General features: G+C 72.1%; 54 protein-coding genes and 1 riboswitch (2 of these 55 cut by a window edge). Of the genes, 27 read left to right on the top strand and 27 right to left on the bottom strand.

Translation table 11 applies throughout. From position 1 onward, the window contains the following. Window positions 1–1645: the end of an AfsR/SARP family transcriptional regulator gene (locus tag ACWD6P_RS05855; RefSeq protein ID WP_451442783.1), read on the top strand. Its footprint begins 1673 nt before the window's first position; the window shows 1645 of its 3318 coding nt (coding positions 1674–3318); its start codon lies off the left edge, out of view; its stop codon occupies window positions 1643–1645. Window positions 1646–1656: 11 nt separating this feature from the next. Here the strand turns inward: ACWD6P_RS05855 and ACWD6P_RS05850 are convergent, their stop codons facing one another. Beyond that, on the bottom strand, window positions 1657–2475 hold the full coding sequence (locus tag ACWD6P_RS05850) for an SDR family NAD(P)-dependent oxidoreductase (protein WP_451442782.1): 819 nt from the start codon (window positions 2473–2475) through the stop codon (window positions 1657–1659). A gap of 197 nt (window positions 2476–2672) precedes the next feature. On the opposite strand from ACWD6P_RS05850, the gene ACWD6P_RS05845 reads away from it, so the two are divergent. Continuing rightward, on the top strand, window positions 2673–3404 hold the full coding sequence (locus ACWD6P_RS05845; protein WP_451442781.1) for an exonuclease domain-containing protein: 732 nt from the start codon (window positions 2673–2675) through the stop codon (window positions 3402–3404). A gap of 171 nt (window positions 3405–3575) precedes the next feature. Here ACWD6P_RS05845 and ACWD6P_RS05840 read toward each other — a convergent pair whose 3' ends face one another. After that, entirely contained in the window at window positions 3576–4466 is an 891-nt protein-coding gene (locus ACWD6P_RS05840) for an aminoglycoside phosphotransferase family protein (protein ID WP_451442780.1), read from the bottom strand. 234 nt (window positions 4467–4700) lie between these two features. Here ACWD6P_RS05840 and ACWD6P_RS05835 point away from each other — a divergent pair, with 234 nt between their 5' ends. From ACWD6P_RS05835 to ACWD6P_RS05795, 9 genes are all read left to right on the top strand, one after another. Continuing rightward, complete coding sequence (locus tag ACWD6P_RS05835; RefSeq protein WP_451442779.1) at window positions 4701–5639, top strand: carbohydrate ABC transporter permease; 939 nt, start codon at window positions 4701–4703, stop codon at window positions 5637–5639. Further along, window positions 5636–6568 carry a carbohydrate ABC transporter permease gene (locus ACWD6P_RS05830; protein ID WP_451442778.1) on the top strand — a complete coding sequence of 311 codons (933 nt, stop codon included), beginning with the start codon at window positions 5636–5638 and terminating at the stop codon, window positions 6566–6568. The genes ACWD6P_RS05835 and ACWD6P_RS05830 overlap by 4 nt, the downstream gene beginning before the upstream one ends. A gap of 17 nt (window positions 6569–6585) precedes the next feature. Further along, a complete protein-coding gene (locus ACWD6P_RS05825; protein WP_451442777.1) occupies window positions 6586–7941 on the top strand; it encodes an ABC transporter substrate-binding protein in 1356 nt (451 codons plus the stop codon). Between the two features lie 476 nt (window positions 7942–8417). Then, a complete protein-coding gene (locus ACWD6P_RS05820) occupies window positions 8418–9623 on the top strand; it encodes a S8 family serine peptidase (RefSeq protein ID WP_451442776.1) in 1206 nt (401 codons plus the stop codon). Window positions 9624–9833: 210 nt separating this feature from the next. Further along, window positions 9834–10424: a TetR/AcrR family transcriptional regulator gene (locus ACWD6P_RS05815; RefSeq protein ID WP_451442775.1), complete on the top strand. Its 591-nt coding sequence runs from the start codon at window positions 9834–9836 to the stop codon at window positions 10422–10424. Beyond that, a complete protein-coding gene (locus ACWD6P_RS05810; RefSeq protein ID WP_451442774.1) occupies window positions 10421–11914 on the top strand; it encodes an MFS transporter in 1494 nt (497 codons plus the stop codon). The genes ACWD6P_RS05815 and ACWD6P_RS05810 overlap by 4 nt, the downstream gene beginning before the upstream one ends. A gap of 45 nt (window positions 11915–11959) precedes the next feature. After that, on the top strand, window positions 11960–13078 hold the full coding sequence (locus ACWD6P_RS05805; RefSeq protein ID WP_451442773.1) for a glycosyltransferase family 2 protein: 1119 nt from the start codon (window positions 11960–11962) through the stop codon (window positions 13076–13078). Further along, window positions 13075–13665: a hypothetical protein gene (locus ACWD6P_RS05800; protein ID WP_451442772.1), complete on the top strand. Its 591-nt coding sequence runs from the start codon at window positions 13075–13077 to the stop codon at window positions 13663–13665. Before ACWD6P_RS05805 ends, ACWD6P_RS05800 begins: the two co-directional genes overlap by 4 nt. A 150-nt stretch (window positions 13666–13815) precedes the next feature. Then, on the top strand, window positions 13816–14517 hold the full coding sequence (locus ACWD6P_RS05795) for an SMI1/KNR4 family protein (RefSeq protein ID WP_451442771.1): 702 nt from the start codon (window positions 13816–13818) through the stop codon (window positions 14515–14517). Here the strand turns inward: ACWD6P_RS05795 and ACWD6P_RS05790 are convergent. Further along, a complete protein-coding gene (locus ACWD6P_RS05790) occupies window positions 14495–15601 on the bottom strand; it encodes a DUF4419 domain-containing protein (protein WP_451442770.1) in 1107 nt (368 codons plus the stop codon). The genes ACWD6P_RS05795 and ACWD6P_RS05790 overlap by 23 nt on opposite strands. 341 nt (window positions 15602–15942) lie before the next feature. On the opposite strand from ACWD6P_RS05790, the gene ACWD6P_RS05785 reads away from it, so the two are divergent. Both ACWD6P_RS05785 and ACWD6P_RS05780 read left to right on the top strand, forming a co-directional pair. Continuing rightward, window positions 15943–16422, top strand: a complete 480-nt coding sequence (locus ACWD6P_RS05785) for a DUF3515 family protein (protein ID WP_451442769.1) — start codon at window positions 15943–15945, stop codon at window positions 16420–16422. Window positions 16423–16730: 308 nt separating this feature from the next. Continuing rightward, entirely contained in the window at window positions 16731–17144 is a 414-nt protein-coding gene (locus ACWD6P_RS05780; protein ID WP_451442768.1) for a peptidase inhibitor family I36 protein, read from the top strand. Between the two features lie 49 nt (window positions 17145–17193). On the opposite strand, the gene ACWD6P_RS05775 is transcribed toward ACWD6P_RS05780, so the two are convergent. The 16 genes from ACWD6P_RS05775 to ACWD6P_RS05700 form a co-directional block, all read right to left on the bottom strand. Beyond that, complete coding sequence (locus tag ACWD6P_RS05775; RefSeq protein WP_451442767.1) at window positions 17194–17640, bottom strand: N-acetyltransferase family protein; 447 nt, start codon at window positions 17638–17640, stop codon at window positions 17194–17196. 31 nt (window positions 17641–17671) lie between these two features. Then, window positions 17672–18892: a serine hydrolase domain-containing protein gene (locus ACWD6P_RS05770; RefSeq protein ID WP_451442766.1), complete on the bottom strand. Its 1221-nt coding sequence runs from the start codon at window positions 18890–18892 to the stop codon at window positions 17672–17674. A 242-nt stretch (window positions 18893–19134) separates the two neighbouring features. Continuing rightward, complete coding sequence (locus ACWD6P_RS05765; protein ID WP_451442765.1) at window positions 19135–19914, bottom strand: sirohydrochlorin chelatase; 780 nt, start codon at window positions 19912–19914, stop codon at window positions 19135–19137. Between the two features lie 3 nt (window positions 19915–19917). Continuing rightward, window positions 19918–20853 carry an ABC transporter permease gene (locus ACWD6P_RS05760; protein ID WP_451442764.1) on the bottom strand — a complete coding sequence of 312 codons (936 nt, stop codon included), beginning with the start codon at window positions 20851–20853 and terminating at the stop codon, window positions 19918–19920. Continuing rightward, window positions 20840–21667: an ABC transporter ATP-binding protein gene (locus tag ACWD6P_RS05755; RefSeq protein ID WP_451442763.1), complete on the bottom strand. Its 828-nt coding sequence runs from the start codon at window positions 21665–21667 to the stop codon at window positions 20840–20842. Before ACWD6P_RS05755 ends, ACWD6P_RS05760 begins: the two co-directional genes overlap by 14 nt. A gap of 33 nt (window positions 21668–21700) precedes the next feature. Continuing rightward, window positions 21701–22810: an aliphatic sulfonate ABC transporter substrate-binding protein gene (locus ACWD6P_RS05750; protein WP_451442762.1), complete on the bottom strand. Its 1110-nt coding sequence runs from the start codon at window positions 22808–22810 to the stop codon at window positions 21701–21703. Between the two features lie 224 nt (window positions 22811–23034). Then, on the bottom strand, window positions 23035–24378 hold the full coding sequence (locus ACWD6P_RS05745; RefSeq protein ID WP_451442761.1) for a sulfate adenylyltransferase subunit 1: 1344 nt from the start codon (window positions 24376–24378) through the stop codon (window positions 23035–23037). Window positions 24379–24380: 2 nt separating this feature from the next. Beyond that, complete coding sequence (gene cysD / locus ACWD6P_RS05740; protein ID WP_451442760.1) at window positions 24381–25316, bottom strand: sulfate adenylyltransferase subunit CysD; 936 nt, start codon at window positions 25314–25316, stop codon at window positions 24381–24383. A 91-nt stretch (window positions 25317–25407) separates the two neighbouring features. After that, window positions 25408–25941: an adenylyl-sulfate kinase gene (gene cysC / locus ACWD6P_RS05735; protein WP_451442759.1), complete on the bottom strand. Its 534-nt coding sequence runs from the start codon at window positions 25939–25941 to the stop codon at window positions 25408–25410. Between the two features lie 20 nt (window positions 25942–25961). Next, window positions 25962–26654: a phosphoadenylyl-sulfate reductase gene (locus ACWD6P_RS05730; RefSeq protein ID WP_451442758.1), complete on the bottom strand. Its 693-nt coding sequence runs from the start codon at window positions 26652–26654 to the stop codon at window positions 25962–25964. Then, window positions 26651–26836 carry a hypothetical protein gene (locus ACWD6P_RS05725; protein WP_451442757.1) on the bottom strand — a complete coding sequence of 62 codons (186 nt, stop codon included), beginning with the start codon at window positions 26834–26836 and terminating at the stop codon, window positions 26651–26653. The genes ACWD6P_RS05730 and ACWD6P_RS05725 overlap by 4 nt, the downstream gene beginning before the upstream one ends. Next, entirely contained in the window at window positions 26833–28554 is a 1722-nt protein-coding gene (locus ACWD6P_RS05720) for a nitrite/sulfite reductase (RefSeq protein ID WP_451442756.1), read from the bottom strand. The genes ACWD6P_RS05725 and ACWD6P_RS05720 overlap by 4 nt, the downstream gene beginning before the upstream one ends. A gap of 212 nt (window positions 28555–28766) precedes the next feature. Beyond that, a complete protein-coding gene (locus ACWD6P_RS05715; protein ID WP_381650185.1) occupies window positions 28767–28850 on the bottom strand; it encodes a putative leader peptide in 84 nt (27 codons plus the stop codon). Between the two features lie 92 nt (window positions 28851–28942). Beyond that, a complete protein-coding gene (locus ACWD6P_RS05710) occupies window positions 28943–29542 on the bottom strand; it encodes a GNAT family N-acetyltransferase (RefSeq protein WP_451442755.1) in 600 nt (199 codons plus the stop codon). A 153-nt stretch (window positions 29543–29695) separates the two neighbouring features. After that, window positions 29696–30364: a class F sortase gene (locus ACWD6P_RS05705; protein WP_451442754.1), complete on the bottom strand. Its 669-nt coding sequence runs from the start codon at window positions 30362–30364 to the stop codon at window positions 29696–29698. A 160-nt stretch (window positions 30365–30524) separates the two neighbouring features. Further along, window positions 30525–31802: a GAF domain-containing protein gene (locus ACWD6P_RS05700; protein ID WP_451442753.1), complete on the bottom strand. Its 1278-nt coding sequence runs from the start codon at window positions 31800–31802 to the stop codon at window positions 30525–30527. A 271-nt stretch (window positions 31803–32073) separates the two neighbouring features. Between ACWD6P_RS05700 and ACWD6P_RS05695 the strand changes: the two genes are divergently transcribed. Next, a complete protein-coding gene (locus tag ACWD6P_RS05695) occupies window positions 32074–32535 on the top strand; it encodes a hypothetical protein (protein WP_451442752.1) in 462 nt (153 codons plus the stop codon). Between the two features lie 147 nt (window positions 32536–32682). On the opposite strand, the gene ACWD6P_RS05690 is transcribed toward ACWD6P_RS05695, so the two are convergent. Further along, window positions 32683–34332 (bottom strand): acyl-CoA dehydrogenase family protein, encoded by a 1650-nt coding sequence (locus tag ACWD6P_RS05690; RefSeq protein ID WP_451442751.1) that lies wholly within the window; start codon window positions 34330–34332, stop codon window positions 32683–32685. An 18-nt stretch (window positions 34333–34350) separates the two neighbouring features. Here ACWD6P_RS05690 and ACWD6P_RS05685 point away from each other — a divergent pair, with 18 nt between their 5' ends. The 3 genes from ACWD6P_RS05685 to pcaG all read left to right on the top strand — a co-directional run bounded on the left by ACWD6P_RS05685 (window position 34351) and on the right by pcaG (window position 36992). Next, window positions 34351–35376 (top strand): YihY/virulence factor BrkB family protein, encoded by a 1026-nt coding sequence (locus ACWD6P_RS05685; protein ID WP_451442750.1) that lies wholly within the window; start codon window positions 34351–34353, stop codon window positions 35374–35376. Window positions 35377–35583: 207 nt separating this feature from the next. Next, window positions 35584–36336 carry a protocatechuate 3,4-dioxygenase subunit beta gene (gene pcaH / locus ACWD6P_RS05680; RefSeq protein WP_451442749.1) on the top strand — a complete coding sequence of 251 codons (753 nt, stop codon included), beginning with the start codon at window positions 35584–35586 and terminating at the stop codon, window positions 36334–36336. Next, complete coding sequence (pcaG, locus tag ACWD6P_RS05675; protein WP_451442748.1) at window positions 36333–36992, top strand: protocatechuate 3,4-dioxygenase subunit alpha; 660 nt, start codon at window positions 36333–36335, stop codon at window positions 36990–36992. The genes pcaH and pcaG overlap by 4 nt, the downstream gene beginning before the upstream one ends. 138 nt (window positions 36993–37130) lie before the next feature. On the opposite strand, the gene ACWD6P_RS05670 is transcribed toward pcaG, so the two are convergent. Both ACWD6P_RS05670 and ACWD6P_RS05665 read right to left on the bottom strand, forming a co-directional pair. Next, window positions 37131–38135: a PP2C family protein-serine/threonine phosphatase gene (locus tag ACWD6P_RS05670; RefSeq protein ID WP_451442830.1), complete on the bottom strand. Its 1005-nt coding sequence runs from the start codon at window positions 38133–38135 to the stop codon at window positions 37131–37133. 563 nt (window positions 38136–38698) lie between these two features. After that, window positions 38699–38950 (bottom strand): hypothetical protein, encoded by a 252-nt coding sequence (locus tag ACWD6P_RS05665; protein ID WP_451442829.1) that lies wholly within the window; start codon window positions 38948–38950, stop codon window positions 38699–38701. On the opposite strand from ACWD6P_RS05665, the gene ACWD6P_RS05660 reads away from it, so the two are divergent. Then, a complete protein-coding gene (locus tag ACWD6P_RS05660; RefSeq protein ID WP_451442747.1) occupies window positions 38949–39743 on the top strand; it encodes a MarR family transcriptional regulator in 795 nt (264 codons plus the stop codon). The two genes, ACWD6P_RS05665 and ACWD6P_RS05660, sit on opposite strands and share 2 nt — an antisense overlap. Here the strand turns inward: ACWD6P_RS05660 and ACWD6P_RS05655 are convergent. Both ACWD6P_RS05655 and ACWD6P_RS05650 read right to left on the bottom strand, forming a co-directional pair. Then, window positions 39685–40896, bottom strand: a complete 1212-nt coding sequence (locus ACWD6P_RS05655) for a serine hydrolase domain-containing protein (protein WP_451442746.1) — start codon at window positions 40894–40896, stop codon at window positions 39685–39687. The genes ACWD6P_RS05660 and ACWD6P_RS05655 overlap by 59 nt on opposite strands. A gap of 364 nt (window positions 40897–41260) precedes the next feature. Next, on the bottom strand, window positions 41261–41554 hold the full coding sequence (locus tag ACWD6P_RS05650) for a hypothetical protein (RefSeq protein WP_451442745.1): 294 nt from the start codon (window positions 41552–41554) through the stop codon (window positions 41261–41263). Here ACWD6P_RS05650 and ACWD6P_RS05645 point away from each other — a divergent pair. Next, complete coding sequence (locus ACWD6P_RS05645) at window positions 41553–42248, top strand: isochorismatase family protein (RefSeq protein ID WP_451442744.1); 696 nt, start codon at window positions 41553–41555, stop codon at window positions 42246–42248. The genes ACWD6P_RS05650 and ACWD6P_RS05645 overlap by 2 nt on opposite strands. A 74-nt stretch (window positions 42249–42322) precedes the next feature. After that, a complete protein-coding gene (locus ACWD6P_RS05640; RefSeq protein WP_451442743.1) occupies window positions 42323–42742 on the top strand; it encodes a VOC family protein in 420 nt (139 codons plus the stop codon). Here ACWD6P_RS05640 and ACWD6P_RS05635 read toward each other — a convergent pair. Continuing rightward, window positions 42714–43532 carry a lipase family protein gene (locus ACWD6P_RS05635; RefSeq protein WP_451442742.1) on the bottom strand — a complete coding sequence of 273 codons (819 nt, stop codon included), beginning with the start codon at window positions 43530–43532 and terminating at the stop codon, window positions 42714–42716. The genes ACWD6P_RS05640 and ACWD6P_RS05635 overlap by 29 nt on opposite strands. 223 nt (window positions 43533–43755) lie before the next feature. Between ACWD6P_RS05635 and ACWD6P_RS05630 the strand changes: the two genes are divergently transcribed. From ACWD6P_RS05630 to ACWD6P_RS05605, 6 genes are all read left to right on the top strand, one after another. Continuing rightward, window positions 43756–44142 (top strand): hypothetical protein, encoded by a 387-nt coding sequence (locus tag ACWD6P_RS05630; protein WP_451442741.1) that lies wholly within the window; start codon window positions 43756–43758, stop codon window positions 44140–44142. 542 nt (window positions 44143–44684) lie between these two features. Beyond that, the gene (locus ACWD6P_RS05625; RefSeq protein WP_451442828.1) at window positions 44685–45239 is read left to right on the top strand and encodes a 2Fe-2S iron-sulfur cluster-binding protein; all 555 of its coding nucleotides are present in this window, start codon (window positions 44685–44687) and stop codon (window positions 45237–45239) included. Next, the gene (locus tag ACWD6P_RS05620; RefSeq protein WP_451442740.1) at window positions 45236–46303 is read left to right on the top strand and encodes an FAD binding domain-containing protein; all 1068 of its coding nucleotides are present in this window, start codon (window positions 45236–45238) and stop codon (window positions 46301–46303) included. The genes ACWD6P_RS05625 and ACWD6P_RS05620 overlap by 4 nt, the downstream gene beginning before the upstream one ends. Window positions 46304–46385: 82 nt before the next feature. Continuing rightward, entirely contained in the window at window positions 46386–48500 is a 2115-nt protein-coding gene (locus tag ACWD6P_RS05615) for a xanthine dehydrogenase family protein molybdopterin-binding subunit (protein WP_451442739.1), read from the top strand. 217 nt (window positions 48501–48717) lie between these two features. Further along, window positions 48718–49266, top strand: coding sequence for an ATP-binding protein (locus ACWD6P_RS05610; RefSeq protein WP_451442738.1), 549 nt, complete (start codon window positions 48718–48720; stop codon window positions 49264–49266). 367 nt (window positions 49267–49633) lie between these two features. Further along, entirely contained in the window at window positions 49634–51691 is a 2058-nt protein-coding gene (locus tag ACWD6P_RS05605; protein WP_451442737.1) for a phosphocholine-specific phospholipase C, read from the top strand. 50 nt (window positions 51692–51741) lie between these two features. On the opposite strand, the gene metE is transcribed toward ACWD6P_RS05605, so the two are convergent. Next, complete coding sequence (gene metE, locus ACWD6P_RS05600) at window positions 51742–54054, bottom strand: 5-methyltetrahydropteroyltriglutamate--homocysteine S-methyltransferase (protein WP_451442736.1); 2313 nt, start codon at window positions 54052–54054, stop codon at window positions 51742–51744. Between the two features lie 157 nt (window positions 54055–54211). After that, a riboswitch (cobalamin riboswitch) is annotated at window positions 54212–54428 on the bottom strand. 102 nt (window positions 54429–54530) lie between these two features. Between metE and ACWD6P_RS05595 the strand changes: the two genes are divergently transcribed. After that, window positions 54531–55586, top strand: a complete 1056-nt coding sequence (locus tag ACWD6P_RS05595; protein WP_451442735.1) for an aldo/keto reductase — start codon at window positions 54531–54533, stop codon at window positions 55584–55586. Between the two features lie 90 nt (window positions 55587–55676). Here ACWD6P_RS05595 and ACWD6P_RS05590 read toward each other — a convergent pair whose 3' ends face one another. Continuing rightward, on the bottom strand, window positions 55677–56321 hold the 3' portion of the coding sequence (locus ACWD6P_RS05590; protein ID WP_451442734.1) for a L,D-transpeptidase family protein. The gene runs 534 nt beyond the window's last position; only the last 645 of its 1179 coding nucleotides appear in the window; its start codon lies beyond the right edge, outside the window; it ends in the stop codon at window positions 55677–55679.

Below are 56321 nucleotides of genomic sequence, written 5' to 3'. Positions count from 1 at the left end.
GCGCCGGCTGGCCGTACACGCGGACGGCTGCACCCTGGAGGCCGCCGAGGCGGTCTGCGCGGGCGACGGCGTACGGCGGGACGAGGTACTGGATCTGCTGGCCCGCCTCGTGGACCGCTCGCTGGTGGCGGTGGCCCGGACACCGTACGGACCGCGCTACCGCCTCCTTGAGACGGTCGGCGCATACTGCCTCGAACGCCTGCGGGAGGCCGGCGAACTGGCCGCCGTACGCCGCCGCCATCACGCCTACTACACCGAACTGGCCGAGCGCGCCGCACCGTTGCTCTACGGGGCGGCCCAACGGGAGTGGCTGGAGCGGCTCGACCAGGAGACCGCGAACCTCCGGACGGCAGGGGACGGCTGGGTCCGCGAGGGCGCGGCGGACCCTGCGCTGCGCCTGGTCAACGCGCTGGCCTGGTACTGGTTCCTGCGCGGCCGGCTTGCGGAGGCCGGCCGGTCGCTGACGGCGGCGCTGGCGGTCTCCGCGCCGCCCGCCGCGGACCCGGAAGCGGCCGGCGCCACGGCCCGGGCGGGGCGCCGACTGCGGGCGGCCGCCTGGCAGGTCGGCATGGCGTCGCTGGCGGGCGGCGACGCCGATCCCGTGGTGCGGGCGGCCGCCGTCCTCCGGCAGTACGAGGAGCACGACGACCCGGGAGGCCGCGCCTGGGCCCGGTGGTTCCTGGGGTACGCCCAAGTGGGCCTCGGCGACCCCGCGGTGGCGGCGCGGCGGATGGCGGAGTCGCTGGCCGCCTTCCGGGCGCTGGGCGACCGCTGGGGCACCGCCGCCGTGCTGAGCAGCCGCGCCCAGGGCATCGGCGGCGGGGGACTGGCCGCACGCCGCCGCGACGCCGAGGAGAGCGCCGCGCTCTTCGCCGAACTGGGCGACCGCTGGGGCCAGTTGCAGGCCGCCGATGCGCTCGGCGCGATCGCGGAGATCACCGGCGACTACGACCGGGCGGCCCGGCTCCACCAGGACGGGCTGCGGATCGCCGAGGAGCTCGGACTGTGGATCCAGGCCTCGTACCAGCTCTCCGGCCTGGGCCGGATCGCGCTGCTGACCGGCGATCTGGCGGGCGCCAGGGACTTCCACGAGCGGGGCCTGCGGCTGGCCGCCGAACAGTCGCACCGGCGCGGCGAGATGTTCGCCGAGACCGGACTCGCCCTCGGCGCCAGGAGGGAGGGCCGCCTCGACGACGCCGAGGCGCATCTGCTGCCCTGGCTGGAGTGGTGCCGCGGCCGCGACGGGGACCCCGGTACCGCGTTCGTCCTGGCCGAGCTGGGCTTCCTTTCGGAGCTACGGGGCGATGCGCCGGCCGCCCACCGCCGCCACCTGGACGGCTTCGCGGCCGCCCGCGCCACCGCCGACCCGCGCGCCGTCGCGCTGGCACTGGAAGGCCTGGCCGGCGCCCAGGCGCTGACCGGCGACTTCGCGGCCACGGCCCGTCTGCTCGGCGGCGCCGCCGCGATCCGCGCCGCCGCCGGGGCTCCGCAGCCGGCCGCGGAGCGCGGCGATGTGGCGCGGAGCACGGCCGCGGCACGCGCGGGCCTGGGCGAGGCGGCCTTCGCCACGGCGCATGCGGGCGGCGCGGGGGTGGCACCGGATGCGCTGGTGGCGGAGGTGACGGAGGTGACGGGGCAGAGCTGACCTACGGTGTCCTACGGCGTCCCCGTGATCCCGCCGTCGACCCGCAGCTCGATCCCGTTGACGTAGTCGGCGAGTGGGCTCGCCAGATAGGCGACCGCGGAGGCGATGTCCTCCGGGCGCCCCAGACGCCCGGTCGGATTCGGTGCGTACTGCGCGACGATGTCCGCCTCATCCGGTTCGTCCGCCGCGCCCTCCTGACCCGCACCGCCGCCGTCCGGGTCGCCGGCCGCTGCCCGCTCCTGCCACATCCGGTACATCGACGGGCTGACGATCACCCCCGGGCTCACACAGTTCGCGGTGACCCCGCTTCCCGCGAGGTGCCGGGCCAGGCTCGTGGTCATGTTCACCACGGCGGCCTTGGCCGCGGAGTACGTCACCATGTTGGGCAGCGGTGTGCGTACGGCGCGGCTGCCGATGGTGATCACCCGGCCCCAGCCGTACGCGCGCAGCGACGGCAGCAGGGTCTGGCTGACCCGCACCGTCGGCAGGACGTTCCCCTCGAAGGCGGCCCGCCAGTCGGCGGGACGCGAACTCTCCCAGTCGTGCTCGGCGAACGGACCGGCGTTGTTGACGAGGATGTGCGCCCCGAAGTCGCGCGCGGTGAGCGCGACCTGCTCGGCGACACCCGGCTCCGTCAGATCGCCGAGCACCACTTCGGCCCGTACGCCGCGGGCCGCGATCCGCTCGGCGACGGCCGCCGCGGCCCCGGCGTTCCGCCCGTGGACGAGGATTTCGCACCCCTCGTCCGCCAGCGTCTCGGCGATCGCCGCCCCGATCCCCGCACTGCTGCCCGTCACCAGCGCGCCGTGTCCTGCCAGCCGTAGGTCCATGGTGGTCAGCCTAGGGGCACGGGCGTGCGGGGGCCTCGCCGCGTCGGGCGGCCGGTCGATTGTCAGTGGTGCGTGGGAGAGTGGGCGAGCAACGGGGGAAGTACCACCGAAGGAGGCCATATGAGGGAGCGTTGCGAGCTCGTCATGGAAGGGTGCGCGCCGAGCGGGTGCGAGGGCGAGCGAAGCGAGGTTTCGGCATGACCTGGCATCGGGAGCTGCTGGTCAGCTTTGATCTGGAGACCACGGGCACGGATGTCGAACAGGACCGCATCGTCACCGCCGCCCTGATCCGGCTGGACGGCGACGGCCGGACGGCCGGGAAGCGGACCTGGCTGCTGGATCCCGGTGTGCCGATTCCCGAGGAAGCAGCGGCCATTCACGGCATTTCGACCGCATATGTCCAAGAACACGGGCGGCCGCCGGCGCCCGCGATAGAGGAGATCACCGAGGCGCTCGCCGATGCCCTGCGCGCGGAGATCCCCCTGGTGGTGATGAACGCCCGCTATGACCTGTCCCTCCTGGACCGCGAGTGCCGCCGCCATGGCCTACGGCCCCTGACCGACCGGCTGGGACACGCCCCCGCGCCGGTCATCGACCCGCTCGTCCTCGACAAGCATGTGGACCGCTACCGCAAGGGCAAGCGCGCGCTGCAGGCCCTGTGCGGCCACTACGGCGTCCGGCTGGAGGACGCGCACGAAGCGGGCGCGGACGCGGTGGCCGCGGCCGGTGTCGCCCGGCGTATCGGGGAGAAGTATCCGGCCGTCGCCATCCCCTCGCCGCGCGCTCTGCACGCCCTCCAGGAGCAGGCCGCCGCGGAACAAGCCGCCTCGTTCCAGGCGTATTTGCGGCGCTCGGGCGACCCCCGGGCGATAGTCGAGCCGGCCTGGCCGCTGATTCCTTACCAGGCCGGTCCTGATCGCCGGTCCTGATCGCCGCCGTCCCTGACCGGCACGATCAGTGCGAGCGGCCCCGCCACCGACGCGCCCGGCCGTGCTCCGTGCAGCTGCCCGCCCGGCCGTGGTCCGTGCAGTTGCCCACCGTCCGCGGTCCGTGCCGCTGCCCGTCGGCTGTTCTCCGGGCCGTGGCGCGGCCCGACGGCCTCAGAACGGATACCACCGCACGGTCGCGTCCTTCTCCCGCAGCGAGGCGATCCGCCGCCGGAACTCCTTGAGCGCGGCCGGGTTTCCGGGCGCGTGCTGCGAGACCCAGGCGCAGCTCGCCGTCTCCCGGGACCCGCGCAGCACGGCGCAGCCCTCCCAGTCCCGTACGTCCCAGCCGTAGACGGACACGAACGTGTCGTAGGAGTCCGGGCCCAGGCCATAGCGGTCCCGGCTCAGGGCCATCACGACCAGGTCGTGTTCGCGCAGATCGGAGGAGAAGGTTTCCAGGTCGACCAGCACCGGGCCGTCGGGTCCGACATGGATGTTACGGGGCAGCGCGTCGCCGTGGATCGGGCCGCGCGGCAGATGCGGCTCCAGCGCCGTGGCCGCGGCCGCGAACGCATCCCGCCGTCCGCGCAGATACTCCGCGTCCGGCGCCGACACGGCCTCGCCCGCCAGCCGCAGCCAGCGCTCCACACCGCCGAGCAGTTCGCGCCGGGGCAGCGCGAACGGAGGCTCCGGCAGGGCGTGGACCAGCTTCAGCAGCGCGGCGAGATCCTGCGGCCCGGCGGGACGGACGGCCTCCGGAAGCCGCTCCCAGTACGTCACGGGGTGCCCGTCGACCAGCGTGGCCACCGGCTCAACGGCCCGCACGGCCGGTACACCCGCGGCCGCCAGCCACTGGGCCACGACCAGTTCCCGCTCGGCGCGCTCCAGGAGTTCGGCGCTGCGACCCACCCGTACGACCGGACCGGCGTCGCCGAGGGCGAAGACGGCGTTCTCGCCGAGCGAGAGCAGCCGGGCGTCGGCCGCCGCGTCCGGCCGTCCGGCCGCGGCCAGTACGTCCCGGGCGCGCGCCTCCGTGAAGGCGGCGGTGCGCGGTTCGGTCATGGTGATGCCTCCTGCGGTGCGCGAACGCGACCAGTGTCGCAGGACACCGCCCCGGGCCTCCCGGGTGGGGAGTTCCGCCGGGGATTGCGCCCAGGACCTTGACTGCGGTGGCCGCCCTCACGACGATGACGGCGGCCGGCTGGGGAGACGACGCCGACGGGGAACGACGGGGGACAAGGGGGGCGCGATGGCGCTGGCACCGACGGCGGGCACCCACGACGAGGAGCCCCCACCGTGACCCTCGCGACCGCGCCCCGGCGGCCCACCGCGGCGGATGCGGGCCGCGCCGCCCGGCCCCGGCGCGACCACGGCGCGTGGTTCCTCGTCCTGCCCGCGCTGCTCCCGATCCTGGTGCTGAGCGTGGGGCCGCTGCTCTACGGCATCGGGCTGGCCTTCACCGACGCCCAGTCGGGCCGGACCCAGGCCACCGGGTTCGTCGGGCTGCTGAACTTCTCCGACCTGTTCCAGGACTCCCTGTTCTGGGACTCGTTCCGGATCGGCCTGATATGGGCCTTCGGTGTCACCGTCCCGCAGTTCTTCCTCGCCCTCGGCCTGGCCCTGCTGCTCCATCTGGACCTGCGGCTGCGCTGGCTGGCCCGGGCGCTGGCGATCATTCCGTGGGCGATGCCCGAGGTCGTCGTCGGCATCATGTGGCGGCTGGTCTACCACCCCGACGCGGGAGTCCTGAACGAGACCCTGCGCGGCCTGGGCCTGTCCGGGGCCGACGGCCGCGACTGGCTGAGCGGGCTGGCCACCGCCCTGCCCGCGGTCGTCCTCGTCGGCGTATGGGCCGGGATGCCGCAGACCACCGTCACACTCCTGGCGGGGCTGCAGAACGTGCCGCGTGAGCTGCACGAGGCCGCGGCCATGGACGGTGCGGGAGCCTGGCGCCGCTTCCGTACGGTCACCTGGCCCGCCCTCAAACCCATCGCGCTCGCCGTCACCGCCCTCAACTTCATCTGGAACTTCAACTCGTTCGCCCTGGTCTATGTGCTGACCGACGGCGGCCCCGGCGGCCGGACCAGGCTGCCGATGCTCTTCGCGTACGAAGAGGCCTTCCGCTACGGGCAGTTCGGATACGCCGCCACGATGGGCCTGGCGATGGTCGCCGTGATCTCGGTGCTGCTGGCCTTGTACCTGGTCGGACGGCTGAAGGGGGAGGACGACCGGTGAGCGAGACGCACAAGGCGAGCCCCCGGGGCGCGAGCGCCGCGGCAACCACGAGTGCCACGCGGCGCCGCGCCCCACGCCGGACCGCGCGTGCCGGCCGCGCCCGCCGCACCGCCACCCGCACCGGCCAGTACACCGCCCTCCTCGCCTACCTCCTCTTCCTCGCCTTCCCCTTCCTCTGGCTGCTCTCCACCGCCTTCAAGCCACCGCGCGAGCTGGGCAGCATCCACCCCACCTGGATACCGAAGGCGCCGACCCTGGAGAACTTCCGGCAGGCCTTCGAGCAGCAGCCGCTGCTGGCCGCCGCGGGCAACAGCCTGCTGGCCGCGGCCGTCTCCGCGCTGCTCGCGATCGCGCTGGCGACCCCGATGGCGTACGTGCTCGCGCGCTACCGCAACCGGCTCTCCCGGGCCGCCACCGGCTGGGTCGTGATCAGCCAGGCCTTCCCGCTGGTGCTGGTGATCATCCCGCTGTTCCTGGTCCTCAAGGGCCTCCATCTGGTGGACTCCAGGACCGGACTGATCATGGTCTATGTGGTCTGGTCGCTGCCGTTCGCGCTGTGGATGCTGACCGGCTATGTCCGGGCGGTGCCCGCGGAGTTGGAGGAGGCCGCCGCCGTGGACGGCGCAGGCCGGCTCCGTACGCTGGTGTCGGTCACCGCGCCGCTGCTCGCGCCGGGCATCGTCGCGACCGCGCTGTTCGCCTTCATCACCGCCTGGAACGAGTTCTTCTTCGCCCTGGTGCTGCTCAAGTCGCCCGGAAAACAGACGCTGCCGGTCGTGCTGACCCACTTCCTGGGGGCGGAGGGCGTCGCCGACCTCGGCCCGCTCGCCGCCGCGGCGCTGCTGGCCACGCTCCCCAGCCTGCTCCTGTTCGCGGTGATCCAGCGGCGGATCACGGGCGGGATGCTCGCCGGGGCGGTGAAGCACTGATGGGGAGGGGGAAACGGATGGGGAAGGGGAAAAGAGAGAAGGCGAAGGCGAAGGCGAAGGACGCGGCGGCGCCGGCCAGCTTCCACCGCCGCAGGCTGCTCGCGGCCGCCGCCGCGCTGCCCGCCGCGGCCCTGCTGCCGGGCTGCTCCGACGGCCGGCGCCGACGCGGGACCGGCGGCCGGATCACCCTGCGCTTCCAGTCGCTCGCCTGGCAGCAGGACTCCCTCAAGGCCAACAAACAGCTGGTCGCGGAGTGGAACAGACAACACCCCAAGGTCCAGGTCCAGTACGTCCAGGGTGCCTGGCCCACCGTCCACGACCAGCTGCTGACCTCCTTCGAGGGCGGCGAGGCGCCGGACATCATCCACGATGCCTCCGACGACCTCGCGGACTTCGCCTACGGCGGCGATCTCGCCGACCTCACCGCCCTCCTGCCGCGGCGCCTCCAGCAGGACATCCCGGCCCGGAGCTGGGAGACCAGCACCTTCAACGGCCGGATCTACGGCGTCCCGTTCCTCCAGGAACCGCGGGTGCTGATCGCGAACCGCGCCAAGCTGCGGCGCTCCGGCGTACGCCTCCCCACGCCCGAACACCCCTGGACCTGGCGGGAGTTCGAGGAGGCCGCCGAGCGGCTGACCCGCGGCTCCGATTACGGTGTCGCCTGGCCGCTCAAGGAGCCCGTTTCGGCCACCCTCAACCTCGCCCTGTCCACGGGCGGCCGGATCTTCCACCGCCGCCCCGACGGCAAGGTGGAGGTCCGTTTCGACGCGGTGGACCAGGCGGTGCCGCGCACCATCCACGACCAGCTGAACGTCGACCGCAGCGCCTCCCGTTCGACCCTGGGCATGGGCGGCTCCGACACCCTCCCGGGCTTCTTCGCCGGCCGCTATGCGATGGTGCCGCTCGGCTTCTCCTACCGTCAGCAGATCGCCCAGCAGGCGCCCAAGGGCTTCGAGTGGACGGTACTGCCCGCCCCCAAGGGCACCGCGCTCGACCAGGGGGTGAGCCCGCAGACCCTGTCGATCGCCGAGGACTGCCCGTACAAGGAAGAGGCGATGGCCTTCATCGACTTCCTCCTCCGGCCGCCGAACATGGTCCGGCTCGCCCGGGGCGACTGGCTGCTGCCGACCGGTCGGGAGGCGCTGGAGAACCCGGCGCTGCGGGTGACGGCGTACGACTGGGCGACGGGTACCGCCCTGGCCGGGTCGCTGCGCTCCGCCCCGGCCCAGTCCGTTCGCGGCTATCCGGAGTGGAAGGACAAGATCGCGACCCCGGGTCTGCAGGAGTACTACAGCGGCGCCATCGATCTGCACACCCTGCGGAAGCGGCTGGTGGAGGACGGCAACCTGGTGCTGGCGCGGTATCAACGCTGAAGGAGCCGGTTCGGGCCCGGCATGTGGTCCTGCGGGTCGGCGAGTTCGCCGGACCCCCGCACCTCGGCGAGTTCGCCGTACCGCCGCACCTCGGCGAGAGCGAAGTGGCCGCGCGGGCAGACGTGTTGCGTCGGCAGGTGGCCAGCGGGGGAGGCACCCGGCGGCGGCGGACCTCGTCCGTCCCGCGCTGCCCGAGTGAGCCCGGCACAGCGCCAATGAGCGCCGCCTTGCCCTCTGTTGCGCGTACGTAAACGGAGTTGAGCCTCCCTGGTTCAAGTCGCTGGATCCTTTGCCCGGTTCTGCAACTCTATGGCCATTTCGCAGGGTTGTTGTTTATCTCACACGGCGGGGTCCCCCTTGAATTGGACTCGTCAATCAGACAGGGTTTCGAGCCAGCCCGACGCAGATTTTCCTGTGTCCACGGGCTGTTGGCGCAACGCTTTCCCCCCACACCACGAACGAGGAGAACCCTCGCAATGGCTCACAAGCGTTCCAGCAAGAAGCGGCTCGTCACGGCGATAGCCGCCGCGGTCGCAGCGACTGGCATCGCCGCCGTCACCGCGGTCACCGCCGGCGCGTCCTCCGCTCCCGCCGAGGGCAAGATCTTTGGCGCTGAGGCCAAGGGCGCCGTAGACGGCAGCTACATCGTCATGATGAAGAAGTCCGTCCGCACCGCGCAGAGCGGCGACCTGGCTGCCAAGTACGGCGGCAAGGTCAAGCGGAACTACTCCTCCGTCGCCGGCTTCTCGACCACCGGTCTGAGCGAGGAAGAGGCCAAGCGCCTCGCCGCCGACCCGGCCGTCGACAAGGTCGTCCAGAACAAGAAGTTCCACATCGACGCCACCCAGGACAACCCGCCGTCGTGGGGCCTGGACCGCATCGACCAGGCGGACACCGAGGGCGACAAGAAGTACAACTACCCCGACAGCGGCGGCGAGGGCGTCACCGCATACGTCATCGACACCGGTGTCCGCGTCAGCCACAAGGACTTCGGCGGCCGCGCCACGTCCGGCTTCGACGCGATCGACAACGACGACAACGCCGACGACGGCAACGGCCACGGCACGCACGTCGCGGGCACCATCGCCGGTGAGGCGCACGGTGTCGCCAAGAAGGCGAAGATCGTCGCCGTCCGTGTGCTCGACGACCAGGGCTCCGGCACCACCGAGCAGGTCGTCGCGGGCATCGACTGGGTCACCAAGAACCACAAGGGCCCCTCGGTCGCCAACATGTCCCTCGGAGGCGGCGCGGACGAGGCCCTCGACGCGGCCGTGAAGAAGGCCATCGAGTCCGGTGTCACCTTCGGCGTCGCGGCGGGCAACGAGTCCTCCGACGCGGGCCAGGGTTCCCCGTCGCGCGTGAAGGAGGCCATCACGGTGGCGTCCAGCACCGACAAGGACGAGCAGTCCGACTTCTCCAACTTCGGCAGCGTGGTGGACCTCTACGCCCCCGGCTCCGACATCACCTCGGACTGGAACACCGGCGACGACGCCACCAACACCATCTCCGGTACGTCCATGGCGACCCCGCACGTCGTGGGTGCCGCCGCGATCTACCTGGCCGGTCACCAGGACGCCAAGCCCGCTGACGTGGAGAAGGCCCTGACCGAAGGTGCCACGCCCGACAAGATCTCCAACCCGAGCGAGGGCACGCCCAACAAGCTGCTGAAGGTCGTCGAGTAGTCGTCCCACCTCCTCAGCTACGCGCCGGTCGTCGCGCTCGCCCCCACGGGGCGCGGCGGCCGGCGCTTTTGCGTGTCCGGGCGCCCGATGCCCCGTCACTCCGGCGCCGTGGGCGGCGCGCAGGGCGGTAGCGGCAGTGCGGAGACGCTGGCCACCAGCTGGCCACTAGCATCGGTAGACACTGTCTACTACTCCTGGTAGACAGTGTCTATGAGTGAACGTGTGCAGGATGCGGGCCTGCGTGCCCGTCTGGTCGAGGCCGGTGTCGACCTGGTCGCCAGGGAGGGCGTACAGGCGCTGACGCTGCGGGAGATCGCCCGCCGGGCCGGGGTCTCGCACGGGGCGCCGCGCCGCTACTTCCCGACCCACCTGTCCCTGCTGTCCGCGATCGCGCGGCAGGGCTTCGCCGACCTGGCCGCCACGGCCGCCGAGGCGCTCGGCAGCGGCCGGGCCGGCCCGCGCACCCAGCTCCTGGCGCTGGGGCGGCACTACCTCGACTTCGCGCGGACCAACCGCGGGATGTTCGAGCTGATGTTCCGTCACGACCTGTTGGAGAGCAACCAGCACGGCCTTCGGGAGACCAGCCTGCCGCTCTTCCATCTGCTCGTGGACCTCGTCGCCCGTGCGGAGCCGCCCTCGGGAGCGGCACCACCGGTGATCGCGGGCGCCCTGTGGGCGAATCTGCACGGCATCGCCCAGCTGTGGGGCTGGGGAAGCCTCCAGCTCGCGACGGGCTCCGATGACGTCGAACCGCTGCTGCGCGCCGTACTGGACGCGCACCTCGGGCCGGAGGTCCGATGACCTCGGTACGCCATCGACGCCTCACACTCTCGGGCAGCATCACCGGAGCCGCCATCGTCGCCCTGGACGGCACCGTGCTGACCGTCGCACAGCCCACCCTGCAACGGGACCTGCACGCCTCGTTCGTGCAGGTCCAGTGGACCAGCACCGGCTACCTCATCGCCGTGGCCGGCCTGCTCGTCTTCGCCGGCCGCCTCGGCGACCGGTACGGCCACCAACAGGTCTTCGCCACCGGGATCCTGGGCTTCGGCGCCGCTTCCGCGGGGATCGGCCTGGCGCCCGGCATCGGCTGGGTGATCGGCCTGCGCGTCGCCCAGGGTGTCTTCGGCGCGCTGCTGCAGCCGGCCACGCTGGGGATGCTGCGCGCCGCGTACCCGCCCGACCGGCTCGGTATGCCGCTTGCGCTGCGTACCAGCGCCATCGGGCTGTCGGCCGCCGCCGGCCCGGTGGTCGGCGGTGCGCTCGTCGCCCACCTGGGCTGGCGGGCCGTGTTCTTCCTCAATGTGGTACCGGCCGTGGTGACCGGGGTGCTGGCGCTGGCCGTACGCATGCCTCCGGTGACGTCGCAGGTGTCGCGCCGCGCCACCGTCTCCCGGCTCGACCTGCCCGGCGCCGGACTGCTGGCGATCACCCTGGTGTGTCTGGTCCACACCCTCGTCGCCCTGCCGGAGGCGGGCTGGACGGCGCCCACCGTGCTGGGCGCGGTCGCCGCGGTGGCCGCCGGCGCCGTGTTCATCCGGCACGAGCGGCGTACGGCGAGCCCGCTGGTGCCGCCGAGCGTGGTGTCCTCAGGGGCCGTTGCCCCGGCGCTCGGCATCCTGCTGTCCGCCTCGGCGGCCCTGTTCGGTGCGCTCTTCGTCGGCACCTACTTCCTGCAGGACGTCCTCGGGCTGGACCCGCTCCAGAGCGGTCTGCGGGTGCTTCCCCTGGCCGTGATGATGGTGCTGAGCGCGCCGGCCTCCGCCGTACTGCAGCGCCGGTACGGCCCCCGCCGCACGACCGGCGCGGCGATGGCCCTGCTCACCCTCGGCATCCTCCTCCTCTCCCAACTCGACCGTGGTTCCGGCCCGTTGGCGATCGGTACGGGCTTCCTCCTTCTCGGTGCGGGCTTCGGCACGGTGATGGTCACCGCGACCGCCGTCATCGTGCGCCAGGCGTCCGTGGACCACGCCGGGGTGGCCGGCGGGCTCCAGCAGACCGCGATGAACATCGGCCCCACGCTCGGCGTCGCCGCCGCGACCATGCTGACCGGTCTCACCGCCGCCATGGGCCCCACGCTCATGGCCCTCGCGGCCATCGCCGCGCTCGGTGCCCTGGCCGCCACCAAACTGCCCCCGCGCACCCGCAACTCGCCCCCGAACCCCGAAAGTTATCCACAGGAGGGCGCCTCCGGAACCGAAATGGCTTCGACGCAACTACCCTCGGTGACATGCACGGAGGACTGCCGTTCATCGGCATCAGCACCATCGTCTACGGCCTCATCGGCCTGATCGCCGTCACAGCCGGCGCGATCCGCACCACGGGGGAAGCTCGATATGCACACCACCACCGTCATCGTCCCTGCTCACAACGAGGAGGAAGGGCTACCGGCCACGCTGGAGTCGCTCGCGCGCCAAACCATCCGGCCTGACCGCGTCCTGGTCGTGGACGACGCGTCCACGGACCGCACGGGCGAGGTGGCGGCATCACACGGCGTGACCGTCTTACGCCCGCCACAAAACCTGGGCAGCAAGGCCAAAGCGCAGAACTACGCCCTGCCGCACTGCACCACTGACCTGGTCCTGGCCGTCGACGCCGACACCGTCCTCGCCCCGGACTACATCGAGACCGTCGTCCCCGCCTTCGACGACCCGTCCGTCTCCGTCGCCGCAGGCATGGTCCGCACCCGGCACACCCGCACGATCTGGGAACGAGGACGCTCCACCGAGTACCTCTTCGGCTTCCACTGGCACCGGCCCATCCAGGCCCGCGCCAACAGCCCCATGGTCTGCTCGGGTTGCTGCTCCGTCTTCCGCCGCGACGACCTCGTCACCTTCGGCGGCTTCCCCGAGCGCACCATCGTCGAGGACATGGATTACACCTGGTCCCAGCAGATCGCCGGCAGACGCGCGGTCTACGTCTCCGACGCCGTCGCCCTCGCCGCCGACCCCGAAGACCTCACCTACCTCCGCAAACAGGTCTGGCGCTGGATGGCCGGCTTCTGCCAGAACGTCCGCCTCCACCTCGGCGCCCTGATCCGCCACAAACCCCTTCTGGCGCTCTGGGTCCTCCTCGCGCTCCTGGAGATCCTCACCGCGCCCCTGTGGTGGGCGACCCCCTTCATCGCCGCCGCAACCACTGGCCGGCCCCTGCCCCTGACCGTCGCCTGGTGGGCCGGCGCCGAACTCCTGCTGACCACCCCACCCCTCCTCTACGCCGCCCACCGCCGCAAACTCCCGCTGCCGGGAGTACTGCTGAACATCCCCTGCGTCTACGCCACCAAGACCGTCAACCTCCTCTACGCCTGGAAGGCCCTCGTCGTGGAACTGCTCCTGGTACCCCTCCATCTGGCACGGGGCCTCACCGTCTACGAAAAGGGCCGGGCCGATACGCCGACGGGCCGGGCGGGCCCGGCCGGGGCGGGTGCTGCCACCGGCTTTAGGGTGCTCGGGTGAGCAGCGCGATATCGGGTGAGCCGAGCCAGAAGCAGCAGAGCGACGAGCAGCAGAACGACAAGCAGCAGCAGAGCGACAAGAAGCGGCAAGGCGACAAGAAGCCGGGAGACGCACGGCAGCAGGGAGAGAAGAAGCCGGCATGGGGATGGCGGGTCCTCGGGCTGCTGCTCGGAATCGTGCTCCTCCTCATCGGTGCCGGAGCGGTCTTCGTCAACAGCGTCCAGGGGGTGCAGGCCACCGGCCTGGTGGGCACACGCGGCACCTTCACCGTGGACTACTGCTCCGACACCAACCCCGGCGGGAAGAATTCCGACTACGAGTGCCGGGGCACCGTCGTGGTCCCCGCTGAGGGGGGCGACCCCGAGCGGGGAACCCTGGAGAACGCGGAGGACTATCCGGCCGGCACGAAGCTCGATGTGGCCGAGGGCTGGCTGGGCAGCGGCGAGAAGTTCCGGGAGACCGGGGTGGGGGCGACCCTGGGCTCCGTCATGTGGCTGTTCTTCGGCCTGGTGACCCTGGCGATGGGTGTGGCCCAGTCCTCTAAATGGGCGAAGAGCTTCAAGAAGCCGAAGAGCTTCAAGAAATAGACGGCACCAGCGACGGCAATCAGAGACGACATCAGAGACGGCATCAGAGAGGGCATCCGTCGCGTTGCCAGGCCGTACACCGCTGCGTACGACGGCGTTGCGATGACGTGTGGCGGGCGGCGGCGTGAGATCCCGGAGGAGGTACGAACGATGGGCGGGACCTGGGCAGGCGTGCGGGAGCGTGTTCTCGCGCTGCGGAACGCACCGCGGTGGTGGGCGGTCTTCGGCGCCGACTTCCCTCACCACGGCCATCACTTCGACCTGCTGCCCGCCCTCACCGAGGAGCAGCTACGCGCGGTCGAGCGCTGGCGCGGCACCGAACTGCCCGAGGAGTACCGCACGTTCCTCCTGGAGGTGGGCGCGGGCGGCGCGGGCCCCGACTACGGACTGTTCCCGATCAGGCCGCCCGAGCCCGACGCCCCACCCGCCACCGGTCACAGTGCGCTGCCCTTCCGCCCCGAGCTCACCGCCGAACTCGACGAACACGAGTACGCGGAGCCCCAGCGGGCCGACTACCCGGACGACGATGCCTTCTCCGCCGCGTACGACACCTGGGAGGCCCGCCACGACGAGCTCTACGACGCCCTGACCGAGGGCACCCTGTGCATCAGCTCCCAGGGCTGTGCGTACTACTCGCTCCTGGTGGTCACCGGCCCCCAGCGGGGCACCATATGGGAGGACGTACGGGCCGTCGGCGAGGGGCTGGTGCCCGTCCAACTGCGCGGCAGGACGGGGCCCGTTTCGTTCGCGGAGTGGTACCTGAACTGGCTCCACCACGCCGAACGCCAAGCCTGGGACACCACGACCGAACCCCCGCCACGCCTCCAGTTCACCTCCAGGGAGGGCTCATGACCGACGCACGAAGCGGCCCTCGCCCCCTGGCCGCGTCTGTGGCAGAGAGGGGCCCGACTTCGACCACGGCATGGCCGAGCCGGGGCCGGATCCATGCGTTGTCGCGCTCGATGCCGAGTACACCGCCGAGGAAGGCCATATCGAGGACTTCGGCGGGGGTCTTCCAGCGGAACGGGACACGGGAGACATGAGCGGGAAAGTCTTCCTCGGCGGTGGTTCCCGGGCCGAACGACTGCTTGGGGCGCGGGCCGTCGACGGTGTACCGGTGGGCGAAGAAGGCGGTGATCCACCCCGTGACCCGGTCCCCGCCGGAGGCGGACTCCCACTTGTAGAGCGAGCGCCAGAACTCGTGGTCGACGCCCCATCCCGAGGCTGCCGCCCAGATCGCGTCCAGCACCGGTTGCAGCGCGGTCAACCACGGCCGCAGCCCCTCGAACCACTCCGCCAGCTCCCGTACGCGCGCGGCCAGCAGGCGCCAGTCCCGGCCGGTGCCCTCCAGTCGGATGCGGGGGATGCCGCAGAGCGTCTCCCACCGGAAGCGGTAGTACGGGCTGACCACGTCCATCAGCGCCACCAGTGTGGCCGTGGCCTCGGCGGGGGTGGTGGTCGAGAAGGCCGGCTGGAAGAGGTCGGCCACCTCGTCGCCGATCCGCTCGCGCAGGGGCTGCTGGACCAGGTTGATCGAGCGCTGCCAGTCCTGCGGGGCCAGGTCGTCGCGGACGGTGATGGTCTGCCGGTGTCCGGGCGTGTCGGTGAAGAGCCCTTCGTAGGTACCGGAGTTCAGCCGGACGTGCACGGCGACCTCGTGCACGACGGCGTACCAGAGCACGTCGGGCGAGAGGCTCAGCGGCAGATGGGCCGTGAAGCACAGGTGGACGGCGCGCAGCAGGAGGCTGGAGGTGGGCTCGGTGGTGTCCGGAGCGTCGGCCGTGGGCCGGCCGAGGAGGCGGTCGGTGCTGCGGTGGTGGATGCGGACCGGGGCGCCGGCCGCCGCCCGCAGGAAGCGGGCGTTGTCGATTTCGGTGAGTTCGGCGGCGAGCCGAGCGGCACCGGCGTCTTCACCGAGCGGCAGATCGATTTCCAAAGCCCTTCGCATTCCTCAGGGGAGCCAGGCCGTAACCGCCGTAGCCGCCGTGACCACCGGCGACCGAGCCGTGGGCGAGCAGCGATTCCTGCGCGCCATTGCCGATGAGTCATGTGTGGTCATGCGTGGTCATGTATGGGTCATGTGCGCGGGCGGACCGGTGAACGGCCGGTAAGTGGAGTCGTTCCGATCCTAGAAGGCGGGCCTGGGCGGAGGGTTTTCGGGGGTGTGCACGGCTCTTGAACGGGAGGCGCTGTGCGGGCGGTTGGCGGGTGGGGCGTAGCGTTCGGGGCGGCCGCCCGGGGAGTGTTCCGGGCGGCGCGGAGCTTGGGGGTTTGGGGATGGTGCGTCTTTCTGGTCGGTCGCGGGTCGTGGCCGGTGTGGCCGTCGCGGGGGCCGTGGTCGCCGGCGCGGTGGTGGTGCGCGAGATGAACTCGCCCGCGTTCGGTGTGGAGGCGGCGCCGAGCGGTGGCGGACCGGAGTGCACACGGATCGCGAACGGCTATCCCGACCGTCTGAACGGGCAGGAGCGGGATCGCGTCGATCTGCCGGGAGTCGCGGTGTGGGGGAGTGGGGCGGTGGTGCTGCGCTGCGGGCTGACGCCGCCCCGCCCGACGACGGATACCTGCGTGAGTGTCGACGAGGTGGACTGGGTGCTGAGGGAGGCCCGGTCCCGGGACGGCAGGAAGCTGCTCATCACCTACGGGCGGCATCCGGCGGTGGAGGCCGCGATCTCGGACCAGGCCCCCGAACTCGACGCGCTGCTCGTGGAATTGAGCAGGATCGTCAAGCCGCTGCGGCAGCACGAGCACTGCATCTGAACACGGCCGCTGGAAACCGGCCGTTCCCAACGGGTTCGGGCCGGGCGGACAGGATCCCGTGATATCCATACCGGGGTGTATCGGCGGAGGTGCGGGGTGCTCACTGGGCGCATATGGCAGACCATTGGGCTGGTTTCTGTCCTTGCGTTCTTCGTGGCGGTCCTCGTCCTGAGTGAGGTGCACCTCGCGAGCGGATACGGCATCAGGGACGAGGGGCCGGGCTCGCATCCGCGGACCGTGGGCGAATACCGCCACCAGGACCAGGGGCGTGGATATTCCGGCGGTGCCGTAGTTCCGGAGGGGGAAGATTGAAGCGTGTACTGAATGCCGTGACGCTGGGCGCGGCGGTGACCGCCCTGCTGGGGTCCGTGATTGCCGGACCGGCGCAGGCTTCCGGACAAGGGGAGGTCCGGGCAGCGCACGCCGACGGGCGTTACGACTGCACCAACGGCTGGTTCTGTACCTGGGACGGCGAGGGCTACCGGCAGAACGAGACCTGGGCGGAATCCAAGGACGTGTCCTTCGCGAAGTGCGACCAGGGGTCATGGAACCCCCGGGGGAAATACCTGCCCCGCTCCGCCTGGAACCGTACGAATCACACCTGGTACGGAAAGGACAAGAACGGGACGGTGCGTCAGACGGTCCGCAAAAAGGCTATGCACGGATCCCTTGCCCCGGACTTAGCGGAGTGGAAGTCGATAACCCACTGGTGCTGGAAGTAGCGCCCTCGGCGAATTGCCGCCGCGGCCCGCACAATGCGTTCCGGGAAATTCAGGGGTGGGAGAGCCGCAAGTCGATCCAGGGGATCGTGTCTCCTGGCAGCAGATATCGCTCGGTCTCGACGAACCCGTGTTTCTGCGCGAATCGCAGACCGTCCTCGTTGGAGGACAGGACCACGGTCTCGATCACCTCGGCACCCGATTCCCGCGCCCGGTGGAGACCGCGTGCGTAGAGCCGCCCGCCGATCCCCTGCCTGCGGTGACCGGCGAGCACGCGGGCGATCACCGTCGCCGTAGAGGTGCCGTCCGTCGGCGGACGCACCGTGCTGCACCCCACGAGGACGTCATCGAGGTAGACGACCTCCAGGTGGTGGCGCTGGGCACGTTCCCGTACCTCGTCCAGAGACAGGACGTGGGTGGGGATGATGACGTTGTGGACGTACTGCCAGTCTGTGAGCGTGGCGTCGTCGTCCGGCTGCTGGATGCGAAGGCGGGACACCGCCACAGGAGATCCGATGGCACCTCGGACGTCAACTCTGTTTGCGGCGTGCGCACAGGACGTCGGTGGTGAGGTGTTGCAGAGCGCGTTCGGCGGTCTGGCGCTGGTGGGCGTCGGCCGTCGTGCCGCTGGTGGTGATGACGACGCTGCGGTGTGCGTCGTCGGTGACGCCGACGCGGACGGTGGTTCCTTCCAGGTCGCCGCCGTGGCCCCAGCGCAGTCCGCCGCACGGCAGCGGCTGACTCATCAGCCCGAGTCCGTAGCGCATGCCGGGGAGGAACGCCTGGATCTCCTTGTCCGCGGCGGGGACGGTCCGGCGCATCTCGTCGAGTGCGGCCGCGGGCAGGAGACGGCCGGTCAGCAGGGCGGTGTAGAAGCGGTCGAGGTCCTCGGCGGTGCTGATGAGCGAGCCCGCGGCGCCCGCCGTGGTCATGTTCCGGAGGGTGGTGTCGGTCCAGGTCCCTTGGGGCGCGAAGCGGTGGTAGGCGTGTGCGTGGGGCGTGCCGAGGGTGGGGTCGTCCCCCGGCTCGTAGGTGCCGGTGAGCTTCAGCGGCCGGATGATCTGGTCGCGGACGGCCGCCGCCCAGGGGCGCCCGGTGACCCTCTCGATGAGCAACCCGAGGAGGACGTAGTTGGTGTTGGAGTAGGACCAGCGGGGGTCGGCGTCGTCGGGATCGGCGGGTGGGAAGCCGGGCTCGTGCCGTAGCGCGGTGGCGAGCAGCTGGCGGGGGGTGACATGACGGAATCTGTGCTGCTCGAACTCCGCGGCCGTGCCGGAGATGTGCAGGAACTCGGGCAGGCCGCTGGTGTGCTGGAGCAGATTCCTGAGGGTGAGGCGGCGTCCGTCGTTCCCGTTTCCCCGGACCAGCCCGGGAAGGCGGCTGTCGACGCTGTCCCTCAGCGACAGCCGGCCCTCGGCCACGAGCTGGAGGACGACGGTGGCGACGAAGGACTTCGTCACGCTGCACACCCGGAACGAGGCACCCTCCGGTACCCCTTGTTCCCCGCCCGCTTCCCTGGTGCCCGCGCTCGCCCGCAGGACGCGTCGCCCGTCCCGCACGGATACGGCCACGCTGACGAAGCGGCCCTGCCGCAGAGCGTCCCGCGCATGCTGCCGGAGCCGGTGCCGGGTGAGCGGCTCCGCGGAGGCGGCGCTGCGGGGCGCGGGCGCGGCGGGCGGCAGTCGGCCCCCGGGGAGGACGGTGGCGCCCGCCGCCTTGAGCAGGGCACGTCGGCCTGGGAGGAAAGTCATCGGTTTCACTGTCCCAGCAACGGCCCGCTGCCCCGCCGTACGACACCCCCGATGTCGCCGGGGCCATCGCGTCCGGCCTCCGCCCGGTTCGCGCCCGGATCGCGCGAACCGCCGCCGTCTCCCGGATCGCGCGAACCCCCGCCGTCTCCCGGATCGCGCGAACCGCCGCCGTCTCCGCACCGGCCACTGGCCACTGGCCACCGGCCACCGGCCGCCGGCCCCCGGCCCCCGGCCGTGCCCCCTCAGGCGATCTGTGCCGTCAGATCGCCGCGGACGCCGGCCAGCACCGACTGGTCGTAACGGCGCAGCAGCAGACGGGCCAGTTCGGGGGCGGCGCCGAGGACGGGTGCGAGGACGTCGGCGCGGGCCTCGCGGGCACCGGCCGCGATCCGGTCCGGGAGGAAGCCGGGGGCGATGACGTACGGGGCGACGGCTACCCGGTGCACGCCCTCGGCGCGCAGGGCCCGCACGGCATCGGCCGTGCGGGGCAGAGATGCGGAGGCGAACGCAGGTCGCACGGCACACCAACCAGTGGTGCGCCGCCACTCCCGCGCGATTTCAGCGATCACTGCGATCGCCTCCGGGTCGGAGGAGCCCGCCGAGGCCAGCACGACCCCGGTCGAGCGACGGTCGCCGGGCCGCAGCCCGGCCTCCGTGAGCCGGCGCTCCAGCGCGGCGGTCAGGAGGGAAGAAGGGCCGAGCACCTCGGCCTGGCGGATGGCCAGCCGGGGCAGTCGCACGGCGGCCTCGTGCAGCACCGCCGGGATGTCGGACTTCGCATGGAACGCCCGGGTGAGCAGCAGCGGCATCGCCACCACGTCCCGTACCCCCTCGGCCGCCAGGCGCTCCAGGACCCGGGGCACCCGGGGCGCGTTGAAGTCGAGATGGCCGACCTCGACGCGCAGCCCCGGCCGCAGCGCCCGTACCCGCGCGCAGAGCGCGGACACGGTCGCCGCGTGCCGCGGATCGCGGCTGCCGTGGGCGACGACGAGAAGCGTGGGGTGAGTGGGACGTATGTGCATGGTTCAGCTCTTGACCAGGAGGCCGCGGCTGCGCAGCACCCGCCGCTCGATCGGCGCGAAGATCAGCAGCTCGATACCGATACCGACGATCAGGATCAGCAGGATCGCGGACAGCACCCAGGACATGTCCTGGAGCTCGCGGCCCTGCTCCAGCAGCTGGCCCAGACCGGTGCCCAGATCGGGCGCGTTGACGATGAGCTCGGCGGCCATCAGGGAGCGCCAGGAGAACGCCCAGCCCTGCTTGAGGCCGGCGATGTAGCCGGGCAGCGCGGCCGGCAGCAGCACATGCCGCACCCCGGCCAGACCCGTCGCACCGATGGTGCGGCCCGCCCGCAGGTAGAGCGGGGAGATCTGGTCGACGCCCGCCACCAGGCCGTTGGCGATGGAGGGGACGGCGCCGAGCAGCACCACCGCGTAGATGGTGGCGTCGCTCAGCCCGAACCAGATGATCGCCGCCGGGACCCAGGCCACCGAGGGCAGCGACTGCAGACCGCTCAGGATCGGGCCGATCGCGGCCCGTACGGCCTTGATCTTGGCGACGATCAGCCCGAGCACCGTGCCGATGGCGACCGAGGCCAGGAAGCCCAGGGCGCCGCGGGAGACGCTGGTCCACACGAAGTCCAGCAGGGTGCCTTCGAGCCACTTCTCCTGCAGCGAGCGGGCCACTTCCACCGGGCTCGGCAGCAGATAGTGGGCCTTCAGCTCGAAGTGGTAGGCGAGCTGCCACAGTCCCAGCACGATCGCGATGGCGACGAGGGGAGGGACCGCCTTGGAGGCGGCGGTGCGCAGCCAGGGCTGACGGGTGACGACCGTGGACTCCAGGGCGTCGAGCCCGGCTTCCAGACCGGCGATGTCGCTGGTGGCGTCCCGCTTCTCGGTGGCGTCGGCGGTGTCGGCCGGTGCGGCGGCGGACTCGGCCGAGGTCTCAGTGCTGGCCATGGCGGCGGATCTCCCCACGGAGCTGTTCGGTGATTTCGATGGACAGGTCGGCGACCGCGGCGTCCTCGATGCGGCGCGGCTGGGGGATGTCCACCTGCCACTCGCGGGCGATCCGGCCCGGCCGGGAGGACAGCAGCACCACCCGCTCGGCCAGCCGCACCGCCTCACGGACGTTGTGGGTGACGAACAGGACCGAGAGGTTGCCGGCGGAGCCGCTGTCGTTCTGCTCCTGCCAGATGCGGGTCAGCTCGTCGTGCAGCACATCGCGGGTGATCGCGTCCAGCGCGGCGAACGGCTCGTCCATCAGCAGCAGTTGGCTGTCCTGGGCGAGCGCACGGGCCATCGCCACGCGCTGGCGCATACCGCCCGACAGCTCGTGCACCCGCTTGCCGTAGGCGCCCTTGAGCCGGACGAGTTCCAGCAGCCGCTCGGCCTCGTCGCGGCGCTCGGCGCGCGGCACCCCGCGCAGCCGCAGCGCCAGTTCGATGTTGCGGCCCGCGGTCAGCCAGGGGAACAGCGCATGTTCCTGGAACATCAGGGCCGGCCGGCCGCCGGGCGTCTCGATGGTGCCGACGGACGGCGCGTCCAGGCCCGCCACGAGGTTGAGCAGGGTGGACTTGCCGCAGCCCGAGGCCCCCAGGAGGCAGACGAACTCGCCGGGTGCCACATCGATGCTGATGTCGTCCAGCACCTGCTGCTGTGCGCCGGCACGGCCGAACGACTTCGAGACATGGTCGATGCGAGCCGCGTACGGCACGGTGGTGCCCGTGTCCGCCGTGGCGGGCTGCTGCTTGGTGAGCGTGGTGGTCGTCATCGGTGTCACCTCCTGGGAGCGCGGTGCTGCGGGCTACTTGCTGCCGAGGCCGGCGTCGTCGACCGGCTGCTTGCCCTCGGCCTTGAGCACCTTGTTCAGCAGCGTGAGGTCGTAGATGCCCTTGAGGTCGGGCTTCTCCAACAGGCCCGCCTTGACGGCGTGGTCGGCCTCCTCCTGGAGGGTGGCGGCCAGCGGGTCATCGGTGATGTCGATGTTCTTGAACGCCGGGTCGAGGACGTCGCCGGGCAGCGGCTTGCCGGCGATGTCGGGCTGCGCGAGCTTGTCGTTGAGCGCCTTCTTCGCCTCGGCCGGGTGCGAACGGATCCAGGCGTTGGTCTTCACCGAGGCGCGCAGTACGGCCTCGACGGCCTTCGGGTGCTCCTTGAGGAAGCGCTGCGAGACGATGACGTTCGTGATGACGAACTTCCCGTCCTTCCACAGCCTCTTCTCGTCCAGGATCGTCTTGCCGCCCGCGGCCACGAGCTTGGAGGCGGTCGGCTCGGGCACCCAGGCGCCGTCGATGGAGCCCTGCTCGAAGGCGGTCGGCGTCACCTTGTTGTCGGTGCGCTGGACCGTGACGTCACCCGTGCCGGTGGTGGCGTCGACCTTGTAGCCCTTCTCGGCCAGGAAGTTCAGCAGCGCCACGTCCTGCGTGTTGCCCAGCTGCGGGGTGGCGATCTTCTTGCCCTTGAGGTCGTTCAGTCCCTTGATCTTCTTGGGGTTGACGACGAGCGAGACACCACCGGAGGCCGAGCCCGAGATGATCTTCAGGCTCTTGCCCTTCGACTTGGTGTAGCCGTTGATCGAGGGGGAGGGGCCGATCCAGCCGATGTCGATGGCGTTCGAGTTGAGCGCCTCGATCTCCGCGGGGCCCGCGTTGAAGACCGAGGACTTGATCTCGGTGCCGCCCAGTTCCTTCTGGAACAGGCCCTTCTGGAGGCCGATCAGGGGGGTGGCGTGCGTGGTGTTGCCGAAGAACCCGATCTTGACCTGATCGAGCCCGTCGGTCTTGGCGCCCTTGGGGGCGACGCCGGCAGATGTGTCCTTCTTGGCCTCGGAGCCGTAGCCGCAGGCGCCCAGCGCGCCGACAAGGAGCGGGACGGTTGCGGCGGCCGCCAGCAGGCGGTGTCGAACGGCAGACACGGGAGGAGTTCCTCTCGGAGGGCCGGGGCAGTACGCGCCCGTACTACGGCGCGCCCGGCGGAGCGATGGATCTTCGGAAAGGAGGCGTGGGGGGTACGGAGTCGTGCATCGTCAGCACACACATCGGCCGACTCCGCCCTGACCGCTGCCTAGGGCGCCGCTGCCGACACGGCCGCCCTCCTTCGCGAAGGTCGAGAAGACGTCCTGGGCTATCTCGGGCATGTTCAGAAGTCCCATCCCTCGTCGTCCGCCCCGGCTTCCGGTGCGGCGTCCGCGGCCGCCTCCGCGAACGCGGTGCCCGCCATCCCCGCGGTCAGCGTCGTCCCGTCCGCCGGGTCGATCAGCAGGAACGAGCCGGTGCGGCGGGAGTCCGCGTAGGCGTCCAGCGCCAGCGGCTCGGCCGTACGGATCACGACCCGGCCGATGTCGTTGGCGGCCAGCTCGCCCGGCGCCGGGTGCTGGGAGAGGTCGTCCAGCGTCAGCCGGGACGGGATGTCCTTGACGATCGCCTTGACGGTACGGGTGGTGTGCTTGAGCAGCACCCGCTGGCCGACGGTCAGCGGACGGTCCGCCACATGGCAGACGGTCGCCTCGACGTCCTGGGAGACGGCCGGTGCCGTAGCCGTCGGAACGATCAGGTCGCCGCGCGAGATGTCGATGTCGTCGGCCAGGCGCACGGTCACCGACTGCGGTGCCCAGGCGACGTCCACGGCCTGCCCGAGCGCGTCGATCGCCTCGACGGCGGTCGTCCGGCCCGAGGGCAGAACGGTCACCGCGTCCCCGACGCGCAGCACACCGGAGGCGATCTGGCCCGCGTAGCCGCGGTAGTCGGGGTGCTCGGCGGTCTGCGGGCGGATCACGTACTGCACCGGGAAACGGGCGGGGTCGTCCGACGGGTCGGCGACGACCGGCACGGTCTCCAGGTGCTCCAGCACGGTCGGGCCGCCGTACCAGTCCATGTTGGCCGACGGGGACACGACGTTGTCGCCGGCCAGCGCCGAGATCGGGATCGCGGTGATCTCCGGCACGCCCAGCGAGGCCGCGTACGTCGTGAACTCCTCGGCGATCGCGGCGAAGACGGACTCCCGGTAGTCCACCAGGTCCATCTTGTTGACGGCCAGGACGACGTGCGGGACGCGCAGCAGGGCGGCGACCGCGGCATGCCGGCGGGTCTGCTCGACCACGCCGTTGCGGGCGTCGACCAGCACCACGGCCAGCTCGGCGGTGGAGGCGCCGGTGACCATGTTGCGGGTGTACTGCACATGACCTGGGGTGTCGGCGAGGATGAAGCGGCGCCGCGGTGTGGCGAAGTAGCGGTAGGCGACGTCGATGGTGATGCCCTGCTCGCGCTCGGCGCGCAGCCCGTCGGTCAGCAGCGCCAGGTCCGGCGTCTCCTGCCCGCGGCCCAGCGACGCGCGCTCGACGGCCTCCAGCTGGTCGGCGAGCACCGACTTGGAGTCGTGCAGCAGCCGTCCGACCAGCGTGGACTTGCCGTCGTCGACGGAACCGGCGGTGGCGAAGCGCAGCAGCGAGGTGGCACCCGCGTCAACGGTGTGGATCGTGCTCATGGTTAGAAGTACCCCTCGCGCTTACGGTCCTCCATGGCGGCCTCGGACAGCTTGTCGTCGGCCCTCGTCGCGCCCCGCTCGGTGAGCCGGGACGCGGCGATCTCCGCGATCACGGCCTCGATGGTGTCGGCGTCGGAGTCGACGGCGCCGGTGCAGGACATGTCACCGACGGTGCGGTAGCGCACCTGCCGGACCTCCAGGCTCTCGCCGTCCTTCGGGCCGCCCCACTCACCGGGCGCCAGCCACATCCCGCTGCGGGCGAACACCTCACGCTCGTGGGCGTAGTAGATGGCGGGCAGTTCGATCTTCTCGCGGGCGATGTACTGCCACACGTCCAGCTCGGTCCAGTTGGACAGCGGGAAGACCCGCACATGCTCGCCGGGCGAGTGGCGGCCGTTGTAGAGCTGCCACAGCTCGGGGCGCTGCCGGCGCGGGTCCCAGCCGCCGAACTCGTCGCGCAGCGAGAAGACCCGCTCCTTGGCGCGCGCCTTCTCCTCGTCGCGGCGGCCGCCGCCGAAGACCGCGTCAAAGCGGTTCTTCTCGATGGCGTCCAGCAGCGGGACGGTCTGCAGCGGGTTACGGGTGCCGTCGGGGCGCTCGCGCAGCTCACCGCGGTCGATGAAGTCCTGCACGGAGGCGACGTGCAGCCGCAGGCCGTGCCGCTCCACGGTGCGGTCGCGGTAGTCGAGGACCTCGGGGAAGTTGTGCCCGGTGTCGACGTGCAGCAGGGAGAAGGGGATCGCGGCGGGCGCGAACGCCTTGAGCGCCAGGTGCAGCATGACGATCGAGTCCTTGCCGCCGGAGAACAGGATCACCGGCCGCTCGAACTCGCCCGCCACCTCGCGGAAGATGTGCACCGCCTCGGACTCCAGGGCGTCCAGGTGCGACAGCGCGTAAGGGTTGTCGATGTCCCCGGTCGTGGTGGCGACGGTGGTCATGCTGCGCCCCTTTCGTTCGCTTCTCCGCCCGCGCGGCGCAGCGGCGCGGCTGTCGTCGTTGTCTGCGGCCGAGCGGCCGCGCGCACGTCGCTCACAGCAGTCCCCTCTCGGAAAGCAGCGCGTAAAGCGCCGCCGCGGACTCCTGCACGGTCTGGGTGTGCGACTCGATCCGCAGATCGGGCGATTCGGGCTGCTCGTAGGGGTCGTCCACGCCCGTCAGGCCGGAGATCTCACCGGCTGCCTGCTTGGCGTACAGCCCCTTCACATCGCGCTCGGAGCACACCTCGACCGGGGTGGCCACATGCACCTCCAGATACGCGGTGCCCTCGCTCTGGTGGCGCTTGCGTACCGCCTCGCGGCTGTCCGCGTACGGCGCGATCACCGGCACCAGCGCCTTGACGCCGTTGCTCGCCAGCAGCTCGGCGACGAAGCCGATGCGCTGGACGTTGGTGTGCCGGTCCGCGCGGGTGAAACCGAGGCCCGCGGAGAGGAACTCGCGGATCTCGTCGCCGTCGAGCACCTCGACGCGGTGACCCTCCTCGCGCAGCGTGGCGGCCAGCTCGCGCGCGATGGTGGTCTTGCCGGCGCTCGGCAGACCGGTCAGCCAGATCGTGGCGCCCGTCATGGATATCTCCTGATGCTCTGTCATCCGTGCAGCCCGCACTCGGTCTTGTTGCTCCCTGCCCAGCGGCCGGACCTGGCGTCCTCGCCCGCCGGCACCCGGCGGGTGCAGGGCGCGCAGCCGACGGAGGCGTAGCCGTCCATCAGCAGCGGGTTGGTGAGCACGCCGTGCTCGGCCACGTAGGCGTCCACGTCGGCCTGCGTCCAGCGGGCGATCGGCGAGACCTTCACCTTCTGCCGCTTGGGGTCCCAGCCGACGACCGGGGTGTTCGCCCGGGTCGGCGACTCGTCCCGGCGCAGCCCCGTCGCCCAGGCGTCGTACCCGGTCAGACCCTCTTCGAGCGGCTTGACCTTGCGCAGCGCGCAGCACAGGTCCGGGTCGCGGTCATGCAGCTTCGGGCCGTACTCGGCGTCCTGCTCGGCCACCGTCTGACGCGGTGTCAGGGTGATGACGTTGACGTCCATCACCTCGGCGACCGCGTCCCGGGTCCCGATGGTCTCCGGGAAGTGGTAGCCGGTGTCCAGGAAGACCACGTCCACGCCCGGGAAGGCCCGCGAGGCCAGGTGCGCGACGACCGCGTCCTCCATCGAGGAGGTGACGCAGAAGCGCGGACCGAAGGTCTGTGCGGCCCACGTGAGGATCTCCAGGGCGGGCGCGTCCTCCAGGTCGCGGCCCGCCTGTTCGGCGAGCTGCTGAAGGTCGGTAGCGGTGGTCACGGCGTACCTCCGTCTGTGACAGGGGAGTTGGCGGACGCCCCCGGGGCCAGCAGCCCCAGGAACTTCAGCCGGAACGCGCGGCTGCAGGACCGGCATTCCCACGCCCCGTGGCCCTCCTCGGAGGGCCGCAGGTCCTCGTCGCCGCAGTACGGGCAGTAGAACGGGGCGGCGCGTTCGCTCACTTCAACGCACCCTCTTCCGCCCGCGCCGCCCAGGTGGCGAAGCGCTCGCTCTCCTCGCGCTGCGCCTCGAAGTTGCGCAGCACCCGCTCGATGTAGTCGGGGAGCTCGTCGGCGGTGACCTTCAGGCCGCGCACCTTGCGGCCGAAGCCGGGCTCCAGGCCCAGCGCGCCGCCCAGGTGCACCTGGTAGCCCTCGACCTGGTTGCCGTCGTCGTCCAGCACCAGCTGCCCCTTGAGTCCGATGTCCGCGACCTGGATGCGGGCGCAGGCGTTCGGGCAGCCGTTGAGGTTGATGGTCAGCGGCTCGTCGAAGTCCGGGAGGCGGCGCTCCAGCTCGTCGATCAGCGACGCGCCGCGACCCTTGGTCTCCACGATCGCCAGCTTGCAGAACTCGATGCCGGTGCAGGCCATGGTGCCGCGGCGGAACGGCGAGGGGGTGACCCGGAAGTCCAGCGCCTCCAGGCCCGCGACCAGCGACTCGACCTGGTCCCGCTCGACGTCGAGGATGATCATCTTCTGCTCGACGGTGGTCCGCAGCCGGTCCGAGCCGTGCGCCGCGGCCAGCTCGGAGATCTTGGTGAGCGTGGCGCCGTCCACCCGGCCGACGCGCGGCGCGAAGCCGACGTAGAAGCGGCCGTCCTTCTGCTCGTGCACACCGATGTGGTCGCGCCACTTCTGCGCGGGCTCCGCCGGCGCCGGGCCGTCGACCAGCTTGCGCTCCAGGTACTCGTCCTCCAGCACCTGACGGAACTTCTCCGGGCCCCAGTCGGCCATCAGGAACTTCAGCCGGGCGCGGGTGCGCAGCCGGCGGTAGCCGTAGTCCCGGAAGAGCCCGACGACACCGGCCCAGACGTCCGCGACCTCGTCCAGCGGCACCCAGGTGCCCAGGCGCTGGGCGAGCTTGGGGTTGGTGGACAGTCCGCCGCCGACCCACAGGTCGAAGCCGGGGCCGTGCTCGGGGTGGACGACGCCGACGAAGGCGACGTCGTTGATCTCGTGGACCACGTCCTGGACCGGGGAGCCGGAGATCGCGGTCTTGAACTTGCGCGGCAGGTTGGAGAACTCCTTGCTGCCGATGTAGCGCTCGTGGATCTCGTCCACGGCCGGGGTGCCGTCGATGATCTCGTCCGCGGCGATGCCGGCCACCGGGGAGCCGATGATCACGCGCGGGCAGTCACCGCACGCCTCGGTCGTGGAGAGCCCGACGGCCTCCAGCTTCTCCCAGATGGCGGGGACGTCCTCGATGCGGATCCAGTGCAGCTGGATGTTCTGCCGGTCGGTGATGTCCGCGGTGCCGCGGGCGTACTGCTCGGAGACCTCGCCGATGGCGCGCAGCTGGGCCACGGTCAGCCGTCCGCCGTCGATGCGGACCCGCAGCATGAAGTACTTGTCGTCCAGCTCCTCGGGCTCCAGGACCGCGGTCTTGCCGCCGTCGATCCCGGGCTTGCGCTGGGTGTACAGGCCCCACCAACGCATCCGCCCGCGCAGGTCGTTGGGGTCGATCGAGTCGAATCCCGCCTTGGAGTAGATCGTCTCAATGCGCGTCCGCACATTGAGACCGTCGTCGTCCTTCTTGAACTGCTCATTGCCGTTCAGCGGCGTGAAGTGCCCCACGGCCCACTGGCCCTCGCCGCGGTGGCGTCCGGCCTTGCGGCGGGTCGTGGCTGCGGTGGCGGCACCCCCGGCCGGAGGCTGGGGGCGTTCTGGGGTGGCGGCCATGGGTGTACGTCCTTCTGGGCGGGCTCAAGGGTCGGGACCAGCGCCGGGCACCCACGGTGACCTGCGCGGACACACCGAAGAGCGGCGCGTTGGTGACGCGTCGGGAGGTCTGCGGATCGTGGGGTCTTGGCGCGTCCGCGACGATGGGGACGGCGGGAAGTTCGGTGGTGCTGGGTGCTGTCCAGGGCCGATTGCCCCAGGTGGGTACAGCCTCAGCGCGCCCGACAAATGGCGCTGGACATGCGGCCGAGGTCGACGTGCCGCCGACTCACCAAGGCAATTCCAGCTCGAGACATGACGGAAGCCTGGCACGCCGTTCTCCGGCCAGTCCACCGTTATCCAGAATATGGACACCACTGTCTCGAATGGGGAGACAGTGTGGCGCCGGTCACTCCGCGTTGGGTGTGCGGGGCGCGACCGGCCCCGCGCCCGGCCAGGGTCCCGGGGCCGGTACGTCGGGCTCCTCGGTCACCGTGGTGTCGTACAGCCGGAACCCGCGCCGCTGGTAGTTGGCCATCGCGTGCGCGCCGTCCTGGGAGCAGGTGTGCAGCCACACCCGCCGCGTCGGCGCCTGCCCCGGCCAGCGCTCGGCCAGGTCCCAGGCCCGCGCGACCCCGTACGTCAGCAGGTGCCCGCCGATCCGGCGCCCCCGGAAGGCCGGGACGAGCCCGAAGTAGACGATCTCCACGGAGCCGTCCGGGGCGGCGTCCAGCTCGACGAACCCGGCGGGGGTGTTCCGCTCGTACGCCACCCAGGTCTCCACACCCGGCCGCCCGAGGTACTCCGCCCACCGCGCGTACGGCCACACCAGCCGGTCGGTCCAGGTGACGTCCCCGCCGACCGCGGTATAGAGGAAGCGGCTGAATTCGGGCGACGGTATCTCGGACCGGGCGATACGGACGCCCTGCTCGGCCGGCGGCTCCTGCGCGGGGGAGAGGTCGGCGCGGGAGGTCTGCTCGAGGTACCAGGTGGTGACCGAGATGCTCATGCGGCCAGCACATCACACCGGAATCCGGCGGCCGGGCCGGGGTGCGGCGGCCCGGGCGGGGCCATGGACGCGCCGCGCGACCGAACACGTCCGGATTGTGAGACATCGGCTCAGCGTGTGGAACGCCCGATCCCTAGGGAGCGGACCGCGTCATCAGGGAGCGGACCGTGTCATCCGCGCGAAGACCACCACGTTGCCCGTGTAGCCCGCGCCCGCGGAGTAGGCGCCGCCGCAGGTCAGCACGCGCAGCTCGGGCCGTCCGGTGTCGCGGTAGACCGACCGGGCGGGGAATCGCCGCTTGTCGAAGACCTGGACGCGGTAGATCTCGAAGACCGCGGTCCGCCCGTCCTCACGGATCACCTGGATCGTCCCGCCCCTTCCCAGCGCGCCCAGCCGGTAGAAGACCGCGGGCCCGCCGGTGCTGTCGACATGCCCGACCAGGACGGCGGTGCCGCGCTCGCCGGGGGTCGGTGCGCCCGTGTACCAGCCCGCCAGGTGGGCGTCCTGGGCGGGCGGGGCCTCGATCCGGCCGTGCCCGTCCAGTCCCAGCGGCAGTAGCGGGGCGGACACCTGGATCGACTCGATCGACACCAGGGCGGGGGCGGAGCGGGGCAGCGGCGGGGCGGTGCCGTCGGGCGGCGCGGCGCCGGGGAACCGGACGGCGGCGGTGCCCGGCTGCGGCGGCCCGTCCGCCTCACCGGACAGTCCGTGGCGCAGCATGCCGAACCCGGCGAGGCCGACCAGCGCGAGTACGCCCCAGCCCGGCCGCCGCCGGGCCGCCGACCGCCCCTGCTCCGCCTCCGGCGAGCCCGTACGGCTCATCGCTCACCTCCCGCGGCCGCGCGCCCGGGAGCGCACCGCCTCCGGTTGGCACGCTAGAGCGCGGCCGGGGGGCCGGCGAGCGCAGACCGCTGAACGAGTGGCCGGAGTCCCGCAGGCCGCTGTTGTCCCCCCCCGGCCGCTGCCGTTCCTCCACAGCCCCTCACCCCCGCCGCGCCGCCGCCACCGCCGGTGCCGACGACTGCGGCAGCAGCTGCGCGGGCAGCGCCGGCAGCCGCAGCTCCACCTCCACCCCATCCGCGAAGCGGTACGGCCGGTGCGCCAGCACACCTCCCAGATGGCGGCGCAGACGGGACAGCTCGGCGCGCACCGTGACCGTACGGCTGCCGTCGCCGAACAGGTCCAAGGCGAGCTCCGCGGCGCTGCGCCCCTGCGGATGCGCGCCGAGCACGAACAGCAGCTCGGCGTGGCGCGGGGTCAGCTCGTGCGCCCAGCTGCCGGCCGGCCCGCTCACCGTGACGGTGGCACCGTCCCGGCCGCTGACGTCCAGCACCACCCGGCTCGGCCCGGCCTCCCGCTCCGGCCTGCCGACCCGGATCAGCCACCCGCCGGGCAACGGCTCCAGCGCGCACATGCCGTAGCGCGGCAGCCACAGCGGCCCGGCCTCGGGCGCCTTGGGCAGCGCCACCCGCTCCGCCGGCGTCAGGCCCGTCACCCCGGCGACCCAGCCGTTCGGGTCGACGGCGAGCGCCCGCCCGCCGATCCGTGCCAATACCGGCGCCGCACTCGACCGCAGCCGCTCCAGGGACGTGTGATGGCGGGTCCGCAGCTCGCCCTCCGCGAGCCGGGCGACCGCGGACACCAGGGAGAGCGTGGTCGGATGGAAGGTGTGCGCCGGCCCGCTGATGTCCACCGTGCCCAACAGGCGCCCGTCGCGCGGGTCGTGGAGCGGTGCCGCGGCGCAGGTCCACTGGTGGTGGCTGCGTACGAAATGCTCGGCGGAGTGCACCAGCACCGGGCGGCGGGCCACCAGCGCGGTGCCGATGGCGTTGGTGCCGACGACGCCCTCGGTCCAGTCCGCGCCCTTGTCGAAGCCGAGCCGGTCGGCCATCCGCCGGACCGGTGCGCTGCCCTCCCGCCACAGCACCCGGCCCTCGGCGTCGGTGACGACCATGATCTGCTGGGCCGCGTCGGCCGCCGCCAGCAGCCCCTCGTTGAGCACCGGCAGCACCGCCGCCAGCTGCGACTTCTGCCGGCGGTGCTCCAACTCCGCGACGGACAGCAGGGACTGGGGCTGCTCCCCGTCCGGGTCCACGCCGGAGACCAGCACCCGGCGCCAGGACTCGCCGATGACGGCGCGGGGCGCGTCCGGCGGTAAGCCGCCCGCGAGCGCGGCCTCGCGGACGGAGGCGAGGCGGCGGGTGGTCTCGCGGATCTCCTGGGCCGACCAGATGGCGCTGTGGATCGGTATGTCGCTCACGCTGTTCTCCGTTGGTGCTGTCCACCGGTCGTTGCCCATCGTGCCGTCAGCGGGCCGGCCCGCAGGCGCGATTGTCCAGATTCACCGCGGTGCACTGCAACGCATTGCAACCGTTGTGGCCTATGACCGGTAACCGGGACGCTGATCCGAGCGGTCGATGGTTTCTCGCCACCGCGAGGTTCGCCGGTCACCCGTCGGAGAACCCGCCGATGACGCAGGGAATCCATCGGCCGCCGCGTTACGTCGGCACGGTGTGAGGAGGGGGCTCACCATGGTGACCGCTGCTCCGCGCGTCGTGGTGATCGGAGCGGGCGAGGGGGTGCGCATCGCGCGCGCCGCCCGGCTGGCGGACCACTACGGGGTCCCCCGGATACCCGCGGTCGACGTCCTGATCAGGCGTCAGCCGCTGCCCGCCGACGGCCATGTCATCGACAGCGCGCCGCATCTGCTCGACCGGGTGGCCGGCGTGGGCGGTCTGCTGCCCGCGCTGGCCTTCGCCGACCTCGTCGTGGTGCTGCACGGGGCGGAGTGGACCGGCGCGGACGAGGCCTGCCGGGTCCTGCGCTACTACGAAGCGCGCGGGGTGCTGGCCGCCTTCCCGCCCGACGCACCGGACGGGGAGCTCATCATGGCCATCGACGCGGCGCTGCGCGGGCGCACCGCGGCAGACCTGCCGGCTGTCCCCTGCGGCCGGTGCGGAGGGCCGGAGCCGGGCGGCTCCGGCGGCCCCTGAGACCGGGAGCGGTGCCGGGTCGGCGCGGCACCGCTCCCTGACCGGCGCGGCGGCGGCACACCCCCCTGCCCCTGTCCTTCGTGCGGCATCGGCCCGGAGACCACGGGGCGCCGCCGCCGCGCCGATGCGTCAGGCCGTACCGATGCGTCAGGCCGTGTCGTCGAGGACCGGCCGCGCCCGTGCCACGACCGCCGCCAGATCCAGGGTGTGCGGCAGCGTCCCGAACGCCGCGCCCGCGTCGCCGCCCAGACGGGAGGCGCAGAACGCGTCCGCGACCTCGGGCGGTGCGTAGCGCACCAGCAGCGAGCCCTGGAGCACCAGTGCCATCCGCTCCACCAGGCGCCGGGCGCGGGCCTCGATGCCTTCCAGGTCGGCGAGTTCGGTGAGCATCCCCCGGATCGCCCGGTCCAGCCGGTGGTCCGCGCCCCGCGCCGTGCCGATCTCGGTCAGGAACGCGTCGAGCGCCTCGGGATCGCGCTGCAGGGCCCGCAGCGCGTCCAGCGCCTGGACGTTGCCGGAGCCCTCCCAGATCGAGTTCAGCGGCGCCTCGCGCAGCAGCCGCGGCAGCCCCGACTCCTCGACGTAGCCGTTGCCGCCCAGGCACTCCAGCGCCTCCGCGACGACCGGCGTGCACCGCTTGGTCACCCAGTACTTCGCCGCCGGGACCGCCAGCCGCAGCAGGTGCCGGTCCGCCGCACCGCCGTCGTCGTACGCGGCCGCCAGCCGCAGTGCGAGGGTGGTCGCCGCCTCCGACTCCAGCGCCAGATCGGCCAGCACATTGCGCATCAGCGGCTTGTCGATCAGCGGCCCGCCGAACGCCTCCCGGTACGCGCAGTGGTGCACCGCCTGCGCCACCGCCTGCCGCATCACCGCCGCCGAGGCGCTCACACAGTCCAGCCGGGTCGCCGCGACCATCTCGATGATCGTCGCCACCCCGCGCCCCTCCTCGCCGACCCGGCGCGCCCAGCTCCGCCCGTCGAACTCGACCTCCGCCGAGGCGTTCGAGCGGTTGCCGAGCTTGTCCTTGAGCCGCTGGATGCGAAAGGCGTTGCGGCTGCCGTCCGGCAGCACCCGCGGCAGCAGAAAACAGGTGAGCCCCCCGGGCGCCTGGGCCAGCACCAGGAAGGCGTCCGACATCGGTGCCGAGCAGAACCACTTGTGCCCGGTCAGCACGTACTCGCCGGGCGCGGCCAGCGGCTCGGCGCGCGTCGTGTTGGCCCGTACGTCGCTGCCGCCCTGCTTCTCCGTCATGGCCATGCCCGCCAGCGCGCCGCCCTTCTCGGCGACCGGCCGCAGCTCCTGTTCGTAGATCCGCGAGGTGAGCAGCGGCTCCCATTCGGCCGCCAGCTCCGGCTCGGCCCGCAGCGCGGGCACCGCGGCATGGGTCATCGACAGCGGGCAGCCGTGTCCGGCCTCGGCCTGGGTCCAGACGACGAAGCCGGCGGTGCGGCGCAGATGGCCGTGCGGCCGGGACCAGGCGTCGGTCAGGCCCGCCGAGACGGCGTGGCCGAGCAGCCGGTGCCAGGCCGGGTGGAACTCCACCTCGTCGAGGCGATGGCCGAAGCGGTCGTGGGTGCGCAGGACCGGCGGGCAGGCGTTGGCCTGCTCGCCCCAGCGCTGGGCGTGCGCCGAGCCGGCCGCCTGCCCCAGCCGGGTCAGCTCCTCTCGGACCTCGTCGAGACGGGCGTCGTCGACGTAACGGGCGACGCCCTCGGTGAGGGCCGGGTCGCTGCCGAAGACGTCGTAGCCGACCAGCGGCGGCGGCTGGTTCGTGACCGTGTGAGTGGTGGCTGCCATGCCGGATACGGTAAGGAGGTGCAGCCCGCAAACGAACCAACCGAGCGGCCCGCGGGGCGTCTGACCAGGGCCCGAGTGCTGTACCGCAATGTCTCCAAGCGCCGACTGACCTGGCTGCTGCTCAAGGACATCGTCCACTCGTGCATGACCTACCGCGTCACCGGGCTGGCCGCCGAGGCCGCGTTCTGGTGTCTGCTGTCGCTGCCGCCGCTGATCCTCGGGCTCCTCGGCGTCCTCGGCTACACGCAGGAGTGGATCGGCCACGACACCATCGACGGCGTCCGGGAGCGCATCCTCGGCGCCGCCGGCGCCGTGCTCTCCGACCGGGGCGTGGACCAGATCGCCCGCCCCCTGCTGGACGACGTCTTCACCGGCCGCCGTCCCGACGTCATCTCCCTCGGCTTCGCCATCGCCCTGTGGTCCGGCTCCCGGGCGCTGAACGTCTTCGTCGACACCATCACCATCATGTACGGGCTCGACGGACGGCGCGGCATCGTCAAGACCCGGCTGCTGGCCTTCGCGCTCTACCTCGGCGGGCTGGTCGTCGGCGCCGTCGCGCTGCCGCTGATGGTGGCCGGTCCCGACACCGTCGTGAGCTGGCTGCCGGCCGGCGAGCAGATCATCCGGGCGCTGTACTGGCCGTTCGTCCTGCTGGTGTCCATCGCCTTCCTCACCACGCTCTACCACCTGTCCGTACCGGTCCGGTCGCCCTGGCGGGAGGACATCCCGGGGGCGGTGACCGCGCTCGGCATCTGGGTGCTCGGCAGTTTCCTGCTGCGGCTCTACCTCACCTCGACCGTCGAAGGCCCCACGATCTACGGGTCGTTGGCCGCGCCGGTCGCCGTACTGCTGTGGATCGGGGTGTCCGCCTTCGCGGTACTGGTCGGCGCCGCCATGAACGCCGCGCTCGACCGGGTGTGGCCGTCGGTCGCCACGGCCGCGGCACGCGAGGAGATCGCGCGCCGCGCGGCGGCGAAGCGGGCCGACGGGACCGACGGGGCGGCCGACGGGGCCGACGGGGCGGCCGACGGGACCAAGGACTGAGGGCGCCCGAGCGGCCCGGGCGGGGGCCGGCCGGGCACCGCAGTTCCTGCAATGCCGGGGCACCGCAGTTCCTGCGACGCGGTCCGAACGGCGCCGTCGTCCTGGCAACGTCTGTTGCTCCGGCGGCGGGGCCTGCTTCAGTGGACCCGTCCGCCCGAACCGGCCCCGACCCCCGAGTCTCTCGACCATGACCATGACCCTCACCGCATGGAGACGGCACCCATGGACCTGACCCCACGGCCGACCGCCCTCGGCGGCCCCTTACCGCCCGCGCCCGCGGCGCAGCCCACCGTCGCCCCGTACCGCAGCGGCACACTGCGCCACCCCCACCGGCCGCTGGTCGAGATCGACCACCTCGCCGACCCGGAGGCCGTGGAGCTCGCCGGACCCGTGTTCGGCCGCACGGACGTCACCGAACTGGACGCCGACCTCACCCGTCAGCACACCGGCGAACCGCTCGGCGAACGCATCACCGTCACCGGCCGCGTCCTGGACCGCACCGGCCGCCCCGTACCCGGCCAGCTCGTCGAGATCTGGCAGGCCAACGCCTCCGGCCGGTACGCCCATCAGCGCGACCGCAACCCGGCCCCGCTCGACCCCCACTTCACCGGCGTCGGCCGCTGTCTGACCGACGACCAGGGCCGCTACGCGTTCACCACCGTCAAGCCCGGCGCCTATCCGTGGCGCGCCGACGACAACGCCTGGCGCCCGGCCCATATCCACTTCTCGCTCTTCGGGACGGCCTTCACCCAGCGGCTGGTCACCCAGATGTACTTCCCCGGCGACCCGCTCCTGCCGTACGACGCGATCCTCGGGTCGCTCACCGACCCCGCCGCCCGCGCCCGCCTGGTGGCCGCCTACGTCCACGAACTGTCCCGCCCCGGACACTCGCTGGGCTACCGCTGGGACATCGTCCTGGACGGCCCGTCCGCCACCTGGACCGAGGAAGGCCGCCGATGACCCCCGACACCACCCGCCCCGACCCCTCCGACGGGGCCCCCGGCGCTCCGGCGGACGCACCGCTCGCCCCGACGCCCTCGCAGACCATCGGCCCCTTCTACGGCCATGCCCTCCCGTTCCCGGGCGGTGCGCGGATGGCGCCGGCGGGCCACCCCGACACGATCACCGTGCACGGCCGGGTACGGGACGGAGCCGGCGCCCCGGTGCCCGACGCGCTGCTGGAGTTCTGGCAGGCGGGCCCGGACGGCGGCCTGACCGGCGCGCCCGGCTCGCTGGGCCGCGATCCGGCCACCGGCGCGGTCATCGGCCGCAGCGGCGTGGACTTCACCGGCTTCGGCCGCGTCCCGACCGACGCCGACGGGCGCTATGCCGTACGCACCGTGCCCGCGGTCCCCGCCGGACGGCCGGACGCCGCGCCGTACCTCGCCGTGTGCGTTCTCGCCCGCGGACTGCCCCACCACCTCTTCACCCGCGTCTACTTCCCCGAGCACAAGGCCGCCCACGCCGCCGACCCACTGCTGACCCGGCTGCCCGCCGACCGTGCGCGCACCCTGCTCGCCCGGCCGGACGGGCCCGGCCGCTACCGCTTCGACGTCCAGCTGCAGCAGACGCCGGACGGCAGGTACGAGGAGACGGTCTTCCTCACCCACCGATGACCGGCCCGCCACCCGACCGACACCCCGGCCCCACCGAAGCCCGACTCCGCCAACTCCTGTTCTCCTGTTCTTTCTCCTGCTCGCCTGTTCTCCTGTTCTCCGCGCCCTACTTGGGGTCGCCTCCGGAGGGACGCCGGTTCAGCGGTCCTCCCGGTAGCGGACCAGCAGCATCGCCGCATCATCGTGCAGCGGCCCCTCGGCATGCTCGACCACGTCCTCGCGCACGGAGCGCAGCGCGCTCTCCGGGTCGGGGTCCTTCAGGAGGGCGGAGCGCTCGTCGAGGGGGTAGAAGCGCCCTGCCGCGTCGCGGGCCTCGGTGACCCCGTCGGTGTAGAAGAGGAGCTGGTCGCCGGGCGCGAAGGGCACGTCGTAGGGGATCGGGGCGCCGGAGCCCTGGAGGGTGAGGCCGAGCGGCAGGGCGCGGTCGGGCGGAGCGGCGAAGGCGACCGTACCGGCGGGGCGCACGACGAGTGGGGCCGGATGGCCGTAGTTGAGCAGCGTCGCGTGCGGGCCGTCACCGATCTCGGCGAGCACCGCCGTGACGAACCGTTCGCCGGACAGATGGCGGTTCAGGGCCCGTTCGACGCGCTCGCCGACGGCCGGCAGATCCGGTTCGTCGTGCGCGGCCTCCCGGAAGGCGCCCAGCACCACCGCCGCGCTCTCCACGGCCTCCAGGCCCTTGCCCTGGACATCGCCGACGATGATGCGTACGCCGGCGGGCGAGGTCACCACCTCGTACAGATCGCCGCCGATCCGGGCCTCGGCCACCGCCGACGTGTACGAGACCGCGATCCGCAGTGGTCCCGCGCTGCGCGGCACGGGGCGCAGCAGCACCCGCTGGGCGACCTCGGCGATCGAACGGACGCTGGCCAGCTCCGCCTCGCGGCGCTGCCGCATCACCGCCGCGACCACACCGGCCGCGGTCACCCCGGCCACCGACAGCAGCGCGGTCAGCCCGCGCCGGCTCTCGAACAGGCCACTGTGCACGCCCAGGCCGAGGCAGAGCACGAACGCCGTGAGCCCGACCAGGGCGGTACGCCGCCAGCCGCCCACCAGGCCGGCGAACGCGGGCCCCAGGGACACCAGGGGCAGAAAGCCCACCCCGGGCCCCGCGGTGAGGTCGACGGCGCTGACCACGGCCATGACCGTGTAAGGGAGCACGGACAGCACCCGGGAGCCGGTGCACCGCTCCCCGTTCTCCACGGCCAAGGTGTTCTCCGACGGTGTCGAGTGCGGTGATCGGACGGACAACGGGGGCCGCCGGCCGTCGGAGTGTCCGAAAACGGCCCCCCGACCCCCGACCTGAGCATATGCAACCTTTGCCGTACCGAAATACCTCGAATGCGCCTGTTACCGAATCGCAGCGGCCGGTCCGGAGCTCTGGACCATGACGCGGCGGTTCTCCACCGGTTGGTGGCGATGCATCAGCCAGTGGGTGGGGGAGAAGCCGGTGGGGGAGAAGGGGCATGGTGCGCTTCGGCAACCCGAGCAACCCGAGCAACCCGAGCAACCCGAGCAACCCGAGCAACCCGACATTCGGACGGCCTGGTCGGGCGCACGGTGCATGGCGGGTGGCCCGGCCGGGTCCATGGTGCACGCCGGACGGCCGGGGCGGACCCATGCTGCATGCCGGACGGCCTGGCCGGGCATCACACACGGACCTCAGACCTCAGACGATCAGGCCATGCGCATACGGCAGGCGGGTCTCAGGCCAGGTAGGTACGGGCCGCGTTCACCCGGCCGGGGCGCAGGATCCGGATCGGGCCGAGATTGCAGGACGGGCAGTCGTTGCGGGTCAGCGGGGAGGGGACCCGGACGCCGCGGGCGAAGTAATCGGCGCGCCGATGGCCGGCCAGATCCGTGGTGTGTCGGATCTCGTAATCCTCCTCCCAGCCGTGCCCGCAGTGCAGGCAGACGAACGCATACGCCTCGTGAACCGTCTCGGTGTCCCGTTCCATGGTCACCACGCCCTCTCCCCGGGCCCACCGCGCTCGCGCCGGGACCGGATGCATGCCGCACCTCCCATTATTGCGCCGGGCAACCGCTTGTGCCGGGGCGGATCTCCCGCTCGCCGGACGTCCCCGAAGACGCCTGCCACCAGGCACGATGCCATCAGCGGGTATAGCGGGTATTACGGCAGCCATGGGGCACACCGCACACCGCACAACGCACACCGCACAACGCACAGCGCGCACCGGAGCCGACCGGCACGGCCGCTTCCGGCGGCTAACGGCCTCGGCCACGACGTCGACGAGGTCATCGCCGCGGTGCAGACCGCCTCCCGGCTGCCGGTCGCGATCTCGGCCCGCGCGCCCGTCCACCGCGATGCGGATGGTCGACCGGCTGGTGGCGGCCGGCAGCGTCACCCGGCAGGCCAACCCCGGCAACCGCCGGGAGGTCGTACTGGGCCTGACGGCGCGCGGCCGCGAGCTCGTCGAGCGGGTACCGGCCCACCGGCCCACCGGCATGCCGAGATCGCCGCGACTGTGGCCCGCCGCCCGCCGCCCGCCGCCCGCCGCCCGCCGCTCGGCGCCCAGCGCGCCGGGCTCGTCGGCTCACTGCGCGCACTCACCGACGCCGCCGCGGGCGAACCACCCGTCGCCCCGGCCCCGGCCCCGCCCCCGGCACCGCCGCCCGCATCGGACAGGCCTTGGGGCCCCGGCCGATGGTCATGCCCAGCCGGGCCGGTCCGTCAGCTCCGGATCCTTCCGGGGCCGCGTACACCTTCCAGGGCCTCGTACACCGCCGTGACCAGACTGCGGTTGCGCGGATCGTCGCCGGCCGTGCCCCCGCCGAACCTGTTCATGGCGTAGGCGTACGACAGCCCGTTCTCCGGATCCGCGAAGGCGTAGGAGCCGCCCGCGCCGCCGTGCCCGAAGGTCCGCGGGTTGGGGCCCGCCAGGCCGTGGTGGTTGAGCATGTAGCCAAGGCCCCAGCGGTGCTCGTGGCCCGCGGGGGCGAGCGCGCCGATGGCCAGATCCCGTTCGCCGGGCAGGCTCTGCGAGCGGCGCATCGCCTCCAGCGTGGCCGGGCCGACGAGACCGCCGCTCGCCAGCGCGCCGTACACCGTCGCCAGGCCGTGTGCGGAGGCGTGCGCATTGCCCGCCGGGATCTCGGCCGAGCGGTAGGCGGCGCTGTTGACGTCGCCGGTGGGGACATAGGTCAGCGCCAGCATCGGGGTCACCAGCGGATGATCGGAGATCGACCGGAACGGCGGCTTCGGCGCGCCCGGGAACCGCTCCGCGATCCGTGCCTCATCCAGCTGCCCGACCATGTCCGCGCAGGACGGGTGCTCCTCGGCGGGGGTGCCGATGAACACCCGCGCGCCCAGCGGCCCGGTGATCTCACTGCGCAGGAACGCGCCGAGGGACTGCCCGGTGATCCGCCGTACGACCTCGCCGACGAGATAGCCGAAGGTCACCGCGTGGTAGCCCTGAGCGGTGCCCGGTTCCCACCATGGCGCGGTGGCCGCCAGGGCCGCGCACACCCGCTCCCAGTCGTAGGCCGCCCCTGCGGGCAACGGCTCACGGGGCGCGATCAGCCCGGCGCGATGGCTGAGCAGCCAGCGCACGGGTATGTCCTCCTTGCCGGCCCGCGCGAACTCCGGCCAGTAGCGGGCAACGGGCGCATCGACGTCCAACTCGCCCCGGTCTACGAGGAGATGGGCGCACAGCGCGGTCATCCCCTTGGACGTCGAGTAGACATTGACGAGCGTGTCGCGCTCCCACTCGCGGGTCCGGTCCGCGTCCGCGTGGCCGCCCCACAGGTCGACCACCGCCTCGCCGTCCAGGGTCACCGCGACCGCCGCGCCGATATCGCCGTATTCGCGGAAGTTCCGCTCGAACGCCGCCCGTACACCGGCAAACCCCGGCGCGCAGTGGCCATGGACGGCAGCTGCTCCCACGTCGCTCTCCTCGCGTCATCCGCCTGCGGCCGTTCGCTGACGGCGGTCCGTTGACTGTGATCCGTTGACGGCGGGTGGTCTGTTGGCGGCGGGTGGTCTGTCGGCCGTGGTCCGCTCGCGCTGGTCCGTGTGCCCTATCCGTTCCGTTCCGTCGTCAGCGTCCGTTGTCCGTGTCCGTTGTCCGCGTCCGTGCTCGTCGTCAGCGTCCGTGCCCGTCGTCAGCTTCCGTTGTCCGTGGCCGCGTCCGTGGCCGTGCCCGTCGTCTGTGTCCGTTGTCCGCGTGGGTCGTCCGTGAGCGTGATCCGTATGTCTCGTACCGCGCGCCGCCCCCTTTCGTCCCCTTCGCCCTTGTGTCTGTGCGGCGTTACTTGCGTGCGTGCCCGGGTTGTTCGCGTGTACGGCCGTTGGCGCGCAGGGCCTTGTGCGCGTGCTTGCGTACGCACGTCCCCACGGTGTTGCGTACGGCGCGCTCGGCAGGATGATCCGCCGGGTCGATGCCCGTGGCAACCATGCGAGCCCGGCGGCGCGGCGGCGCGCGCCCCGCCAGGGCCGGTGCCCGCCAGGGCCGGCGCCGCGCCGGCGGCACGTCCGCTTCCTTGACCGGATCGCGTCGTACGCGGCGATCATCGACCGGCCACACACGCACCATGGTCACCATGACTACGACCAGCACCGGGCCCGAGCCCGCGACCGGGACGGACACCGATGCGGCGACGGAGACCGGCGCCTCGCATCACCCCCTCGTCCCCCGCCATCCCCTCCTTCCCGTCCATGCCCTCCTTCTCGTCGACCTCCAGTCGGCCTTCGTCGCGGGCGACGAGGCCGTGCCCGACGCCGCGCGGGTGCTCGACCGGAGCGGCGACCTGCTCGCCAGGGCCCGCGCCGCCGGCGCCCTTGTCGTCCATCTGCAGAACGACGGTGCGCCCGGATCCGTCGACGAGCCGCATACGCCCGGCTGGAAACTCCATCTGCCCGTCGAGCCCGGGCCCCGTGAGTTCGTGCTCCGCAAGACGGAGGACGACGGCTTCGAGGGCACCCCGCTGGGCGACCTGCTCTCCGACGCTGGCGTCCAGGCGCTGGCCATCTGCGGGGTGCTCTCCGAGATGTGCGTCGCCGCGACCGCCCGTACGGCCCTCGACTGCGACTTCCGCGTCGTTCTGCCGCACGACGCACACGCCACCTACGACATCCCCGCGGCTCCCGGTATCAGCGAGCTCGTCCCGGCGGCCATGTCCTCCCGCGCGGCGGAATGGGCACTGGGCGACGAGGTCGAGATCCCCGCCCATGCCGCCGACGTCACCTTCGGCCCCATGCCCACCCCCGCTTCCACCACTTCTCGCTCCGACCGATGAATCTGCGCTCCTGGTGCGGTCTACCTCCCCGACCCATGGGCCGCGCGGCCCATGAACCACACCAGGAGGACACCGTGCAGCACACCGTGCAGGACACCGCATCCCTTGCCCCCGCAGCCATCCAGCCCGTGATCGTCACCCCGGACCTGGACCGGCTGCGGGCCTTCTACGGCGGCCTCCTCGGCGCCGAGGAGTTCACCCGTGTGCCCGAGGAGGGGCCGGTCTTCTACGTCGGGCTGCGGCTCGGTGGTTCGGAGCTGGGCCTCGTGGCGGACAAGGACGCCAAGACCGGAACCCCGACCCGCATCCTGCTCAGCTTCGCGGTCAAGGATGTGGACCGTCTCCTGGACCGGGTCGTGCCGCTCGGTGGCACGGTGCGCGGTCCGGCCAATGACATGCCATGGGGCCAGCGGGTGGCCCACATCCAGGACCCGGACGGCAACGCCGTCAACCTCACCCAGCCGGTCAGTTCTGGTGCTTCTCCAATGCGTTGATGTAGGCACCCATGAAGTGGTCACGGACGCCGTCTGAGGCGGGCGCGAAGACATCGGCGGTGAGGCCCTTGGCACGGTCGAACAGGCCGGTGATCACGGGCATGGTGTTGTGGATGGTGCCCTTGGAGTCGATGTAGCGCAGCGCCGAGACATGGTGGAAGGCGGGCTCCGGGGGCAGCTGGGGCACGATGTCGTTGTTGTTGACGAAGCGGTACATGCGGTCGGTGAAGGCCGTGTCGAAGGCCCGCGACAGCAGCCGGTCGCAGGTCCGAGGCTGCCCGAAGGTGTAGACGCCGGTGGCCGTCACATGCGGCTCTTCGAAGTGCAACCGGGCGCCGGCCAGCATGGCCAGCGCACCGCCGAGGCTGTGACCGGTGAACCACACGGTCTGGCCGTTGTCACGGAACTCGTCGACGGCGGCGCGGACCTGGGGCCAGATGCTCTCCAGCGCCTCACCGAAGCCGTGGTGGATGTACCCCGTGCCGCCGGGGCCGGGCCAGGGTGGCGTCGTGGAGTCGGAGAGCCAGTCGCGCAGGTTCGTCGGCTCCGTGCCCCGGAACGCGGTGATGATCATGTTGTGGCCGCCGAGGGTGTACGCCTGGGTGTCCTCCAGTGGGAACGGGGGACGGAACGTGGTGTGGTGGTGGCGCACCCGCTCGAAGCCCCAGTCACGGGCCGTGGTCTCAATGGCCTGCTCGTCCTTGTACGCGAGCTCGGAGGCGCGCGCCAAGCACAGCGCATGGCGGACGCTGTAGTCGGTGACCTTCTGGTCGATGACGGTGCTGGTCAAGATGGGCTCCCGGTGGGTCGACGTGGGCAGTGGCGTCGTCGTGTGACGCAATTCGATTACAGAGCGCACGCTCTGACTACTGAGCGTAACATTCAAGGGGTGTTCCGCAATGTTGCGCCCGTTTAAACCACTCGTTCGAGCCTCGGGTCGCACTCACCGGTCGGCGGGGCGAGCCTGGAAGCGTTCGGCAGCCGGAGGAAGGCCCACAGAGGAAGGCCCCACATTGAACAGCGCGGAACAGGCGTCACACGCGGAACATGTATCGGCCGAGGTGGTGGTGGAGCTGGAGAGCTGCGCCGCGCAGGACGCGCACGCGGTCTTCAGCGCGCTGCGCACCTCGTTCAGCTCCGACCGGGCCGCCGATGACGTGCCCGAGGAGATGGCGGGGCCAGGGGCGACCGTGTGGACCTCGACCTTCGACGTGAGCGAGCACAAGGCCGACGCCGAGCCCCGGCGGCTGTCCGCGCCCGTCATCGTCAGCCTCCAGGGCGGCTACTGGGCGGTCGACCAGCTGTGCAAGAGCCTGCAGACGGCGTTCGGGGTGAAGATCCTCGGCATGGCCGCCGGCGACCAGGAGAAAGAGGTCGAACTGCGCCTGGAATCCCGCTGAACGAACCTCGGGCCAAGGGTGGGCGACCGCGCCACTACACCCGCCCACCCCCCGAAGGGGGGTGGGCGGCGGGGAAAAAACAAACCCGCGAAAGCAGAGGCAGCGAAAGCCGACGTGGCAAAGGCGGACGCAGCAAAGGCGGAGGCGGCGAAGGCGGAGGCGGCGAAGGCGGAGGCGGCGCAAGCAGAGGCAGCGAAAGCGGATGCGGCCAAGACGGACCGACAAAGGCAGACGCGGCGAAACCAGAAGCAGCGAAGGCGAACGCGGCGCAAGCAGAGGCAGCGAACGCCGACACAGCCAACGCAGCAACGCCCAAACCAGACACGACGTAAGCAAACAGACCACGACCAAACAGAGCACGACCAAACAGATCACGACCCGCACCGGAAAGGCATGAGCGAGTGGAGCCCACCAACGACCCGGCGGCCGCCGATGCCGACCACCCGGCGACCGCCGCAGGCAACGACCGGGCAGCCGCCGCCGACAACCCGGCAGCGGCCGCCGCCGACCCCCCGACGGCCGCCGACCAGCGCTCCGAGCTCGTGCTGCACGTCAACGGCCGGGCGCACACGCTGACCCTGGACCACCGGACCACGGTTCTGGACGCGCTCCGTGAGCACCTCGGGCTGACCGGCGCCAAGAAGGGGTGCGATCACGGGCAGTGCGGCGCATGCACGGTGCTCGTCGACGGGCGGCGGGCCAACAGCTGCCTGCTGCTGGCCGTGGCGCAGGACGGGCGGCAGATCGTCACCGTCGAGGGTCTGGCCGAGGGGGAGCGGCTGCACCCCCTGCAGGAGGCCTTCCTGGAGCGGGACGCCCTCCAGTGCGGCTACTGCACCCCCGGCCAGATCTGTTCGGCCGCCGGGGTGCTGGCGGAGGCGGCCGACGGCTTCCCGTCCCATGTCACCCCGGCCGGTGCGGCCGCCGGCGCCCCGGTGGAGCTCAGCGCGGACGAGATCCGTGAGCGGATGAGCGGGAACCTGTGCCGCTGCGGCGCCTACCCCCGGATCGTCGAAGCGGTGGCGGACGTCAGCGCCACGGGCGGGACGGCCAGTTGGACGCTCGGCCGGGCGGCCGGTCAGGGGGTGGCCCCGTGAAGCCCTTCGGATACGTACGCGTGGCCAGCGTCGACGAGGCCGTACGGGCCGCCGACGGCCGGCCCGGCGCCCGCTTCCTCGGCGGCGGCACCAACCTCGTCGACCTGATGAAGCTGGGCGTGGAGACGCCGCAGCTGCTCATCGACGTCACCCGGCTGCCCCTCGACCGCATCGAGGAGCTGCCGGACGGCGGACTGCGCATCGGTGCGATGGTCCGCAACAGCGATCTCGCCGCGGCCGTCCCCGTACGCACCCGTTACCCGGTCCTGTCGCAGGCGCTGCTGGCCGGTGCCTCCGGGCAGCTGCGCAACACCGCGACCACCGGCGGCAATCTGCTGCAGCGCACCCGCTGCCTGTATTTCCAGGACACCTCCAAGCCCTGTAACAAGCGCGCCCCGGGAACCGGCTGCCCGGCCCGTGAGGGCGCGCATCGCGATCTCGCCGTACTGGGCCACTCCGCGCACTGCGTCGCCACCCAGCCGTCGGACATGGCGGTCGCCCTGGCCGCCCTCGACGCCACCGTTCACCTGCACGGCCCCGACGGCGAACGCAGTGTGCCGGTGACCGACTTCCACCGGCTGCCCGGCGAGCACCCGGAGCAGGACACCGTGATCCGGCCCGGTGAACTGATCACCGCCGTCCAGCTCCCGCCGGCGGCCCCCGGTGCGCGCTCGCGGTACCGCAAGGCCCGCGACCGGGCCTCGTTCGCCTTCGCGCTGGTCTCCGTCGGCGCCGTACTGGAGGTGCAGGACGGCGTCGTACGGCGCGCCGCGCTGGCCTTCGGCGGGCTTGCGCACCGGCCGTGGCGTGCCCGCGCGGCCGAGGAGGTGCTGCGGGGCGCGCCGGCCACCGAGGAGACCTTCGGGCGCGCCGCCGATGCCGAACTCGGCGCCGCCCAGCCGCTGCGCGACAACGGCTTCAAGGTCCCCCTGGCCCGCAATCTCGCGGTCGGCGTGCTGTCGGACCTGGCGGAGCTGCCGGACCCGGAGGAGCCGCAGGAGCCGCAGGAGTCGCTGGACCCCGAGGGGCCGGTAGATCCCGCCGGCCCGGCCGGGCGCGGTTGACGCCCCGGAGCGGCCCAGCACGACATGGCAGTCCACCCCCACATGGCAGTCCACCCCACCCCCACCCCCTGAGGACCTCCCCATGACCCCCGAGTTCCCGTCAGGCCCACCCCCCTACCCCCTGGGCGCGCCCCTCGTGCGCCGGGAGGGGCGGCAGAAGGTGACCGGTGCCGCCCGTTACGCGGCCGAACACACCCCGCCGGACTGCGCCTACGCCTGGCCGGTGCCGGCGACCGTCGCCCGCGGCCGGGTCACCGCCGTGGACACCGCACAGGCGCTGGCGCTGCCGGGGGTGTGCGCGGTGCTGACGCATGAGAACGCGCCCCGTCTCGCGGCCGCCGACGATCCGACGCTGGCCGTGCTCCAGGAGGACCGGGTGCCGCACCGCGGCTGGTATGTCGCGCTCGCCGTCGCGGACAGCCTCGAAGCCGCCCGCGCCGCCGCCGAGGCCGTCCGCGTCACCTATCAGTCCGACGGCGCGTGCGACGTACGGCTGGACGCGGGGCATCCGGGGCTGTACGCGGCGGAGACGGCCAACGGCGGCTACCCGGGCACCCGGGAACGCGGCGACTTCGACGCGGCGTTCGCGGCCGCTCCGGTCACCGTCGACGCCACCTACACCGTGCCACCGCTGCACAACCACCCCATGGAACCGCACGCCTCCACCGCCCACTGGAGCAACGGCCATCTGACCGTCCATGACTCCAGCCAGGGGTCCACCAAGGTGTGCGAGGACCTCGCCGCGCTGTTCAAACTGGACAAGAGCGACGTCACCGTCGTCTCCGAGCACGTCGGCGGCGGCTTCGGCTCCAAGGGCACACCGCGCCCGCAGGTCGTGCTGGCCGCGATGGCGGCCCGGCACACCGGGCGGCCGGTCAAACTGTCCCTGCCGCGCCGGGAGATGCCCGCCGTCGTCGGGCATCGCGCACCCACCGTCCAGCGGGTGCGCATCGGGGCGGGCGAGGACGGCGTCATCACCGCCCTCGCGCACGAGATCGCCACCCACACCTCCACCATCACCGAGTTCGTGGAGCAGGCGGCGGTCCCGGCGCGCGTCATGTACACATCCCCCAACAGCCGCACCGTGCACCGCGTCGTCCCGCTCGATGTGCCGAGCCCCTCGTGGATGCGCGCACCGGGCGAGGCCCCCGGGATGTACGCCCTGGAGTCGGCCGTCGACGAACTCGCCGTCCTCCTGGACCTCGACCCCGTCGAACTGCGCATGCGCAACGAACCGGACACCGAACCGGACAGCGACCGCGCCTTCAGCAGCCGCCACCTCGTGGGCTGCCTCCGGGACGGCGCCGCGCGCTTCGGCTGGCAGCCGCGCGATCCGCGGCCGGGCGTACGGCGGGCCGGCCGGCTGCTGCTGGGCACCGGCGTCGCCTCGGCCACCTACCCCGTCTACCAGGCCGCCTCCGAGGCCGCGGCACACGCCGACGCCGACGGCGGCTTCGACATCCGGGTGAACGCCACCGACATCGGCACCGGCGCCCGCACCGTCCTCGCGCAGGTCGCCGCCGCCGCGCTGGGCGTGCCGGAGGAACGGGTCCGGATCGAGATCGGCAGCAGCGATCTGCCGCCCGCGATGCTGGCCGGCGGCTCGGCGGGCACCGGCTCCTGGGGCTGGGCCGTCCACAAGGCGTGTACGGGCCTGCGGGCGCGGCTGCGCGATCATGTCGGGCCGCTCCCGGCCGACGGATTCACGGTCACCGCGGACACCCGCGAGGAGACCGCCCGGCGCTCCCCGTACGCCCGGCACTCCTTCGGTGCCACCTTCGCGGAGGTCCAGGTCGACACCGTTACCGGGGAGGTCCGGGTGCGCCGCCTGCTGGGCGTGTTCGCGGCCGGCCGGATCCTCAACGCCCGCACGGCGCGTTCGCAGTTCATCGGCGGTATGACCATGGGGCTCGGGATGGCCCTCATGGAGGGCAGCGGTCTGGACCCCGCCTTCGGCGACTTCACCGAGTGCGACCTGGCCTCGTACCACGTGCCGGCCTGCGCCGATGTCCCGCAGATCGAGGCGTACTGGCTCGACGAGGAGGACCCGCACCTCAACCCCATGGGCAGCAAGGGCATCGGGGAGATCGGCATCGTCGGCACCGCGGCGGCCATCGCCAACGCCGTACGGCACGCCACCGGCGTCCGGCTGCGCGACCTCCCGCTCACTCCGGACAAGGTTCTGCCGCACCTCTGAAGCACGGCGCAGACGCGCCGCGGGCACGGCACAGGCGCGGCCCACCGGACGGTCCGCCGGGTGCCGGGACTCCTGTGGCCCAAGATCTGTTGCGGAAGTGGTTCCGTCGGGTCACCATGACAAATGACCCATACGTGATCAATGCTCACTCTTCGTGTTCGGGGTTCGTTGGTCCAACGAGGTGAAGGGCGTGAGCCTCGCGGTGAGGAGCCACGACATGACACTTCCCAGCGACCGGCACTACACGGTCGAACTGCATGCTTCGGCGGAGCGTGTGCCGCAGATCCGGCGGATCCTCGCCGCACATCTGCGGTACTGGAATCTTGAGCTGCATATCCCGCCCGTATGCCGGGGAGTGGCGGAACTCCTGACCAACGTCCATCGCCATATCGGCCCGGACGCCCGCTGCGTCGTCGAACTGCGCTGGTCCGGGCGCCATCTGACGGCGTCCGTCGCGGACGGCGGACCACGGCTGCCGAAGCTGCTGAGCGCCGGCGGTGGCGGACTCTCCAGAGTGGCGGCGCTGAGCGACAGCTGGGGCACCTGCGGGACCCCGGACGGCAAGGTCATCTGGTTCACCCGGCGGGTCGAGGCGACCCGTAAGACCCCGCTGGCGAAGCCCACTCCGCTGCGCAGCGTGCCCGACGCGAAGGGGCAGCCGGCCGTGCCGGTCGAGCCGCTGGCCGAGCCCCTGGCCGAGTCGGTGCCCGGGGCCGCGGTCGGCGGGGCGGGCCCGGCGGACACCTCTGCGGTGTCGCTCGTCTGACGTATCTGACGTATCTGACGTCTCACCAGGGGGGTTGCGAGGTGTCGTACGGCGAGGCGCCGACGGTCGCCGTCACGCCTCGCCGACAGGCTGATACGCGGCAGGCGTAAGCAGCAGGCCCGGATTCCGGCCCAGCCCGGATCCCGTCCTGCTGCTTACGCCTGCCTGCGTGCGTGCGCGTGCGGCGGGACGGCCACCGTTCGACGCGCGTACCGCGATGTGTCACACATGCGACATCCCCTCTTCCCCGACGCTCGGTCCCCTTGGAACACTCTGCTGACCGTTGTTGCCCACAGCCCCTCACAAGACGGCACAGAACCGCCCGCAAGATCGCGAACTTCCCCACACCGAAGAGGTTTCCGGACACATGCCTGAACTCAATCGGCGGCGTTTCCTCCAGATAGCCGGCGCCACCGCAGGGGCCTCGGCCCTGTCGAGCAGCATCGCCCGCGCCGCGTCCATCCCGGCGAGGCGACGCTCCGGCTCCATCAACGACATCGAGCACGTCGTGGTGCTGATGCAGGAGAACCGTTCCTTTGACCACTACTTCGGCACGATGAAGGGCGTCCGCGGCTTCGGCGACCCGCGCCCGGTGACGCTGCCCAGCGGCAAGCCGGTGTGGAACCAGCCGGACGGCGGCAAGGAAGTGCTGCCCTTCCACCCGGACGCCGAGGACCTCGGCATGCAGTTCATCGCCGGTCTCGACCACGACTGGGCGGGCGGCCACAAGGCGTTCCACAACGGCGCCTACGACCAGTGGGTGCCGGCCAAGTCCGAGCGGACCATGGCCTACCTCAAGCGGCAGGACATCCCGTTCCACTACGGGCTCGCCGACGCCTTCACGATCTGCGACGCCTACCACTGCTCGTTCATCGGCGCCACCGACCCCAACCGCTACTACATGCTGTCGGGCCACGTGGGCAACGACGGAAAGGGCGGCGGGCCCGTCCTGGGCAACCAGGAACTCGGGTACGACTGGACGACCTACGCCGAGCGGCTGGAGGCGGCCGGGGTCTCCTGGAAGGTCTACCAGGACATCGGCGACGGCCTGGACGCGGCCGGCAAGTGGGGCTGGATCGACGACGCCTACCGCGGCAACTACGGCGACAACTCGCTGCTCTTCTTCAACAAGTACCGCAACGCCAAGCCCGGCGACCCGCTCTACGACAAGGCGCGCACCGGTACCAACGCCAAGGCGGGCGACGGCTACTTCGACGTCCTCAAGGCGGACGTCAAGGCCGGCAAGCTGCCGAAGGTCTCCTGGATCGCCGCCCCCGAGGCGTTCTCCGAGCACCCCAACTGGCCGGTCAACTACGGCGCCTGGTACATCTCGCAGGTCCTGGACGCGCTGACGTCCAACCCCGAGGTGTGGAGCCGCACCGCCCTGTTCATCACGTACGACGAGAACGACGGCTACTTCGACCACATCGTCCCGCCGTACGTGCCCTCCTCCGCCGCGCAGGGCCGCTCCACCGTGGACACCGCCCTGGACTACTTCCCCGGCAACGCGTCCTACGCGGCCGGGCACTACGGCCTGGGCCAGCGCGTCCCGATGCTCGTCGTCTCGCCGTGGAGCACCGGCGGCTTCGTGAACTCGGAGGTCTTCGACCACACGTCGATCATCCGGTTCATGGAGCGGCGCTTCGGCGTGCACGAGCCCAACATCTCGCCCTGGCGGCGCGCCGTCTGCGGTGACCTCACCTCCGCCTTCGACTTCAGCGGCAAGGACACCGACCCGGCCGACCTCCCGGACACCGCCGGCTACCAGCCGCCGGACCACGAGCGGCACCCCGACTACCTCCCCAAGCCGCCCGCCAGCCCCGCCCTGCCCAAGCAGGAGCCCGGCTCGCGCCCCGCACGGCCGCTGCCCTACGCCCCGCTCGTGGACGGCTCAGCGGACCCGGCGGCCGGGAAGTTCACCCTGACCTTCAGCGCGGGCGACGCGGCCGGCGCGTGCTTCCACGTCCGGTCGGGCAACCGCACCGACGGACCCTGGACGTACACCACGGAGGCGGGCAAGAACATCTCCGACACCTGGAACACGGCGTACTCCAAGGGCGCCTACGACCTCTCGGTGTTCGGCCCGAACGGCTTTCTGCGGACCTTCCAGGGCCCCGGCAAGACCGCCGGCCCCGAGGTGACGGCGCGCCACGACAAGGCGACCGGCAACCTCAAGCTGACCCTCAGGAACGCGGGCGGCGCCGACTGCAACCTCACCGTCAGCAATGCGTACGGCGGTGCCAAGGAGACGTTCAAGGTGCGCGCCGGCGGCACCGTCGAGCACACCGTGGACCTGCGGGCGAGCAAGCGCTGGTACGACCTGACCGTGGTGTCCGACACGGACCGCACGTTCCTGCGGCGCCTCGCGGGGCACGTGGAGAACGGCGCGGTGGGAGTGAGCGACCCCGCGATCATCACCGGCTGAGCGCCGTCGGCCCCGGCCCGCGCCCGAAGGCACGGGCCGGGGCCGGCGCGTCAGCGCAGGGTGCCGCGGACCTCGCGCGCCGCCGCCACCAGGTTCTCCAGCGCCGACCGCACCTCGGGCCAGCCGCGGGTCTTCAGACCGCAGTCCGGGTTGACCCACAGCCGCTCCGGCGGAATGCCCTCAAGTCCCTTGCGCAGCAGGGAGGTTGCCTCGGCGGTGCTCGGCACCCGCGGGGAGTGGATGTCGTAGACACCGGGTCCCACCTCGCGCGGATAGCCGGCGGTGGCGAGTTCGCCGGCGACCTGCATGTGCGAGCGGGCCGCCTCCAGGCTGATGACATCGGCGTCCAGGTCGTCGATCGCCTGGAGGATGTCGCCGAACTCGGCGTAGCACATGTGGGTGTGGATCTGGGTGCCCGGGCGGACGCCGCCCGTGGAGAGGCGGAACGCCTCGGTGGCCCAGGCCAGATACGCGTCGCGGCCGGCGGCGCGCAGCGGCAGCGTCTCGCGCAGGGCGGGCTCGTCGACCTGGATGACCGCGGTGCCGGCCGCTTCGAGGTCGGCCACCTCGTCGCGCAGGGCGAGCGCGACCTGCCGGGCGGTGTCGGCGAGCGGCTGGTCGTCGCGGACGAAGGACCAGGCGAGCATGGTGACCGGGCCGGTGAGCATGCCCTTGACGGGCCGCTCGGTGAGGGACTGGGCGTAGGTCGTCCAGCGGACCGTCATCGGCTCGGGCCGGGAGATGTCCCCGGCCAGGATCGGCGGGCGGACATAGCGGGTGCCGTACGACTGGACCCAGCCTTGCCGGGTGGCGAGGTAGCCGGTGAGCTGCTCGGCGAAGTACTGGACCATGTCGTTGCGCTCCGGCTCGCCGTGCACGAGGACGTCGAGACCGGCCTTCTCCTGGAAGGCGAGGACCTCGTGGATCTCCGCCGCGATGCGCTCCTCGTAGGCCGCGGCGTCGATCCGGCCGGCGCGCAGGTCGGCGCGGGCGGTGCGCAGTTCGGCGGTCTGCGGGAACGAGCCGATGGTGGTCGTCGGCAGCAGCGGCAGCCCGAGGTGGGCGCGCTGGGCGGCGGCCCGCTCGGCGTACGGTGCCGAGCGGCGCGCGTCGCCGTCGGTGACGGCCGCGGCGCGGGCGCGTACCGCGGGGTCATGGGTGAGCGCGGAGCCGGCCCGGGAGGCCAGGGCGGCGCGGTTGGCGGCGAGTTCGGCCCTGATGGACCCGGTGCCCCGGGCCAGGCCGCGCGCCAGCGTGACGATCTCCGCGCACTTCTGACGGGCGAAGGACAGCCAGCGGGCGATCTGCGGGTCGACCTCGGGCTCGGCGGCGGCGTCCAGCGGGACGTGCAGCAGCGAGCAGGAGGAGGACACGTCCACCCGGTCGGCGAGGCCGAGCAGGGTGCCCAGCGTGGCCAGCGACTTCTCGAAGTCGTTGAGCCAGACGTTGCGGCCGTTGACGACGCCGGCCACCAGCCGCTTGCCGGGCAGCCCGCCGGCCGCGGCGAGATCGGCGAGGTTGGCGGCCGCGGCGCCGGTGAAGTCCAGCGCCAGCCCGTCGACCGGCGCCTTCGCCAGCACCGGCAGCGCCTCGCCGAGCCGGTCGAAGTACGAGGCGACCAGCAGCTTCGGGCGGTCGGTGAGGGTGCCCAGGTCGCGGTAGGCGCGCGCCGCGGCGTTCAGCTCGGCGGGGGAGCGGTCCTGGACGAGGGCGGGCTCGTCGAGCTGCACCCACTCGGCGCCCGCCGCCCGGAGGTCGGCGAGCACCTCGGCGTAGACGGGCAGCAGCCGGTCGAGCAGTGTCAGCGGATCGAAGCCCGCCGCGACGCCGGGCGCGGGCTTGGCCAGCAGGAGGTAGGTGACCGGGCCGACCAGCACCGGGCGGGCGGCCAGGCCGAGTTCGAGGGCTTCGGTCAGCTCGGCGACCTGCTTGGCGGAGTCCGCGGCGAAGACCGTGTCCGGGCCCAACTCCGGTACGAGATAGTGGTAGTTGGTGTCGAACCACTTGGTCATCTCCAGCGGCGCCACCTCCTGGGTGCCGCGGGCCATCGCGAAGTAGCCGTCCAACCGGTCGGCGGCCACCGCGGCACGGTGCCGCTCCGGGATCGCACCGACCATCACGCTGGTGTCCAGGACGTGGTCGTAGTAGGAGAAGTCGCCGGTCGGCACCTCGTCGATACCGGCCTCGGCGAGCCGCTGCCAGTTGCCGCGGCGCAGCCCGGCCGCGGTGGTCCGCAGGGCGTCCGCGCTCACCCGGCCCTTCCAGTAGCCCTCGATGGCCCTCTTCAGTTCACGGTTCTGCCCCTGCCGGGGGTAGCCGTGCACGGTGGCCCGTACTGCCGCCGCTGCGGATGTGCTGGTCACGGAACTCTCCTTCGCGAGTGTCGACTCGACCCCGGGGACGGGGGAGGGCGCGAAGGGTGGCCGAACCGGGCGGATGGGTGGGTGCGCTGCCGCCGCCCGTGCCGCCTGACTTGTCCGCCGACCCGCCCTCGAGGTCACCGAGATCACCCCGCACACAGGTCGCACGGGGGCACTGGCAGGTATTCGGACTCGTGGGCACATCCGCCGAGGCGGACACCTACTGGCCGTCGCTTCCCAGACCCGGCCGGGTCCAGTGCGTATGACGGCGGTCGTTCCCACTCACCGCTGCGGGGCAGTCCCGGATTCACACCGGGTTCCCTCTTACGACGCGCCTGCCTGGCGGGCAGGGCGAACCAGACGCACTCGTCACCTTAGGCCCTTCCGCAGGCATCGGGTATCCGCATTCGAGCAGGCCTTGAGCTGGAGTGCGCTCCAGCGCCTAGCGTGCCGATCACGTACCGAGCGAAGGGAACACCGTGCGCTACACACTGTTCGGCAGGACCGGTCTGCGGGTGAGCGAGCTGAGCCTGGGGACCATGACCTTCGGCGAGGAGTGGGGGTGGGGCGCCGGCAAGGAGACCAGCGGCCGGATCCTGGACGCCTACGCGGACGCCGGCGGCAACTTCGTCGACACCGCGAACAACTACACTGACGGCGCCGCCGAGCGGATGCTCGGGGAGCTGCTCGAAGGGCGCCGGGACGGGTTCGTCCTCGCCAGCAAGTACACCTGCGCGACCCGCAAGGGCGATGTGAACGCGGCCGGCAACCACCGCAAGAACCTCGTCCGGTCGGTGGAGGCGAGTCTGGACCGGCTGCGCACCGACCACCTCGATGTGCTGTGGGTGCATGCACGGGACAACTTCACCCCGGTCGAGGAGGTCATGCGGGCGCTCGACGACCTGGTGCGTTCCGGCAAGGTCCAGTACATCGGCGTCTCCGACTGGCCCGCCTGGGAGATCGCGCAGGCCAACACGCTCGCCGAGCTGCGCGGTTGGACGGCCTTCGCGGGCTCGCAGCTGCGCTACAACCTGCTGGAGCGCACGCCGGAGCGGGAGTTGCTGCCGCAGGCCCGCGCCTTCGACCTGGCCGTGCTGGCCTGGGCGCCGCTCGCCGCCGGGAGGCTCACCGGAAAGTACCGCCGTGGCGGGACCGGGCGGCTGGACGTCGTCGCTGGCGACCCGCGGGACGGTGCGGGGGACGAGACCGTCACCGCGGTGCTGGAGATCGCCGAGCAGGGCGGCTGGAGCCCGGCGCAGGTGGCGCTGGCGTGGCTGCGCAGCCGGCCGGGCAACATCGTCCCGATCATCGGGGCCACCAAGGAGAGCCAGCTCGCCGACAACCTCGCGAGCGTCGGTGTCGAGCTGGACGCCGACGCGCTGGCCCGGCTGGACGCGGTGAGCGCGGTGCCGCTGGGCTTCCCGCACGACTTCCTGCGGGAGCCGGCCATCACCGAGAACGTCTACGGGGACCGCTGGGCCGACATCGAGGACCGGCGCTCCACATACCGCCGTACGACCGGCGGGATCCGCTGACCGGATGTCCTCCCCGGGCCCGGTACGACGCACGCCGCCGCCCGGAAGGCCGGGCGGCGGCGTGCGCGCACTGCGGTCAGGCGCCGGGCGTCACTTCAGCGCGCTGCGCTGCTGCCACTGCTGCCAGGTCTCCTGCCAGACCTCCAGGCCGTTGCCGACGTCGGTCTTGTTGGGGTTGCTGGTGCCCTTCACCTCGACCGTGGAGCCGATCGTCAGGAAGTCGTAGACCTTCTTGGCGTCCGCGGTGGTCATGCCGAAGCAGCCGTGGCTGTTGTTGACCACGCCGATCTGCTTGTTCCACGGGGCGGAGTGCAGAAAGGTGCCGGAGGCGGTGAGGTGGGTGACCCACTTCGAGTCCAGCATCCACTCGTCGCCGTGGCCGATGGTGGAGGAGTCCATCGTCTCGGCCGCGTTCTTGCTGCGTACGGTGTGCACGCCGCCGCGGGTCGGGTCCTGCGGGGAGCCCGCGGAGCCGCTGATGGTGCCGACGTTCTTGCCGTTCTCGTACATGGTCAGGGTGTGCGAGGGAACGTCGATGACGGCCTTGTGGTCGGCGCCGATGGTGAATCCGAAGTTGTAGTCCCGGGCGAACCAGCCGCCCTCGGCGCCGGAGTCGATACCGCCCAGCGCGCCCTTCACCGAGACCTTGGTGCCGGCCGGCCAGTAGTCCTTGGGGCGCCAGTCGATCCGGTTCTTGCCGCTCCAGTCCTTGACCCAGCCCCAGGCGCCCTCCAC

It is taken from the genome of Streptomyces sp. NPDC002446, from assembly GCF_053595675.1.
Note: the sequence above shows the minus strand (reverse complement) of the source record. Positions and strands in the feature narration are given on the sequence as shown.

Excerpts from the sequence above, each read along its gene's own strand:
- ACWD6P_RS05850 (WP_451442782.1), bottom strand. The coding sequence starts at position 2,475 with ATGGACCTACGGCTGGCAGGACACGGCGCGCTGGTGACGGGCAGCAGT.
- ACWD6P_RS05845 (WP_451442781.1), top strand. The coding sequence starts at position 2,673 with ATGACCTGGCATCGGGAGCTGCTGGTCAGCTTTGATCTGGAGACCACG.
- ACWD6P_RS05840 (WP_451442780.1), bottom strand. The coding sequence starts at position 4,466 with ATGACCGAACCGCGCACCGCCGCCTTCACGGAGGCGCGCGCCCGGGAC.
- ACWD6P_RS05825 (WP_451442777.1), top strand. The coding sequence starts at position 6,586 with ATGGGGAAGGGGAAAAGAGAGAAGGCGAAGGCGAAGGCGAAGGACGCG.
- ACWD6P_RS05820 (WP_451442776.1), top strand. The coding sequence starts at position 8,418 with ATGGCTCACAAGCGTTCCAGCAAGAAGCGGCTCGTCACGGCGATAGCC.
- ACWD6P_RS05815 (WP_451442775.1), top strand. The coding sequence starts at position 9,834 with ATGAGTGAACGTGTGCAGGATGCGGGCCTGCGTGCCCGTCTGGTCGAG.
- ACWD6P_RS05810 (WP_451442774.1), top strand. The coding sequence starts at position 10,421 with ATGACCTCGGTACGCCATCGACGCCTCACACTCTCGGGCAGCATCACC.
- ACWD6P_RS05805 (WP_451442773.1), top strand. The coding sequence starts at position 11,960 with ATGCACACCACCACCGTCATCGTCCCTGCTCACAACGAGGAGGAAGGG.
- ACWD6P_RS05795 (WP_451442771.1), top strand. The coding sequence starts at position 13,816 with ATGGGCGGGACCTGGGCAGGCGTGCGGGAGCGTGTTCTCGCGCTGCGG.
- ACWD6P_RS05785 (WP_451442769.1), top strand. The coding sequence starts at position 15,943 with ATGGTGCGTCTTTCTGGTCGGTCGCGGGTCGTGGCCGGTGTGGCCGTC.
- ACWD6P_RS05770 (WP_451442766.1), bottom strand. The coding sequence starts at position 18,892 with ATGACTTTCCTCCCAGGCCGACGTGCCCTGCTCAAGGCGGCGGGCGCC.
- ACWD6P_RS05765 (WP_451442765.1), bottom strand. The coding sequence starts at position 19,914 with ATGCACATACGTCCCACTCACCCCACGCTTCTCGTCGTCGCCCACGGC.
- ACWD6P_RS05760 (WP_451442764.1), bottom strand. The coding sequence starts at position 20,853 with ATGGCCAGCACTGAGACCTCGGCCGAGTCCGCCGCCGCACCGGCCGAC.
- ACWD6P_RS05755 (WP_451442763.1), bottom strand. The coding sequence starts at position 21,667 with ATGACGACCACCACGCTCACCAAGCAGCAGCCCGCCACGGCGGACACG.
- ACWD6P_RS05745 (WP_451442761.1), bottom strand. The coding sequence starts at position 24,378 with ATGAGCACGATCCACACCGTTGACGCGGGTGCCACCTCGCTGCTGCGC.
- cysD (WP_451442760.1), bottom strand. The coding sequence starts at position 25,316 with ATGACCACCGTCGCCACCACGACCGGGGACATCGACAACCCTTACGCG.
- cysC (WP_451442759.1), bottom strand. The coding sequence starts at position 25,941 with ATGACGGGCGCCACGATCTGGCTGACCGGTCTGCCGAGCGCCGGCAAG.
- ACWD6P_RS05720 (WP_451442756.1), bottom strand. The coding sequence starts at position 28,554 with ATGGCCGCCACCCCAGAACGCCCCCAGCCTCCGGCCGGGGGTGCCGCC.
- ACWD6P_RS05715 (WP_381650185.1), bottom strand. The coding sequence starts at position 28,850 with ATGTCTCGAGCTGGAATTGCCTTGGTGAGTCGGCGGCACGTCGACCTC.
- ACWD6P_RS05710 (WP_451442755.1), bottom strand. The coding sequence starts at position 29,542 with ATGAGCATCTCGGTCACCACCTGGTACCTCGAGCAGACCTCCCGCGCC.
- ACWD6P_RS05705 (WP_451442754.1), bottom strand. The coding sequence starts at position 30,364 with ATGAGCCGTACGGGCTCGCCGGAGGCGGAGCAGGGGCGGTCGGCGGCC.
- ACWD6P_RS05695 (WP_451442752.1), top strand. The coding sequence starts at position 32,074 with ATGGTGACCGCTGCTCCGCGCGTCGTGGTGATCGGAGCGGGCGAGGGG.
- ACWD6P_RS05690 (WP_451442751.1), bottom strand. The coding sequence starts at position 34,332 with ATGGCAGCCACCACTCACACGGTCACGAACCAGCCGCCGCCGCTGGTC.
- pcaH (WP_451442749.1), top strand. The coding sequence starts at position 35,584 with ATGGAGACGGCACCCATGGACCTGACCCCACGGCCGACCGCCCTCGGC.
- pcaG (WP_451442748.1), top strand. The coding sequence starts at position 36,333 with ATGACCCCCGACACCACCCGCCCCGACCCCTCCGACGGGGCCCCCGGC.
- ACWD6P_RS05670 (WP_451442830.1), bottom strand. The coding sequence starts at position 38,135 with ATGGCCGTGGTCAGCGCCGTCGACCTCACCGCGGGGCCCGGGGTGGGC.
- ACWD6P_RS05660 (WP_451442747.1), top strand. The coding sequence starts at position 38,949 with ATGGTCACCACGCCCTCTCCCCGGGCCCACCGCGCTCGCGCCGGGACC.
- ACWD6P_RS05665 (WP_451442829.1), bottom strand. The coding sequence starts at position 38,950 with ATGGAACGGGACACCGAGACGGTTCACGAGGCGTATGCGTTCGTCTGC.
- ACWD6P_RS05645 (WP_451442744.1), top strand. The coding sequence starts at position 41,553 with ATGACTACGACCAGCACCGGGCCCGAGCCCGCGACCGGGACGGACACC.
- ACWD6P_RS05650 (WP_451442745.1), bottom strand. The coding sequence starts at position 41,554 with ATGGTGACCATGGTGCGTGTGTGGCCGGTCGATGATCGCCGCGTACGA.
- ACWD6P_RS05615 (WP_451442739.1), top strand. The coding sequence starts at position 46,386 with ATGACCCCCGAGTTCCCGTCAGGCCCACCCCCCTACCCCCTGGGCGCG.
- ACWD6P_RS05610 (WP_451442738.1), top strand. The coding sequence starts at position 48,718 with ATGACACTTCCCAGCGACCGGCACTACACGGTCGAACTGCATGCTTCG.
- ACWD6P_RS05605 (WP_451442737.1), top strand. The coding sequence starts at position 49,634 with ATGCCTGAACTCAATCGGCGGCGTTTCCTCCAGATAGCCGGCGCCACC.